The organism is Paenibacillus sp. FSL L8-0333, assembly GCF_037965665.1.
In the GTDB taxonomy this organism is placed as follows: domain Bacteria; phylum Bacillota; class Bacilli; order Paenibacillales; family Paenibacillaceae; genus Paenibacillus_AQ; species Paenibacillus_AQ odorifer.
Genome location: NZ_CP150186.1, coordinates 1,211,102 through 1,268,772 on the forward strand (window position 1 = coordinate 1,211,102; position 57,671 = coordinate 1,268,772).

Here is a 57,671-nt window from a genome sequence, read left to right on the forward strand (position 1 = left end):
TGCAGTTAACGGATGCGTGGAGCTCATATATCGCTTGAAAATGCTTGATCAGTGACTATTTCCTCCAGAAGAAGATCGCCCACTCAACAAACTTACTCTAATTGCACTTTGTACACTTATTTCTGCGTAGTTGGTCATTAGAAGCCATTTAATTGCACTTCGTGCAACTAAAAAGGGTGAATTCGGTGCAATTAAAGGAAAACCAGAAATTTAACTGCACGAAATACAACTAAACTAACTTTTGAATGAGCATTCTGAGGAATAGTTGCACTAAATGCAGTTAACGGATGCGTGGAGCTCATATATCGCTTGAAAATGCTTGATCAGTGACTATTTCCTCCGGAAGAAGATCGCCCACTCAACAAACTTACTCTAATTGCACTTTGTACACTTATTTCTGCGTAGTTGGTCAATAGAAGCCATTTAATTGCACTTCGTGCAACTAAAAAGGGTGAATTCGGTGCAATTAAAGGAAAACCGGAAATTTAACTGCACGAAATACAACTAAACTAACTTTTGAATGAGCATTCTGAGGAATAGTTGTACTAAATGCAGTTAACGGATGTGTGGAGCTCATAATTATCGCTTGAAAAAGCTTGATCAGTGACTATTTCCTCCGGAAGAAGATCGCGAACTCCAAAACTTTCTCTAATTGCACTTTGTACACTTATTTCTGCGTTGTTGGTCATTAGAAGCCGTTTAGTTGCACTTAGTGCAGCTAAAAAGGGTGAATACAGTGCAATTAAAGGAAAACCAGAAATTTAACTGCACGAAATACAACTAAACTAACTTTTGAAGGAGCATTCTGAGGAATAGTTGCACTAAATGCAGTTAACGGATGTGTGGAGCTCATAATTATCGCTTGAAAATACTTGATCAGTGACTATTTCCTCCGGAAGAAGATCGCCCACTCCAAAACTTACTCTAATTGCACTTTGTACATCCTCCGGAAGAAGATCGCCCACTCCAAAACTTACTCTAATTGCACTTTGTACATCCTCCGGAAGAAGACCGCCCACTCCAAAACTTTCTCTAATTGCACTTTATACACTTATTTCTGCGTAGATACTCATTAGAAGCCGTTTAATTGCACTTCGTGCAACTAAAAAGGGTGAATTCGGTGCAATTAAAGGAAAACCAGAAATTTAGCTGCACGAAATACAACTAACTATTTTTTTAAGGAACATTCTGAGGAAATAGTTGCACTAAATGCAGTTAACGGATGTGTGGAGCTCACAATTTCCACTCAAGAAATGTTTGTTTTGTGAACGTACGGATCATATTCGGTAGTATAAAATAATAATAACTAATTATGATATATGCTTCATTTTGCATCCCCCTTAATATGAAATTAAAGAGAGGGGCGCGGAAAATGAACATTAATTTTAGAAGCTACCGTTCAGAAGATCTGCTAAAGGTACGTCATTTTCTTATACAAAGTTATAGTAAGCTAAAGACTCCAAATACCTGGCTTATAGACCGCTGGGAATTCGTTGTTTTTTTTCAGGAGACGAGAAGTGGAACGCTGGAGCAGTGGGAACAAAAAGTAGGCTTATGGGAGTATGAGAATGGAGAGCTTGCAGCTGTAGTGTGCAGGGACGATGGGTTCTATTTTCAGTGTGCTGAGATGAATCCTCCGGAAAAATTACTTGAAGAAATGTTCGCTTTTGCTGAACAAAAAGCTGAGGAAGAGAACGGTGGTTACGTAGAGCTGTATGTGCCAATACCGGAGAATATGACTTCTGCGGCGGAGGTTGCTCGTAAGAGGGGGTATCATCAAACGGGTGGTAAGGAAAGCGTAAACTCCTTGCGATTGAATAAGGAATTTCCTGTGGAGCTCCCCTCTGGATTCAGAATTTGCAGCGGAGATGAGATCGAGGTTACTGCAAAAGCGCTCGGACATATTATGGCCTTCGACTATGCAGAAACGGTGGAGGCAGAGCTCACGCTGCTGCATTATGGGAATATGAGTAACGCTCCAAGCTATAATCCGCAGCTCGATCTTAGCGTTGTGAATGACGCGGGCGAAGTGGTTTCCTTTTGTAATATTTTTTGGGACAGCAGCAATAGAATTGGCGTTCTGGAGCCTGTAGGCACATCCATTAATTATCGAAAGCTGGGACTGGGACGGGCGGTCCTACACGAAGGATTTAACCGTTTAAAACAACTCGGAGCTAGTAAAGTTTACGTAGGTTCGATGCAGCCTTTCTACGAGAAATTGGGCTTTACTACTGAAGTTTGGTTGCAGGTGTGGGAATATTCAGGTCACACAGATTAAGTTGCACCGGCTGCCCCCAACACTGGATCTGTCAGCAGTACCTAAACTGGCAACGTACTATGAAAAATCCCCTTGATGGGTAAGTCGTCAAGGGGATTTTTGGGTTTGAGCTCGGCAATCATATGCTGCACAGTAGTTTCATACGTCGTACAGCAATCATACCGCTATAGCAATTATGCGCTGCAAACTGCCTCTGATTACACTTTGTACAATAGAATCATATATTCTTAGTAGCCGTCTGGCCAAGAGATTTTATTGATATTTGGCTACAATTGCATTGCTGATCTGACGCCCAGGGGACGTGAGATATTTGCCGTTGTAGTAGAGCCCGCTGGATGCACCACCATCCAGATTCATGGCTTGATACGCTCCAGCTTGCTTCATCATTTCTGCCAGCTGTGGGATGGTGGCTCCACCAGTGGTCAGCAGAATGAGCTTATGGTCGCGTGTTAATCCGAGCGCGCTGCGGGCTCCGCCGCCGGTCAAGATTTTCGGATCCTTGAAGCCTTCTGCCGCAACATTAAGGGATACCTTGCCGTTCACAAGAAGACGCGGGCCGGCTTGAAGAGCTCCTTCCATGGAGCCGGAAGCGAAGCGGCTTGTGAAATCCAACCCAGGAATCAGTGACGCTAGATGGTTGCTGTCATAGGTAAAAATCGTCCGGCGATCCCCGGAGCTATTTTTAAGCATTTTTCCACCGCTGACAATGTAACCGTATGGAGCTTTGTATGCCCCTTTTGTATAGGCATCAAAAAACGTTCCGTTAATCGCAACTACGGCATTATTACGTTTAGCCAGACTGCTTAGGTCCTCCACTTTTCCGACCGTATTTCCAGCCAGTACGACATCAAGTTTCACCTTAGGATGCAGCAGGGACACTGTAACCGTCTGGGCTTTGAAGGATCTGCCGCCAACCTTGAAGGTTTTACTAGCGCTGACAACTGGTGAAGAATCCGCTTTGATTAGTGCGCCGGACTGTACAGGAACAGTGGTTGCAATATCATTACTCTTAAGGGTTAATGAAGAGGCTTCCTTATCCCAAGTTAATTGAATGCCAAGTGTTGTGCTGATAAAAGACAACGGAATATATACCGTGCCGTTATCACTGAAAGCAAGATCAGTTAGTGTAACCGACTTTTCATTGACGAGCGCAGCGGTTTGACCTAATGTAAGCGTTATGGTTGTGTCTGCATTCGTAATGCTTATACGTTTTTCGTTAGGATTCCATACAGATTGTATACCAGTGAAGCTATTTAATAGACGCAGTGGTATGTATGAATGGTTATTCTTGTCCACATAGACGGTGTTTTTAGGAAGCGGTGTTGCACCAACAGTGGAAGGGCAAGTGGCGACAAGTGGAATGAGCAGTAAGAAGGTAAGAAACAAAGTGGACCCTAGCTTTTTCATCATAAACAATTACTCCTTATCTTGTAGCTGTTGTAAAAAACGACAAGGTTTATTATACCTCATGTTCAAAAACTTGGATAACCTTTATTTTTAAATGTTCATAGGGTGAATCTGATAGAATATAGATTATATTATTTATATTAGCACTGAAGTAGCACTGAAATTAGCACTATAACTAGCACTATAACTAGCACTACAACCAGTATCACAACTGCCACTAGACTCATTAGCTAAAAGGAGATTTTTATGACTACAATAGGTTTAATTCGCCATGGAAGTACCGCGTGGAATAAAGAAGGCAGAGTGCAAGGGCATACGGATAATTCATTGGATGCTGAAGGCCTGCAACAGGCACAACTACTGGCTGAACGACTTAGCACAGAACAATGGGATTACATATATTCAAGTGATTTACTCAGAGCGCGGCAAACGGCAGAGGTTATTGCAGAAAGATTAGGCCTTGAGATCACGGGTTTAGCGCCGGGCATTCGAGAGATGTATGCGGGACTTATTGAAGGAACTACGCAGCAAGAGCGGATTGAACGATGGGGAACCGATTGGAAGACGTTAGATTTGGGTTTGGAAACTCCAGAAGCCAGCGAGCTCAGAGGCAGCGAAGTGATTGAAGAAATTGCGGCGAGACATCCAGGCAGCCATATTCTGATCGTTAGCCATGGTGCAATTTTACGCAGTAGCCTTAGAAGACTACTTCCAGAACTGGACGGCACAGTATTATTGAACAATACGTCAATTACGCGAATAACAAAATCCGAATCGGATGGCTCCTGGAACTGCGAGTTATATAATTGTGCGCGGCATTTGGAGAAAGAGTAAGTGTTCAGATAATGTTCAGAGCTTTTTTATATATTGGTATCGCAGTACAGTAAGCTAATTATTTGTAGTTCAGAAGGATGTGCGAATTAAAGGTGGTAGAGGTTCAGATTTATTTACAAACGTTAATGTCCATTATCATCGCAGGGGTTGTAGGTTATTTAGTATTGAGATTTTACCGGGATGTTGCTAGTAAGGAACCAAAACAAAGAGCGGTTTATACGGGCCTTTCCATTATAACTATCGTCGTTGGATTGTGGGCAATGCATCAGTTAGGCAAAAAATCCTTAGAAGAAACTATAGAGGTCAATGGGGGGATTTTCACTCCGTTATTGATATACGCGCTTACGATAGCTGTTTTAATGTTTTTGCTTACACGGCTGAACCTTGTTTTGGCGGAAAGAGAGCAGCTTAAGGAACTTGCCTATAAGGATGGCTTAACGGGGCTGTTAAACAAGAATGGAATGGATCACTTTTGGGATCGCTGCAAAGTAAATGAGCAACTAGCCGTATTGTTTATGGATTTGAACCGTTTCAAATCAATTAATGACAGCTTAGGACATCATGTGGGCGATTTACTGCTGCAAGAGGTGGGAGGAAGGTTAAGTCAATTCTCCAGCAAAAGAAAACGCCATATTTTCCGCATAGGCGGTGATGAATTTGTGATCGTAGCTAAAGGCTGCAATCAGAAGGAAGCGGAGCAGTTAGCGGTGCAGATTCTGGAGAAGACGACCAGACATTATCAGCTGGGAGAGCACAACCTCTTTGTATCTGCGAGCATAGGCATCAGCATTAGTCATGGCAAGGTGGATCATTTCAGGCTGCTGCATGAAGCAGATACAGCGATGTACACCGCCAAACAGCTCGGGACAGGTCGTTATTCAGTTTTTAAAAATTAGTTTGTTAAATGTAAAATATAAGCGTCAGCCTTGGACATAAATAGATGTCTAAGGCTGACGCTTTTTTAGGCTCCCGGTGTGTGAAACTTGTGGGGTACTTGCTTGCGTCCCTTCATCAAGAAAAGGCAGAGCAGGGCAACCGCCATACTAATCGCTGCTACATAGAACAGGATGGAGTAATCAAAAATATCAATCATTAGCCCCAGCAAAGGAGGCGAGCTGATCGCTGCCAGTGAAGAGACCAAATAATACATCCCTGTTCGAGTACCAATACTTTCCTCAGTCCCCGTAGCAACAACATAAGGATAAGAGTTGATGTTGATACAAGCCCAGAAGATTCCTCCTGTCAGGAGCAACGCTCGAAGCACCAGCAGGTCCTGTGCAAACCCAACAAGCGCAAAGACCGTCATCAGGCCACATACGCCGACGATAATGATCTTCTTTTTCCCGAATCGCCCACCCAGCCAACCGCTCGGAATAGCGAACAGCACAAAGGCAAGGGAGAAAAAGGTAAGGGAGAAGGAGGCTGCTTGTTCACTGAGGCCCAGATGGTTTTTACCATACAACGTGAATAAGGTTTCGACCCCTTGATAAGCTACAAACCAGAAGAAAATCGCTGCCAGTAGAAATACTGTAGTACGATCCAGCTGGCCGCGAAAGGAGACTCTGGAAGGCTTAACTATCGTCGCAGAAGGGCTCCCCGCTGTATCGGATAGAAGCGTAGGGCTTATATTCACACCATCCCGTTTTTCTTTGATGAAGCGCGATACGATAAACAGACATAACAGGGTAATCAGTCCAGCAACGAGAAACGGCAGCGCAGGATTTGATTTATAGAGGATCGAACCCACGCCGAAAGCCAGAATTGATCCGAATCCACCCATGAAATTAATTAGTCCGTTAGCCTTTGTACGCTGCTCTTCAGGTGTTATGTCGGGCATGAGAGCGACGGTAGGGGAACGGTATAAACTCATGGCTAAATTCATCAGCATCATAAATAAAAGCAGTGTAAATAGTCCGGTATGAAACGGAATCAGCATAGTCAGCACGGCAGCGAAGGGCATACCGATCATAAGATAAGGCATTCTGCGTCCAAAACGCGAGGTCGTGCGGTCACTCCGATTGCCGATCCAAGGCTGCAAGAATAAGGCGAAGTAATTATCAATCGTCATCATGAAGCTGATTAGGGCTACACTATGTACATATTTTTCGAGGAAAAAAGGTACAAATGCGTTATACAGACTCCATGTAATGCTGATGCTGAAAAAGCCGAATCCGAGCAGCCAGACTTTTTTCACACCATCACACTCCCTTGTCAGCCAGAAGTCCAGCCAACAGGTCTGGATGATCGGTAATAATGCCTGATACACCAGCTTCAATTAAATATTTCATCCGCTCGGGATCGTTAACGGTCCAAGGATGGTAGGCGACGCCATGCTTTGCAGCTTCTTCGACGAATTCAGGCAGTACCGCAAAATGATACGCATGCAACGCGGTCGCTCCAAGCGTAGCTGCATAATCCCAAGGACGATACAGACCTTCCCCGTAGAGAATTCCTGTTCTGATCTCCGGTGCCAGCGACTGACAGTAAGCTAGTGAATAATGGTTGAAGCTCGAAAAAATGACGCGATCGCTCATCTTGAAATCCCGTACGGCCGCGATCACTTTTTCCTCCATGCCCGGATATAAAAAAGTGCCATTTTTAAGCTCGATATTTAGTATGGTATCTCTACCTTGCAGCAGATCTAATAAATCCTCCAGCAATGGAAGGCGCTCATCTTTGAATTCAGGTCCGAACCATGAGCCTGCGTCCACTTCCAGCAATTCTGCGAGTGAATGATCCTTCACATAGCCGGTTCCGCTTGTCGTGCGGTTTAGAGTTTCATCATGAATGAGGACTAGGCCGCCATCCTTGGTCATTTGTACATCAGTTTCTATTCCGGTTGCACCCAGCTCGAGACCTTTGCGGAATGCTGCCATAGTATTTTCTGGACACACTGCCGACGCTCCACGATGCGCAAAATTAATGATGTTGTTCATAAGTTATTGTCCCTCCAACTTTAGTGTTTGCTATGCCCCTATAGATGGGGGCTACTTGTCATATTCCACAGAGAGTAAAGAAACCCTGTCTGGAATTTTAATTCAGTTGTTCATAGCGCCATAAGGGATTCGTTCCAAAAGTCCATCCTCATAGATGCTCCGCAGCTTCAGCTCGGGCATATGAATATAACCGATATAACAATCGCATACCTTCATTCGGCAGCTTCTAACAGCAGAGAGACCCTCTAGCCCATCACGGTAAAGATTTCCAATGACACCTCTGTCCTTATAGCAGCGTTTCACAAGTCCAGCACCCTGTACATAAAAAACATCTTTTCCTGCATTGCAGGCTTGGCCAAGGCTTTCATAATCCATAGCATTTACAGAAAAATGTGGGTCAATCTCGCTAAGGAAGGCAAAATCCTCAGCTGTATAATAATCCGGTTTATCTTTGTAAGCATTGACCCATAGGTACACGTTTTCCGGTAATGCAGAGCGAAGTGAAGCTATAGCTGAAAAAGCGCTGCGTATTCCAACGCTTCCCACACTAAACGGAACGTCGTTCTCGTATAAAGTCATACATTGCGCCAGAAATTTATCCTCCCGCACTTGTCCGGGGTGGTAGGTGGCCCAAAAGGCCACTTTTTTACGATTCAGCTGGGAGATGAAATCCAGGTTGGCAGAAAGGTTGGTCTGAATCGCTACCTTCTCTACATGGTCCATATTGGAGAGCGCAATCATTGCTTCTTTGTACCAGCGATGAATCAGCCCTTCGCCATAGGGATTAAAAAATATAGAAAGCCGATGACCTGCCGCACCTTGCTCAGACGCCCATGCTACAAAGGCCTCCAACCCCTGGCGGTCCTTGGCGAGCGTAGCTGCGCTGTCTCTTGTTTTGCCAAAAGGACAATAGGGGCAATCATAGTTGCAGGACGTGAGGGAGCCGCGGTAGTAGAGGACCGCATTCATGGCAATACGAACCTTTCCATCTGCTCTCGGATCTCCCCAGAAATAAACCAATCCCCAATCGAATCAGAGTAACCCATCCCTTCGGTGGTAAGACGCAGGATGCCATCTCCCTCCTGCCCAAGACCGGAATGAAGCAGGTTGGACAGCTCAGGATAATCACTCCAGAGTGATTGATCGAAACGCTGGCTGTAATCTTCAAGCTTCAGCCCTTCGCTATGTAGAATCGCCTTCAGAATAAAGCGGCGTTTCTGTTCTTCAAGACTCAGCACAATTCCGTAATCCGCAGTATCGTAACGATCCGTCGCAATGTAATCAGCAATAATGCTCTCGGTTGCTTTACGGCTTACCCCATAACGGGAAGCGTAATGCACATGGCGGGTGTAGGATCTGGCTCCGCAGCCCAAGCCGACCATTCCTTCTTCTTGGCAGCTATAATCGAGAATGGGTTTAGCTGTTCCTGCGTCTTCCTTGGCGAAACGACGCATGGAGTATTGGCGATATCCTCTCGCTCTAAGCAGCTGCCCAGCGGCTTTGTAGCAATCTAGGCGAATATCGTCCTGACGCTGGATATCACCAGGCTTCACAATCGTATGCTCTCGGGTGTAGAGCGGATAGATGAAAATTTCCTCTGGCTCAAAGCTGATCGCTTGATTGAGCGAATATAGCCAAGAGTCGACCGTCTGCCCCGGAAGCCCGTAGATCAGATCTAAATTTAATATGGGAAAATCATATTTCCCCAGCAGCTCTAGTGCCCGATACACCTCATCCGGATTTTGTGGGCGATAGATGGCCGCCGATTCAGCAGCGACAAAACTTTGGATGCCCATGCTGACCCGATCCACCGTATATTCTTTTAGAATATTCAACTTCTCTTCGGTAATCGTCTCCGGTGAAGTTTCCACTGAGATGGAGGCTGTATTTGTATCCAGTCCCATCGTATCAACGGCAATGTGGAACAAGCGGCGGAGCTGATCTGCTGCCAGCAGGGTGGGAGTTCCGCCGCCGATCGCAAAGCGCGCATAAGGTTTATGTCTGGTGAATTCCGCCCATTGCTTTGCTTGGCGTTCCAGTGCATCCACGTATGTGGCATGAACATTTGCGCGTTTATCAGGCAGGGTAAATAGGTTGCAGAATCCGCAGCGTGCGCCACAAAACGGAATATGCATATATAGAAAGAAAGATTCCGCAGGCTCATCACGCCAGAGTGTTTCTAGCGGCATCGGAGGCTGCAAATCCCTGTAAGCCGTTTTGTGTGGATAGGAATACAGATAAGAACGGTAAGGGTGGGCAGTAATGCTGTTTTTCCACTTATGAAGCTCTTCTAAAGAGAAGGACGATAACGTCATATCAGTTCTCCATCCTTTCCTTGGTATAAATATTATAAAATAAACTCCCGATAAGGGACGTTCCATACCGTCTCGTGGGCTAGGCGATGCCCCTGATAGCCATCTTCCCCATAAGCGGTTCCATGATCTGAAAAAGCCAGGCAGAAGACCGGATTGCCGCGTTCCCGGAACGCATCGAACAACCGGCCCAGTTCACCGTCCACATAACGAAGAGCGGCGCGCTGGCTGTCTACGGAGTCTTTTTTAGCACCAGGTACAAAATAATGATTTGGTCCGTGAATGGCAGAGACGTTGAGGAACATAAACAATCTTTGCTCGCTAGGAGTATCCTTTAGCAGCTTCAAGGCATGGTTCACCTGATGCTCTGTGGAACGCGGATTGGTCACACCGAAGGTCATCCGCCAGTAGCTTTGCTGGAAATAGCTTGGCAACACACGAGCGAGTGGATTTTTTTTGGTGAAAAAAATAACACCTCCAATACAAACCGTACGATAGCCCTCAGCAGCAAGTCCTGACACGATATCCGGCGTATCGAACAGCCATGTATGGGGATGCGTCTTCATTCCGGTGTTTCGGGAATGGAACATGCGGATATGCTCGGTTTTATCCGTTGTGGCTGGAGTTGGCAAGAAGCCGCCGAAAAAAGCGTGATGGGCCGCATAAGTAAAGCTGCCGGGAGTATGTCTTTTCTCCCAGGGTCCCGTTCCGCACAGGTTCGGGCAGTTCGCTTCCTCCATAGTAGCTGCATCGTATCGAAGGGTATCGAGTGTGATCATTAGAATGTCATGGGTGCCAACGATAGTGTTCATATCCATTAAGAGGATCCTTCCTTTATAAGCGGTGTTGAGGGATGAGTAATATAGTCTCTGGCGGTCAATACCTTCATTTCCCATTCGTAGGTGCTGCAGCCACGGTATTTCACATCGTACAGCAAATCGCCAAAAGGATTAACATCGGCGACAAAACACTGCTGCGATCCTCCAGATATCAGCACGTCTATCCCGGCAACTCCAGAACGGGGAAATGCCGCCAGCGCTTGCAACGCGGTATTTCGTACCTGCTCCTGTATGAATTCTGATAGACCGGCTTCCGAAGGAGACATCCGCTGGCTGCGTAAATGCAGATTCGTAATTGGGGTGGAACTTACACGAGCAATTGCATGACAGGCTTCGCGGAGAACCACGAGCTGGCGGATATCGAAGGCTTTGCCGTTATGGCCGATCTTAGGAATCCATTGCTCGGCATAACCACCATGTCGATAAATCCAGTTAATAATGCCGGAGATCGTAGCGGTATCTGTGTACCGCCGCAGTTTACCGGAATTATAGTAAATGGGTGGTCGGGTGATATAATTCTCGACCCCCACTGTAGTTAAGGCAACTTCGGCACCTGTAACGGGATGGAGCTGATAGGCGATCACCCCGGAAGCGGCAGAGCCGAAGGCTAGCTTGATGAATACCCGGTGCATTCGCCGGGATATCATCATCTCACGGAGAGAGGCATAGTCCGTAGGCTGCTGTTCCACGCCTAATGGACGAGGAATAGTGATGCCTGCCTCACTTAGAATCTGTTGTGTCCGACGTTTATCGGTCATGGCCGCAATGTCTGCGGGGTCATTTAACCATAGCGAACCTGAACAAACCTCTTTGGCTTCGCGCTGTAGTCTAGCCAGCATGCGGCAATAACCGCGGAACCATTGCGAAGGATGATGCAGGACACCCTGCATCTCCTTCAATTGATGAGCTACCTTCACACGGAGTGGGCGCGGATCAGGTCTTTCAGCGTAGGGATGCAGCGAATCGTCAACATCAACGGCATCAGGTGCGCCAAGAGCGATTAAGGCACGTTCTACTTCAAAGCTGCTTCCAGGCGATTCCAATCTCAGCAGCGGGGGAGCCGCACTGAGATCTATTCCGTTATAAACAGCCGGCTGGCTGGATAACTGCTGCTTCTGCACTTCCAGCAGATCACCTAACGATTGACCTTGCAGGAACTCAGCATACGATAAAATGATGGCGGGTGGCATTCCGAGATCGGAACGCGCTTGCTGAATGCCGCTAGTTCGTTTATCTCCGGGAATACCAATAACGATCATTGGCCGCATGAGGGGCTCATTCTGTGATGGAAGGATAACGCCAGTCTTCCTCATCATCGCTTTCCTGCTTGTCGCTGACATCGACAGGCAATCCACTCTTTTGCCAGCGGCTGATCATCTCGTCAGACATATAATGATGGCTTAGGTTCAATGCCTTTAGTCCCTTGATTCTCTCGCTGGCTAGAAGCAACTCAGCCCCCTCGTCGCTGAGGGTACCTAGAGACAGATCTAGCGTATCCAACTGATCCAGAATTGGAGCATTTGCTACTGCACCGGCGATTTCATCTTGTATTTCGCTATTTTTTAATCCCAGATAGGTAAGTTTAGGGAACTTTCCTACTTCTAAAAGAGGTAGAATATCTGCGAGGCTTCCGTCAAAGCCGTAGTTATCTACGCCAAGATATAGTTCCAGCTTACGCAAATTCGGCAATTGGCTGGCTGCAATATTTTCAAGCACGGTTTTACTCAAGCCACCAGTGATAATAATTAGCTTTTCTAACTTGTCATGTTTTAGCTCTGAGAGGCTTAGCTCATTTCCACCTTGAATGGTGAGTGATTGTAATTCTGGAAAGGCAGGCAACAGCGGTGATAGATCGCTTTGGGTAATCCAAGAAATCTCGCACTCCTCATAACCCATCTCACCAATAAAAAGCTTGCGTAAAGCAGGGAAGCTTGCACTATGCGTAACCAGCGCATCCACAACCTCATCGGAGCTATTCTCGTAGGCTTGCCCCCAATCACCAATAATTAGGCTGGTTAGTGACGCACTTTCAGCGCTGCTGCTTAACTTCTCAATTGCTTTGCCAATTCTTTGACCTTCTTCGAATTCGTCGTATCCGATGCTAAGCTTTACTTCCGTCATGGGTGTTCCCTCCCGGAAAAATTTAACTTCGAAAATACCCTATCATCTGTAGCCGAGGGAGTCAAATAGCTGAATATAACTATAGTTAAACTCTCCATATTATTGAGGTGAAATTTTGTGGTAGGTTTATACTAGAGGCATTTTTATTTTTTTGGAAGGAGTTATTCGTATGAAGAATAAACTTCAGGAATGGATTATTGAGACGGATATAATTAAAATGCAAGAGGCTCTGGAAGCAGGTTTAATCAACTCAGAGGATATAGTTCAAGTGTATTTGGAGCGGATCCATAAATACGATATAGACATAAACTCTATTTTAGAAATAAATCCAGAGGTTATACAAATCGCGCGAGCACTCGATAAAGAACGAGCAGAAAAAGGGAGCCGGGGGAGCCTGCACGGTATTCCTATTGTATTGAAGGATAATATAGACACCGCGGATAAGATGCATACGAGTGCCGGTTCTGTAGCTTTAGCTGGATCAATTGCGGCAAAAGATTCATTTGTAGCGGCCAAGCTTCGATTGGCGGGGGCTATTTTACTTGGGAAGGCGAATATGTCGGAATGGTCTAATTTTATGTCTAGTACAATGCCTGCGGGATATAGCTCGCGGGGAGGGCTTGTACTGAATCCGTATGGACCTGGGACGGTATTTGTCAGTGGTTCCAGCTCTGGGCCTGCGGCAGCCGTAGCAGCGAATCTGGCAGCAGCAGCGATCGGAACGGAAACCGCAGGATCTATTATCGGTCCAGCCAGCCAACATGCTCTTGTCGGAATCAAACCTACGGTGGGATTAGTCAGCCGTACTGGAGTCATTCCCATTTCAGTAAGTCAGGATACCCCTGGGCCTATTGCTAGAACGGTTACAGATGCGGCAATTATTTTAGGGGCATTAACCGGAGTGGACGCCAACGATTCAGCAACATTTTCAAGCAAAAAATACGCTTATACAGACTATACTTCAAGTTTAGATAAAAGCTTTATACGACAAGCAAGAATAGGTATTCCACGGCATTATTATAAGCATTTAGACACTGAGAGGCTTGCAATTATGGAAGCAGCTATCTTGACCTTGAAGAACGAAGGGGCTACCATTATAGATCCTGTCACAGTACATGTTGAACAACAGAATTGGAATAATGATGTGATTTGTTATGAATTTAAAAAAGGGCTCAACCAGTATTTAGCACAAGTAGATGAATCCGTTCCGATTCACTCTTTGCAGGAATTGATAGCCTATAATGAAAGACATGCTGAGATTGCCTTGCAATATGGACAAGACACTCTGACAAGATCAGAAGAAATAACATTAACTGAAGAGGTCTATGAAGAGAAGAGACAAGAATACAAGGAATTAGCGCTTGAGCAAGGAATAGATTATGTGTTGGAACAATATAGTTTAGACGCGTTATTGCTGCCTGGTGATGTAGATGGCATGTATATTGCGGCACGCTTAGGTTATCCATTAGTTACCGTTCCGGCGGGATATGTATCTCAAGGCATTATTGATGCGGATGGGGATTCGACCAGGGGGCCTTTTGGTGTTGTTTTTTCCGGAAAAGCTTATAGCGAGCCTACGCTCATAGCCTTAGCATACGGGTTTGAACAAGCTACGTATCACCGGATTCCTCCTCAATTGGAGTAGAATTAGGCTAACTTAGAATAGAAGGAAGCGATCAGTTTGAAGTATTGCCTGGAATGTGGGACTGCGTTAGTAATGAAAGAAGCCGATGGGGAAGGGCAGGTACCTTATTGTAATGCATGTGAAATGTTCCGATTCCCTATTTTCAGCACGGCGATTAGTACAGCAGTATTAAACAGGGAGAAAAACAAGATTTTATTAATTCAGCAATATAATCGGCCAGACTACATATTACTCGCAGGATACGTGAACAAAGGTGAAGATGCGGAAACGACTCTCGTACGTGAGGTAAAAGAAGAGGTAGGACTTGATATTGTCGCTTATGAATATATGCGCAGCTTGTACTTCGCACCATCCAATACGCTAATGCTGAATTTTATAGGTGTTGCAGATTCGGAGGACTTGAGCCAGGTGAGTACTGAGGTTGATCATGCTGAATGGTTTACCTTGGAAGAAGCCGCCAGAGCGATTAAAAAGAACAGCCTAGCCGAAACCTTCTTACTGGCGATTATTGAGAAATTGAACGCGGGACAGGTACAGGTCAATCCGGTAGCTGTTGGAGGAAATTAAAAAGGAGCCATGAGGCTCCTTTTTGTTGTTTCCATGCAAGGGGGGAATTATTTAAGCTTATACACACGAGCTTCATAAGGGCGAAGCTGAATTGTGTTTAGTTCTTCTTCTGGATTTACTTCGTAGTTGGCAATAAGCAGTTCCTTCGTTTGGAATTTCACAGTAGAAGGAAGTTCGAAGGTCGCGGGCACTCCGAAGAAATTCAATACAACCAGTAGCTGTTCTTCTCCAAGAGTACGCAGATAAGCATAGATCTGCTCGTTCTCTTCAGCCAAGATCGTATAGCTACCATATACGATAATTTCATGCTGCTTGCGTAGCTCAATAAGTCTCTTATAATAGTAAAAAATAGAATCAGGATCAGCCAGCGCCTGCTCCACATTAATTTCCTTGTAATTAGGATTTACGGCTATCCAAGGAGAGCCCGTCGTGAAGCCTGCCTGCGGCTCGGCGTTCCATTGCATTGGCGTACGGCCATTGTCCCGGCCTTTAATGTAAATGGAGTTCATGATAGCTTCTTCCGAATGTCCGGCAGCCAAGTATTCTTTATACATATTCAGGATTTCAATATCTTTGTAATCGTTGATGGAATTAAACTGTACATTCGTCATGCCGATTTCTTCGCCTTGATAGATGTAAGGTGTGCCTTGGAGCGTGTGCAGCAGTGTTGCGAGCATCTTGGCAGACTCTTTCGGATATAGCTTATCATCTCCGAAGCGGGATAACATACGCGGCTGATCGTGGTTGTTCATATACAGACTGTTCCAACCTTTACCGTCCAGCGCGACTTGCCATTTGGAAATGATGGACTTGATGTCCGCCAGCTTCCAAGGCTGCACATTCCATTTGCCTCCAGGTCCGGAATCGACGTCCATGAGCTCGAAATGGAATACCATGTTAAGCTCGTTGCGATCCTCGGAAACATACAGTGAAGCTTCTTCTGGAGTGACATTAACGGCTTCGCCCACTGTCATGATATCGTACTTGGACAGGACCTCACGGTTCATTTCCTGCATATACTCATGTACGCGTGGTCCGTTAACGAAATAGTCTCCTCCGAAGTGGTACGTAGGCTGTTCTCCGTTATTTTCTGGGGCAACGCTAGGTAATTCCGGTACTTTGGAAATCAAGTTGATTACATCCATGCGGAATCCGTCAATACCCTTGTCCAGCCACCAGGTCATCATATCGTAGACTTCCTGGCGCAGCTTAGGATTATCCCAATTCAGGTCGGGTTGCTTTCTCGAGAAGAGATGGAGGTAATATTCCTCCGACTTCTCATCGAATTCCCAAGCCGAACCGCTGAAGAAGGAGCCCCAGTCGTTAGGCGTCTGTCCGTCCTGGCCCGGCCGCCAGATATAATAATCACGATAAGGATTATCCTGCGATTTGCGGGACTCCACGAACCAAGCGTGCTCATCAGAGGAGTGGTTGACCACGAGATCCATAATCAGCTTCATGCCGCGGCTGTGAAGCCCAGCTAGCAGTTCCTCCCAATCAGAGAGTGTTCCGAAATCATCCATAATACTTTGATAGTTACTGATATCATAGCCGTTATCGTCGTTTGGCGACTCATATACCGGGCATAACCAGACTACGTCGACGCCAAGCTGATTTAAATAATCGAGTTTCGAGATAATGCCCTGCAGATCACCGATGCCGTCCCCGTTACTGTCTTTGAAGCTGCGGGGGTAGATTTGATAAACTACGCTTTCTTTCCACCATTTCTTATCCATGTATAACTCTCCTATCTCTCTATATAAATCTTAGTTATTTAATGGACCCTGATGTTAGTCCACTTATAATCCATTTTTGCGCGAACAAATAGACCACGAGCATCGGGGATAAAGCGAGCAGATACGAAGCAAAGGCTAAGTTGAAATCTGTGCTGAATTGACCTTGGAAGACATACTGTACAAGCGGAAGTGTGTATGAATCCTGATCACCGAGCAGAATCAACGGCAGCATAAAGTCGTTCCAAGTCGACAGACAAGAGAGGATACCAATTGTTGCACTGACCGGAGCAAGAAGTGGGAAAATAATCTTCCAGAACGTTCCGAATGTCGTTGCACCATCTACTGTGGCAGCTTCCTCTAGCTCATAAGGAATAGAGCGGATATAGCCAGTGTATACAAACACGTTAAAAGCCAAGCCATAAACAATGTATAGAATAATAAGACCCAAAATGTTGTTCATATGCAGATCCGTTGTCACTTTGACCACAGGCAGCATAATAATCTGGAAAGGAATAAACATTGCGCTGATAAAGTAAAAGTAGAGCGCTTTGAAGAATTTTCGGTTCATATTGCGGGCAATCGCGTAGGCTACCATGGAGTTGGTAAGCAAGATGAACACTACTGATGTTATTGTGATCGTGGCGCTATTTCCCAAGGCGTTGAAGAAATTAGTTGCCTTAATGGCATTGGCGAAATTCTCAAAATGCAGGCCAGTCGGCAGTGAAAAGATGGATTGAGCCATTTCCTCGGGATTCTTTAACGCGATAGCAATAGTCATGTACAGCGGAAAAAGGATTAGTAGTGAGCCTAGCGCGATAAGAATCGTTGCAGGCCAGTTGCTTGATTTTTTGATCATAAGTCCATCTCCCGTTTCTGCAGAAATTTAAGCTGAAGGGCGGAGATCACAACGATCACGATAAAATAAATCACGGCGTTCGCCGATTGATAGGCAAATTCTCCGCCTTGGAAGCCGCCTGTATAGATTAAGTGGGCAATGGATTGTGTTGAACGTCCAGGTCCCCCACCTGTCAAGGCTACGATTTGGTCGAATACCATTAAGCCGCCCTTCATCGCCAGCACCATGTTGATCGTGAAGAAGGAAGCAAGCATTGGAAAAGTAATGCTCCAGAATTCTCTCCAGCGGCTAGCGCCGTCCAGATTGGAGGCTTCGTAAAGATCTTGCGGAATCGTCTGTAGACCTGCCAGATAGAGAATCGTGTTATAAGCAATTCCCTGCCAGACGGCTACAATGACGATACCGATCCAGGCCCAATCGGAGTTGCCGAGAATGTTCTGCGAAAGGAATTCGCTGCCAAGCTTCTCGCCCCAGATAGGGAATACATTTGCGAACAAATAGTTGAAAATAAAGCCGACAATCAGCACGCTGAGGATATTAGGCAGGAAATATACACCGCGGAAAAAGTTTTTGGCTTTAATCTTGGCGTTAAGCCCAAGCGCAATCAACAAACTGATGATGTTGATGAGAATAGTTGTTAAGATGGCATATTTAAAAGTGAACACATATGAATTCAGCACATTTTCGTCTTGAAAAATGTTAATGAAGTTCTTAAATCCTACGTAATCAAAGCTGTCACTGAAGCCGTCCCAGTTAGTGAACGAATAATAAATACCCTGCAGTGCAGGAAAGGTGTGAAAGGCAAAGAAAAGAAGCAATGCCGGTATAGTCATTAGATAAAAGGCGACTCGGCGTTTGGCCATCATGTAATCCTCCTTGGAAAAGAGAAAGAGAAGGGGGAGTCCCGTTCTCTTTCTCGGCTCTTATTTGTCAGGTCTTGTTATTTCCGGTCAGCTACCTTATCCCATTCTTTATCAAGCTGTTTCAGGTACGCATCAACATCTTTCTTTTGCAGGAAGGCTTGATTGATGGTATCCACTTTCATGGCACTTGGGATGTAGTGGTCCGCAAAGTCGGCCAAGTTACCTGAGGTAAATGCTGCTTTGAAGCCGTCCATTGTCGGATCATCTTGTGTTACACCTTGCACAGCTGGGAATGCTTTTTGCTCGTTAATGTAGAGGCTGACATTCTCAGGCTGGAGCAGGAATTCCACGAATTTTTTAGCTTCTTCTTTATGTTTAGTGCTCTTAGAGATAGTCAACAATGTGTCTACGCCAGAAATGACCTTATTGTTAGCAGCATCATTTGTCGCTGGGAAAGGGAATACACCAAGCTCAATGGATGGATTAGCCTTCACGATTTCTGGGATCGCCCATACCCCTTGCAGATACATTGCAGATTCACCTTTTGCGAAAGCTGTGTTGCCGTCATTGTAGCCTTTTCCAAAAATATCTTTCTGACCGAACTCCGTCAGCTTAAGCAGCTTTTCAGCAATTTCGTTGAAGCTGTCTGCGAAAGTCACAGTACCTTCAGTACGCTGCTTGAAGAAATCATTGCCTTTTATGATTGTAGAGAGGGAGTTGAACGGCGTAAGGGTTGTCCAGGAATCCTTAAGGGTCAGGTAAAAAGCATTTTTACCGCTGTCCTTGAACTTTTGAGCGACGGCAATGAACTCGTCCCAAGTGGTTGGCACAGTAACGCCGGCTTCAGTGAACATCGCTTTATTGTAAATGACACCACTTGCGTTCGAAGAGAATGGAAGACCATTCAGCTCGCTAGAACCCGTCAGGTCTTTCAGCATTTGAACATAAGCAGGCTGGATACTTTCAGCAAGTGGATCACTAGAGAAGTCTTCAAACAGACCACTTCCGGATAATGTTTTGTAGGTGTCAGTGGCACCGATACCGACCACGTCAGGAATGTCTTTTTTAGCTGCACGAGTCTTCAGTACTGTTTCGGCATCCGGTGGGTTCACTTGAGTGACTACGATGTTCGGATTGGCTTCATTAAATTTCGCAACCAGCTTGTCGAAGGTGGCTTTGGCTTCGGTCTTATTTTGGAAAAACTCAATTTTCACCTTGTCACCGGAGGAGTTCCCGCCGCTAGATGTGTTGTCAGCCGCATTGTTACCACTATTGCTACCGCAGGCGCTAAGCACGGACATAGCCAGTAGACTAACCATTACGGGTTTAATTGTTTTTTTCATGATAAATCCTCCTAATAATGTGTTGGTATTATGGTGAATTTGGTAAGAGTAAACGTTTACGTTGATTGCAAATTTAAATGATATTCATGTTCTTCTAAGCGACGGGTATGCCATAAAAGAAACAGTAAACGTTTACGTAATATTGATAAAAAGACTTAGGTAAGCGATCTTACCGTTTGTCTTTCCACAATTGTGTGATCGACAATCTGGCTGTTCACAGACTCGCCTGTTTCAATCATCTGAATGAGCTTCTCCACGGCGATCTTTCCAATATCGTACAGCGGTTGGCGTACTGTTGTTAAAGGCGGAATAACCATTTTGGCTAATCCAAGATCGTCATATCCCATAATGGAGATATCCTCGGGCACGCTTAGACCATTTTTGATAACGGTGGAGAGGGCACCAATCGCCATTTCATCACTAGCAGCAAAAACGGCAGTCACATCAGGCGCTTGCTCCAAAAGAGTCTCCATAGCTATACTTCCGCTCTCATACAAAAAATCTCCGTAAGCAAGATAGCGGCTGTCAAAAGGAATGCCATTTGCTTCAAGCGCATGCTTGTAACCTTCTGCTCTTGGCGCACCAGCGATAAGATCGCTAGGGTTCCCACTAATCATGGCTATTTTGCGGTGACCTTTTGAAATTAAGTAGAGGATAGCGTCAAAAGCTGCTCGATAATCATCTACTTTCACATAAGGGACCTTGGCGAATTCTGTTTGGGAAGAGACCAGTACAACGGGGATCCTCATGGTTTCTAGCACATCGTAATATTCTTTCTTAAGGACTTCACTAGAAAAAATAATGCCATCAACCTGTTTCTCTCTCAGGAGCTGCAAATACTTCAACGTTCTTTTACCGTCCTGATCGGTATTGCATACCATCACACTGTAGTTCCGGTCATTGGCCAATTCTTCAATACCTTTGAGCAGATCGGAAGAGAAGGCACCAGAAACACTAGGGAACATAACACCAATGGTCTGTGTACGCTTATTGATTAGACCCCGGGCAATCGCATTGGGTTGATAACCAATTTCTTTGATCGCCTCATTTACCTTTTGTTTCGTTTTGTCCGAATACCCACTTAAATTGTTTAGCACGCGAGAGACTGTGGCAATGGAAACGTTCGCTTTCTGTGCAACATCTTTAATCGTTGGGTTCATTCCTATGAGCTCCTTAAACTACGGTTATCCTTGAATTAAACGCTTACGCTGATGAGAGTAAGTTATGAAGGAAGAGAACGTAAACGCTTACCCCGAATATAAATGCTGGTAGGCGCTTTTGTCAACTGTACTTAAAAAATAAAAAAATGATCAAAACTACGCAAGAGCAGTAATCTTTTAATAGGAATGATACCGATGTATATACCAAAAATTTACTTAGAAATATCGGAATTGACAAAAGAATATTGGAGGTCTAACATTTAGAGAGTAAACGCTTACGTAAAATTTTAAAATATGGCATGCAAGCCCTGGTTTTAATGATTTACTCGGATAAGGAGTTGCATTTATGAATATTTATCTCGAGATTCCGGATGTAGATAAGCACTTTCCTTACCGCAGTTTACTCTGCAATGGTGATACGTTGTGTTATCCGCATTGGCATAAAGAAATTGAAATTATCTATGTTACTAAAGGAAGCCTGAATCTGGGAATTAACGATACCCCTATTCACATGGAGCAGGGCGAGGTTCAGTTTATCAATGGTGGGGATGTGCATTATTTTCTCTCTTCACCTGAGAGTGAACGGGTAGTGATTCAATTTGACCTGAATTTGTTCCAAGAAGTAGCCGCTTTGAACGGTAATGACTACTCACTTCGTGAGGTCTTTACGCTTATGGAGTATTCCAGTTCAAGATGGCCCGTGGCAACTGCCGCGAAGGTCAAAGGTCTGATTGAGAGTATTTACGAGGAAGATGTACAGCGAAGAGAAGGGTATGTTTTTCTAATCAAGGCTAGATTGTTTGAACTGCTGACCGTTATTTTACGGGAGGTGCCGAAGAGTCCGATCAAGAAACAGCCTAAGTTCTCGGAAGATACACTGAATCAATCCAGAGAAACACTGGAGAGACTAGAGCGGATTTTTATTTATGTGGAGCAGCATTATCAGGAGGCTATTTCGCTGAATGAGGTAGCTAATTATATGGGTTTTAGTCCTTATTATTTTACCAAATTGTTCAAGAAAAACACGGGCATGACCTTTATCGCGTTCTTAAATGAATACCGGCTTAACAAAGCCAAATGGATCTTGATCAATGAAGATCTGCCGATGTCTGCCGTGGCGGAAGCAGCCGGGTTTGGCAGCGTGAAGACCTTCCATCATTTTTTCAAGGAAGCAACGGGGATATCCCCGCTGAAATACCACAAGACAATATTCGGGAATAATACAGCAAGATTGCAGGAAGAAAGCCCTTCCTCAGCTTTGTATGATAGAGATATCAAAACAGGAATAAGTGGAGGTTAGACCAGAATGACTTTAACAGTAGGAATTATCGGCTGCGGAGGTATTGCGAACGGCAAGCACATGCCCGCGTTAAAAAAAGTAGAAGGTGCGCGAATGGTTGCTTTTTGTGATATCGTCGCTGAACGTGCCGAGAAGGCAAAAGCGGAGTTTGGAGATGAGCAGTCCGTAGTTTACACAGATTATAAAGAGCTTCTTAACGATGCAAGTATAGATGTGATTCATGTATGTACGCCGAACATTTCCCATGCGGAGATTTCCATTGCGGCTATGGAAGCAGGCAAACACGTAATGTGTGAGAAGCCGATGGCTAAAACCACGGCAGAAGCACAAGCGATGATCGAGGCCTCAGAGCGAACTGGGAAAAAGCTGACCATCGGTTATCAGAACCGTTTCAGACCAGATTCAGCTTATCTGCATGCGGTATGTGAGAATAATGAGCTTGGTGAGATCTATTACGCCAGAGCTAAGGCTATCCGTCGTCGCGCTGTCCCAACTTGGGGTGTGTTTTTGGATGAAGAAGCGCAAGGCGGCGGTCCGTTGATTGATATCGGCACCCATGCGCTCGATTTGACCCTGTGGATGATGGATAATTACAAACCTAAATATGTCGTGGGCAACGCTTATCATAAGCTGTCCGGTCGTAAAAATGCTGCAAATGCTTGGGGCCCGTGGGATCCTGAGAAGTTTACAGTTGAGGATTCCGCCATTGGATTCATCACTATGGAGAATGGGGCTACCATCGTCTTAGAAGCAAGCTGGGCACTGAATACACTCGATGTCGGTGAGGCCAAAACGGTACTTTGTGGGACTGAAGGCGGAGCAGATATGGAGAACGGTCTGCGCATTAACGGAGAAGCCTACGGTAAAACATTTGAAAAGCATATCGGTCTGGATGCCGGTGGCGTCGACTTTTATGATGGTGCGGGAGATGATCCTGCGATGATAGAGGCAGCTCAGTGGATTGACAGCATTGTAAATGACACCGAGCCTGTAGTGAAGCCGGAGCAGGCGTTGGTTGTGACTCGCATCTTGGAGGCTATTTATAAATCCTCTGAAACTGGAATGCCTGTGTTTTTTGAATAATTAAGCAAATTCGATGGTCATAGATAAATATGAACTAGGAGTGTGTCCCAAGTGACAAGAGTAACCGTATGGAATGAATTCCGTCATGAACGGCAGGAAGAAAGAATTCTTAAGGTCTATCCGCAAGGTATTCATGGACAACTGGCCAGCTTCCTTCAAGAAGCAGGACTGGACACTCAGACAGCTACGCTGGATGAACCAGAGCACGGGCTGACGCAAGAGGTATTGGATAACACGGATGTACTGATCTGGTGGGGACATATCGCCCATCATGAAGTAAGTGATGAGATTGTAAACCGTGTACATGCGCGAGTGCTGCAAGGTATGGGACTTGTAGTGCTTCATTCGGGCCATATGTCCAAAATCTTTATGAAATTAATGGGCACCAGCTGCGATCTGAAATGGCGTGAAGCTGAGGAGAAGGAGCGCCTGTGGGTCATGGACCCAAGTCACCCGATTGCTGAGGGTATTGGTGAATACATCGACTTGGAGCAAGAGGAAATGTACGGTGCGCATTTTGATGTGCCAGCACCAGAGAGTCTTGTATTTGTCGGCTGGTTCGAAGGCGGCAACGTCTTCCCAAGCGGATCGACCTACCGTAGAGGCAGCGGGAAGATCTTTTATTTCCAGCCTGGTCATGAATCTTACCCAACCTATTACAACAAGGATATTCAAAAAGTTATCATCAATGGCGTGAACTGGTGTGCCCCAACGAAACGTGACTATCCGGTTTACGGACATTCTGAAGCCTTAGAGCCTATCAAAGAAAAGGTGGTCGTATAAATGAAATTAGGCGTATTTGATCCTGTATTTGGAAGCTTGAGTCTTGACGAGATGTTAGATAAAATCGCCGCCGCAGGTTTGAATGCGGTAGAAATCGGCTCGGGTGGTAATCCCGGTAATGCTCACTGTCCGACAGATGAGCTGCTTGCCAGCGAGTCAGCACGTCAAGAATATTTGGAAAAGTTCACGAAACGTGGCATTATGATCAGTGCCTTCAGTTGCCATAATAACCCGATTTCACCAGATAAAGAAGAAGCCCGCGCTGGGGATGAAATTCTCCGTAAATCGATCAAGCTGGCTTCACTCATGGGTGTTAAGGTCGTGAACACCTTTTCGGGAACGGCTGGGGACAGCGATGAGGCAAAAGCACCGAACTGGCCAGTCACGCCTTGGCCTACCGTGTACAGCGACATCAAAACCTGGCAGTGGGAACATAAGCTGATCCCTTACTGGAAGGAAATCAGCAAGCTGGCCGAGGAGCATGGCGTTAAGATCGGCATCGAGCTGCATGGCGGCTTCCTGTGCCACACCCCTTATACGATTTTGAAGCTTAGAGAAGCAACCTGCGATGCTATCGGAGCCAATCTGGATCCGAGCCATCTGTGGTGGCAAGGTATTGATCCTGTAGGTGCTATTAAGATTCTCGGTAAAGCTGGCGCGATTCACCATTTCCATGCCAAGGATACTTACTTGGATCAGGACAACATCAATATGTATGGTTTGACCGATATGCAACCTTATGGCGATGTGCAGACCCGCGCATGGACCTTCCGCTCCGTTGGTTGTGGGCACAGCATATCTGAGTGGTCAGATATCATGAGCGCGCTGCGCACTTACGGTTATGATTACGTGGTGAGCATCGAGCATGAAGACCCTCTTATGACGGTTGACGAAGGCTTCCAACGTGCAGTAACCAATTTGCAATCCATTCTTATTCATGACCAACCTCAGGGTATGTGGTGGGTGTAAGGTCAATTTAGAAAGCCTTGATTCTCTATTAAGAGAATCAAGGCTTTTTCTGTGTGTAGTGGGGGTGGAGGGGAAAACGGAAGAGCGGAAGGGAGTAGAAATGAGCTGGCAAAGAGATAGGGAGGAGGTAGAGACGAGTAGGAGCTAATAAGAAACGAACTAGAAACTAACCCAGAAATGTACTGGGAACGAACTAGTAACTAAACCAGAAATGAAACAAGAAACGAACGAAAAACCAACTAAAAACCAACTAAAAACCAACTAAAAACCAACTAAAAACCAACTAAAAACGAACTAAAAACGAACTAACTAACTAACTACCAATCAAAAATGAACTAGTTTGCTAACGGACTCAAATGCAGCTATTCGCGTGTTTTAGGTCTTTTTGAGCGAGTTTCGGACCCGAGAGACCTTATTGGTCGTGAAAAGCAAGGGATTCGAGGTGTTTAGAGCAAATAACTGCGCTGGAGTCCGATAGCATCTCAAAACAGCGGATTTGTTGCAAATAGGGTCTCTGGAGTCCGCAACTAATGTGCTTATGCGCTAGCTGATCTTCGATGGTAAAACCGTAGTTAGTTTGGGGGCTGGTGCGTTGAGCTTCGGTAGAATGGGATACGGGTAAATGTGCAGCGCAGTTAGTCTGGGACTGGAGCGGAGCGTGGTGGAGATGTGTTGGAGATGTGGTAGAGAAGTGGTGGAGATGTGGTGGAGAAGTGGTGGAGATGTGGTGGAGAAGTGGTGGAGATGTGGTGGAAAAATGGTGGAGTTTTGGTGCAGATGTGGTAGGTAACTGTGCTAACGGTAACGGGCAAATGAGCGGACGCAGTAATGAACGCAGTAATGTATGAGACGTAGGGCGGAAATGTATGAGACATAGGGCAGAAGTGTATGAGATGTAGGGCAGTAATGTATGAGACGTAGGGCAGTAATGTATGAGACATAGGGTAGAAATGATAGAGACATAGGAAAGAACAAGGTAGAACTGTGCTAAAGGACTCAGATGCAGCTATTCGCGTGTTTTAGGGTTTTTTGAGCGAGTTTCGGACCCGAGAGACACTATTGGTCGTGAAGAGCAAGGAATTCGAGGGTATTTGAGCAAATAACTGCGCTGGAGTCCGATAGCATCTCAAAACAGCGAAATAGATGCAAATAGGGTCTCTGGAGTCCGATAGCATCCCAAAACAGCGAAAAAGTTGCAAATAGGGTCTCTGGAGTCCGCAACTTATGTGTTTATGCGTTAGCTGATCTTTGCGTATCCAAAGGTCGGCTTTTTGTCGTGCATTCACTGGTTACAGTATTGCAATCTCTGCGTCAAGCGGGAGGGGACGAGTTGAAAAGAATAGGTACAGGCTGGTACGCAACATATTTGAAATGATTTCGTCTTTATATAACGGAGGTGGAGCAAGATGAATTTATGCTTTTCGGGAGGCCGGTTTCAAACTTTTTTACAGCGGAACATTAAACTGATGCTTGTATTTGGGCTTTTGTTCGCTGCTTGCTTTACAGGAGTTGGAAGGGTGGAAGCTGCTGGCTCAGATCTGATCATCGTGAACAAAAAAACAAACAAACTCGCGTATTTCAGTGACGGCAAGCTGGTGAAGACTTTTCCGGTTGCCACAGGGAAGTCGAAGGAACTGACGCCAGAAGGTAGCTTCAAAATGGTGGTTAAAGTAAAAAACAGACCCTACTACAAAGAGAAAATTCCCGGTGGGGATCCGGCCAATCCGCTTGGCGACCGCTGGCTGGGGCTGGAAGTGAACGGGACCTATGGCACGACGTATGCGATTCACGGCAATAATAATGAGTCATCGATAGGGAAGTATGTTAGCGCTGGTTGTATTCGAATGCATAATGATGATATTCATTGGCTGTATCCAAAAGTAGCCAAGAATACTCGAGTTATCATTACAACGAGCACACTGGCTATGGAGAATATTGCAACTAAAAACGGGTATTCTGTAGGAAGCAATAAGTTTGCGGGGACTTTTGAGATCAATGGGACGACAACAAAGCTGAAGGATCCTTTTATATTGGAAAATTCCCGTGTGTTTGTTCCGCTGAGAGAATCCGTGGCCTTACTGGGTGGAACTTTGCAGAGTGAAGCGGGGACAGGTGCACTGCTAATTACGATCGGCAATCGTACGGTGACACATAAGCCATTATCCAATAAGGCTATTGTGAATGGAAAATCCATTACGATTTTACCGTCACGCAATGAAAATAACCGATTACTAATTCCGCTGAGTATCTTGCCTGATTTATTTGCTGTTCAGGTGCAGTGGAATGCGCAGACTCAGGTGGTAAAGATTAAGTTATAATTGTTCTTGACCTTTTATTTCTGATTTAAATTGTTATATACTGTACTTATTCTAAAAATACGGACAATTACGGAGGGCCACCGACTGATGAATAACTAACACGTTTCCTGAAACAGACCATAAAGTTTGTGAAGTGCATATGCACAAGTCACGGAGCACCCGCGCAGGGTGATAACGGTCAGGGATACGTGTGTCGGTCGGGGGCCTTACGATGCTTTTATATGGATAGTTCTATCTATTGTGTTGGTTTACTCTGCATCCAGCAGGTGATCACGGCCGTAGTCTATCCATGTCTGGGCACATTCCCCCTTCATACGCTATTCGACCGCAGACCGCTGGCTGCGGTTTTTTATTTGCAATGAAATCGGAGGAATGAAAGATGACTGTAATTAAAGCGAAGAATTTACGTAAGGAATGGAACGGGATCCCTTTATTTAAGGAGGTATCCTTTGAGATAGCAGAAGGAGAGCGCGTGCTTTTATTTGGACGAAATGGGATTGGCAAAACCACACTGCTTAAGGGGCTGATCGGTCGGCTTACTTTTGAAGAGGGAAGTATCTATCATGGCCTGTCATCTGAAGAATGGGGTGTGCTCGATCAACAGCTTGAGGTACCAGGGGAAGTAACCGCATTGGACTACGTTCTTTCAGGGTCAGCGCAGCTGCCTGAATTAAAACGCCAGCTGGAAGCCCTCAGTCAGAGATTGCAGGAGCAGAAAGCTGATAACGAAGCTGAGTTGGCTGAATATGCAGAGGTGTACGATCGTTACTTGCAGCTTGATGGATATGGCTGGGAGGTCAAAGCGGAAAAAAGTCTAAAGCAGCTCAAGCTTGAACATGCAGTCTGGGAATTGCCATACGCCTCACTTAGTGGAGGGCAAAAGACACGGGTGCAATTAGCAGCATTATTAGCCCGGCAGCCCAAGCTATTGATTCTGGATGAACCGACCAATCACATAGATGGAGAAACGATGGAGTGGTTGGAGCATTGGGTGTGCAACTACCCTGGAACCGTGTTTTATGTATCACATGATCGAACATTTATTGATCGAACTGCGACGTCTGTGCTGGAGCTTAGTCCAGAGGGATGCCGGCGTTATTCGGGTGGATATACACAGTACCGGGAGCAGAAGACTATAGAGCTGAGGACATTGGAGGGACAATATAAAAAGCAGGAGCAGGAAAAGGAGAAGCTGCTGGAGAGCATTAGGCGGTATGCAGAATGGTTCCAGCAAGCGCATCGTGCTGCCGGACAAAACGATTTCCTGCGTTCGAAATCCAAGAAAAATGTGTCTCGTTTTCATGCCAAGGAAGCTGCGCTGGAACGGTTAAATAAGAACCGTGTAGAATTGCCCCGCGAGACTGGCAAGCTGAAGATGAAGCTGGAAAGCGAAGAGTTTCTGGCAGATTCTTTACTGACACTCCGTGAGATAGAGTTTGCCTATAAGGGGAGTGCGCCTTTTCTTAGGAATTTCAGCTTGTCGCTAAACCGGGGAGACCGATTGTCTATTCTGGGTCCTAATGGTGTTGGAAAGTCTACGCTGCTGAAATTAATTGCAGGGATCAATAAGCCTACACAAGGTGAAGTACGGCTGCATCCACGGACGACAATCGGTTATTTTGCACAAGAGCTAGATAACTTAGAGATGAACTCTACGATTCTGGATAGCTTGCTTGAACTGCCGGGAATGACCCAGACGGAGGCGCGGACAATTCTGGGTTGCTTTTTATTTACGCGGGACGATGTATTTAAACGGATTGGGGATTTGAGTCTGGGGGAGAAATGCCGTGTGGCTTTCCTCAAGTTGTATTTTGGAAAAGCGAATTTATTGGTCTTAGATGAACCCACTAATTATCTGGACATTGACACTAGGGAACGTGTAGAAGAGGCACTGATGGTGTATCCCGGTGGACTAGTGATGGTCTCTCATGACCGTTATCTTCACTCTAAAGTGGCTAATCGCTTGGTGATATTAGAGCCGTCTCAGGCACCAAAGTTTTTTCAAGGAACGTATGCTGAATACTTCGCAAAAGACAGAACCCGTCTGCTTACTGGTATAGAACAGGCTCGGGAGGATGACCTTGCCCTTCTGCAGCTGCGTCTGAATCAGTTGATTCAGAGTAGCAGTGTGGATTCTGAGGCGGAAAATGCAGCGCTAGTGGCAGAAATCGTTAATTTGCAGCGACAAATACAGGAACTAAGGGGCGAGGGGAAACCCGCATCCTCCTAAGCTGATAAAAAACACAACCTTGCTCAGGATGAATTTATCTTGAACAGGTTGTGTTTTTAGATAGGAGACGTAAGGTGTAAGGTGTATAATTTGGAGGAATGTGGATTTTTTGGCGATAAAGAAACCTTGAGAGGATGGTTGCAGAATTGCTGAAATTGGGCTCTTTTATATTGGAATTACTTCGATTATGTATATTGCTTGTGCTGACTTTATTAGTTTTGGGTTGGGCAGAAAGATTGATCTATCAATTGATATTTGGTCAGCCCGTGTATAACTGGAGTATGGGATTCGGGAATTTATTGTTATTTTTTATGCTGTACCGGAATCATTTTCAGTTTAAAGGCTGGTATAAATCAGAGAAGAACCAAAAGCTAACGCTCCTCACCACAAGAATAATCACCGTAATTTCCATAGGACTAATAATCCTGCCGCTAGGGCTGAGCTGAGCTTATGAAGATTAGGATCATAGGTGCTTGCGGCAGCGGCAAATCCTATATTGCCCGGGAGTTATCTAGAAAATATGGTGTAGAGTATTACGAGACAGACAACTTGGTATGGGACAGAAGTGCCGAGAATTTGCGTTTTTCAGTTGAAGCAAGGGATGCTCAGTTGGAAGAAATCCTTGATAAACCCTCATGGATTCTGGAAGGTGCACATTATAAATGGGGACAAGAGAGTTTTAAAGCTGCTGACTTAATCGTTATTTTGAACCCTAATAAAGTGATCAGGGATTTGAGAGTGTTTACAAGGTATATAAAAACAAGACTGGGTTTAGAGCAAGCGAATTACAAGCAGTCATTTAAGAATCTGTATGTGATGATTTTTGAATGGAACCGTGGATATGATCAGGAGGCCGCACATAGGATTATAGAGTTAACGGATACTCTGTCTGATAAACGGGTAATTGTTAAAAATAACAAAGAGCTGGAGCCCATTATCCAAGAGCATCTGAGGAAGGGATTGTTAAATAGGGATTGAGCGACAAAGTAAACGATAGAGAGAGGAGTGCTTGCATGGATAACATTCTACCCGAGCATTTGGATCAGGAGAATTTCATAGGGTTTTGGAAAAGAGTGCTGGCTTCCATTCTTGATTTCTTGGTCATTGGAATACCTGGGGTTATCGTATACTGGATACTCAATTCATTAGCTGTTTCATTACACTCGGAGATACCTATTATCCTGGAGTACATTTTGTTTATCGCATTTGATATCTTTATGATCGTTAGATTTGGCGGAACCCCTGGGAAGCTGATTTTAAAAATAAAAATTGTCAATGAACACGGGAATTACCCAACAGTGAAGGAAGCTCTGATTCGAAATGTTTTCCGAATGATTAGTATGATTCTTTCAATGGTAATTGCGGTCAGCAGCTATGACTTTACCGTTATTTCCGCCAAATTATCCTTATGGTCGGATTTGGCTTTTGACCTCACTCAAATCTTGGGTCCAATCATGCTGGTGGATTACCTGTTGGTTGGATTCCATCCCCGTAAACGTGCGATTCACGATTTGCTGGCTGGCACTTATGTTGTTGATAAATCCGCAATTTGAAGAATGCTTTTCACCAAGCATTCTTTTTTTAAATATTAGGTATTTTACTATTAAATATTTTAGTGTTAAAATACTTTTATAAGCAGCCGATCATCATGAATGTCAAAGGAGAACCTCTTGGAAAATCCAGATATTTTTAAGCTAATACATGCAGTTGAATTATTTACGAATGAAGTTATTGTTCGATGGATGAACGCATTTGATCACAATATTGGGATATCTCCAGTTCTAGTCTTGGGTGAATTGAATAAAAAAGGCCCCTTGAAGCAGACTATTTTGGCTAAGAGACTAGGATATACGCCGGGAGCAATGACAAACATTGCTAATCGACTAATTAAGCAGGGGATGGCCGAGCGAAAATATAACGAAGATGATCGACGGAATGTACTTCTATCTATCACGGACAAAGGAAAAGACGTTCTGAAGGAAGCACAGCTTAAGGGACAGGAGCTAAGAGCTGAAATGTTCCAAAAGCTCAATGAGGAGGAACTGCAGCAATTCTTGAAAATCTATGAGAAGTTGTTAATGAGCTTTGATAGCTCTGAAACATAAACCAAGTCATCTTAGAAGCACAATAACATTATAAAGGGGTATGAACATGGGAAGAGTTCAAGGTAAAGTTGCATTAGTAACTGGAGGCGCTTCAGGTATTGGCTTATCAGCTGCCACTCTATTAGCTAGAGAAGGAGCAAAGGTTGTCATTGCCGATTTTAATGTGGAAGCAGCCAAAGAAGCAGCATCTAAGATTAAATGTGAAGGCGGAGAAGCTGAAGGTCTTTTCTTAGATGCCTCCCAAGCGGATTCGATCAAGGAAGCTGTTGATTTCACAGTTGCTCAGTATGGCACCATCACAATATTGTTTAATAATGTAGGTCTAACTAATCTGCAAAAAGACCTTGATGTGGTCAATATAGATTTGGAAGAATGGGATCGCCTGATGAACGTGAATACTAAAAGTGTTCTGTTAGGCAGCCGTTTTGCTATTCCTCATATGATTAAAGCGGGCGGAGGGTCGATCATTAACACGGCTTCGATGTCAGCATTCGCTGGGGATTCATTGCGTACTGCTTATGGCTCCTCTAAGGCAGCGGTTGTGAACCTTACTCGATACATTGCTACACAATATGGTAAAGACAAAATCCGTTGTAACGGCGTGGCACCAGGGCTGATCCTGACACCTGCGGCAGCAAGAAATATGCCGCCAGCTGTATTGGATATTTTTCAAAAATTCAACGCCCTACCTTATCACGGTGAAGCCGATGATATCGGCAATACGGTTTTGTTCCTGGCATCGGATGAATCCAAATTCATCACAGGCCAAACGATTGAAGTAGAGGGTGGTCATTATATGTCTAACCCAAGTATCACGGATTTCCAGAATTACATGATGGAAGCTAAATCTAAATAAAAGATTATGTGTAATTAAAAATCCGGTCCATGCTCGAATTTATCGAGCGGGACCGGATTTTGGTATTTTAATGAATTAGCGTACCTCTAAAACCTCCTGCATAAAGGTCTTCAGAGCGGAGGGTTTGGCACTTGCGATCCATTGCTTTAACTCATCAGTTTGACCATTCATATACCATCCAAGCTTCTCTTTTAACTCTTGGTCAAAGACTTTAGGTTGATTTTTTCGTTCCGCTAACAGTTGTTTAATCATTTGTGGCCAGCGATACCCACTATGACCAAAGCTGAGTTCAGGATAACGCTCAGCAAGTGTCATTACCGAAGAGAGTGATTCACCAGCGTATAATTCTGCCGCCAAAAAGCTGCCAATAAAACGATGGCTATCATCATACTTTAGGGCGATCGCGAATTGTTTACGAGCTTCTTCAAGCTTCCCTTGTTGCATGAGGGCTGTGGCGTTAATAGAAAGTACATAACCGTTAGTATTGGGTCGGTTTAGTTCGTTGTAGTAGGAATAATATTTGTTATACGACTTCCAGTCGGCATGGTCAAAATAGTACTGCGATAATGTGAAGGCGTAATTAGTAGAAGGCTGTAGTTGTATTAGCTTTTCGAGTAAAGGAATCGCCTTATCTTCTAATGTTGTATCCTTTGTGAGGGACGATTTTGCCAGCATCATCTTTACTAGCATGTGCAGGGCATGAACATCCTGTGGGTCATCGGCAATATTTTGTTGGTACATTTCTAGTGCCTGATCCGTTTTCTTATCCAGTAGTAGTTGGTCAGCCGCAGTAAGCTCTCTTTCCTTGAGATAAAAGAACGGCAGATTGCCGACAGTGTCTTCGTTCAGCCTGTAGCCATTACTGCGGGTAATCAGGCGTCCATCTGCATCTAAGGCTTCAATATTCCAAGAAAAGCGCACTTCGGGATTCATAAATCCGAGAAGGGAGAGGGGGTCAATAGATTCCCAGCCATCTCCACTGCTGCCATAGGAAAAACCGCCGCCATCGTAAAGTTCTTCTACTGGAATGGAGATATGATTATCTACAATACGATCCCGAATTTGTACACCCAACACGGCCCCCTCCCCGCCACCGCTTAAACGATAGTAAGCTGCACCTTCAACAGCTTTCCAGCGGAAATCTATGGTCTTGCCCGTTAGGGTTTCCTGATTAATGGGAGACTGCAGCTCAAGCAGAGGTTGTAGAACTATGCTCTCATTCAACCTGCCATCCGGTTTAACTTCAATCCAATCGTCATATTGTACAGGCCAGGTCCAACCGTCGATCTGATCATAGCCAAGTCCAAGCTGTAACTGATAAAAGCCCGGAATCACACCGTGAAATTCGAAACGTCCTTCAGTATCTGTGACGATTCGGTAGGGTTCAGCAGAAGTGATGCTATGGTTAACTTCGCTTTCAGCACGGAGAAAAATACCTGCCCGCGGAACTGGGGTGCCATCGCTTCGTGTAAGGGTACCGGAGACGACAGCAGTTGAAGTATTTCCCATATCTATAGCAGACTGAATTGCGGTTCGAAGCGATTCCAGCTGTCTTTCAGTATCTGAAGTCCCAGCTTCTGGTGCTGCTGCTGATCCTGTATTGTCTGTGGAGCCTTCGTTCGAACTGCTGGTGGCAGCGTTCATTTGTTTATGAATATCCTGCCAGAATTTTTTGTACCTCTCCAAGCCATCTTTTACTACGGCAAGTGCTTCCTGCGCTTCGCCTTTTGTAAAGAGTAAACGCCCGGTAAGCCATGCTTTTTGTGCGTTTAGCTCTTCCTGATACTCGGATGGAAAGGGGGTTTGTTCAAGAATTGTTTCAGCGGTTGTTATATCGCCACTATTTAGGGCTCGCTCCGCTCGAAGGAGCTCCAGTTGTTTAGCTATATCGGAGTTGCTGTTTGACTGTTTCGTTGCGGTGATTAGCGCTTGATCTCCATCTTCCTTTCGGCCAAGAGCATCATATTCATAAGCTAACTGCTTAGCCGCAAATATACGTGTATTGTCCGAAGGCCCCTCAAGGATATATTCCTCAAGCAAAGGTACTATGTCCTCCGGTAACAGACCGGAACGCTGGGTTTCATCATTACTCCACTGGCTCATCGAAGGGCTGACATTAACGTCATATCTGTAGGGATCATAGCTGTGATCCTTATCAAGGATGTTTGTACGGATTAGCTCGATACGTTTACTCCCGGTTGTGGAAGCCAGCTTTTGCAGAAGATCAGTTCTAGCTATGTTAGATTGAATAGCTGTGCTCTGATCTATCTGCCTTTGTGAAGGTAAGAAGTTAAACAGAAGAATAAGCAGGGAGGCAGGGAGTAACACGAATAACACCAGATGTTTGATTTTTATCTTAATTCTCATGTTTTTTCACCGCCTGCTCGTAGATATCCTTCCAATACGTATTGCCTCCAGCTTCGATTAGTTCTCGGTTCGCACGCTGCGGGGTATTTTGTTGTGGCTGTTGTTTAACCTCTGGTTGATGTAGGGTAAGCGAAACTACTAAAATAATAGCACCGATCGCACCTATAGGTTTGACAGGGATCTCAATTTCTTTATTCCACAGCGCCAATAAACGGGCTCCAAAGGTTGGAGGATGAGTCTGCTTAATGACCCGGTCGTGTCCAGTGAACTGGAGGTTCTTTAATTCTTCATCCAGCTGCTTTTTGACCGCATCGCGTTCTGTATTCATAAGAAATGTCCCTCCTTCACCAAAATCTTTTTTAAGAGCGTCCGGCCTCTGGCGAGTCTGGATTTGATCGTATTTTCAGATGTATTTAATTGCTCGGAAATTTCCCGGATACTCATCTCATGAAAGTAATATAACGTCAGACATTCACGGTATAGATAGTCGAGATTTCTCATGGACTCGGCGAGCCTGACATTATGCCATTCCACCATAAAAAGCTCTTCCGCTCCGGCTGTGAAGTCAGCATCCTCGTTAGTTTGCAGCTCTGACCCTCCCGCCGGGAAAATATTACGCCAGCTCCACGTCCTTTGCCTCATGCGGCAGCGATTGACTACTATCCGTATCAGCCATGCCTTCAGCCGATCCGGCTCCTGTAACTGACTCATTTTGGCATAAGCTTGAATAAAAGTATCTTGTACCGCTTCTTCGGCACTTTGTCTATCTTTGAGCAGTAAAGAAGCGGTTCGCAGCAGCATATCTCCATATTCGTCCATTAACAGGCGGAGAGCTGACTCATCTTTTGCCACAATTCTCTCTATAATATTCAGATGTAGCTCCCCTCCCTTTACTAATAAGATGCGGATTGGAGGATTAAGGTTGCGTTTGGATGGAAAATTATTCAACAAATGTCGCGATTGCAGTTCGCCGGATAAGAGGTTACTGTTGGAATCTATTGTACAGATTGCAATGGGTCGCTTTTTCAAGCAGGATTAGCTCCTTTCTATTGTACGTTCTGCAATGAAACCCTTCGAGGCTGGGAATGACGGGTAAGGTCATATAGTTCATAGGTTTATGAGTTTACGAGTTTATAGTTAGATGGAGTTATGTGGAGATTTTAAAAGAGAAACTTACTTGAGTTAGGTGTCGGAAAAAAGGGTTTTATGTAGAAAAATAGAGTGTGTATGAATTTATATTTGTAGATATGGGTAAAAGAGGGTTATCCAGAAAAATTGCCGCTATCCTGCAACTATTTGATTTTCAGCTCGTCTGTATGTTCAGTTTCATTTTTTGTAAGACGACTTTAAGGTAATCTATTAAGGAGATGACATCATGCCAGTACAGATAAAATTAATAGCAGGCTCTATCCTACTCGCAGGAATGATTGGGCTTGCTGGATGCAGTTCGAACAATGAGGCGGGGAATTCAGAATCCCAGGCAACGGCGCCAACAGAAACGGCTGTAACAGCAACCTCTGAGCCGGAAGTTAGTCCATCAAGCACCCCAGCAGAAACTGCACCAGCAGCGACTTCCTCCCCTACGGAGACTGATAAAGATTCAACCGGCTCAAATTCACAAAATAGCGACAAACAGCTTAAAGAGTTGCTCGAGCTTGCCAAAAAGGGGAAGGTACCCGGTGTAAAATATGCCGCTCATACCGGACTCATTGATGAGGTCGAAGCGGATTGGGGCAAACCTGATCAACAAGAGTCAGCGGGAAAAGGTATTTATGCTACCTACACTGACAAACATGTCGTGTTTGGATTTAATAAAGGAAGTTTAATCTTCGATGTTCGTTCAAGTGATTCCACACTGCAAAAGCTGACGCTGAAGCAAATTGAGGCAACACTCGGCAAGCCTGACGATACCAAAGTGAACGGAGACGATAAGATTTACACCTATCAAGCCAATGACCAATACCAGCTGAAATTTATTATTCCAAGCTCGACCGGTACAGTAGATCATATTTCCGTGTTTAGTGAACAGGACTCTTTTAACAATATGGCTGGGTAAGTGGCATGGGTTAGAAGAGGAGAGAGCAATTTTGCAGAGGAATCTGTGGGTTGCTCTTTTTGTATGTTCTTTTTTGAGGTGGAGTAGGCCTTGGACGGACTGTTATAATGTAACCAATGAGCGGGTTCGGGGAAAGTGAGGTTCTATCATGCAGCTGGAATTAAACGAAAGTGAATATAAAGTGACCGCAGAAGGGATAACGATAGAATTATTCCCAAAAGAATTTACGCTTTTTCAGTTCTTGTATAAAAATAGAGGGCGTACATTCAGTCGAGAACAGCTGTTGGATAAAGTATGGCCGCTTGAATATCCGGTAGAGCGAACAGTAGATGATCATATTTATCGGCTTCGTAAAAAGCTAGGCAAGTTTCAAGACTTAGATATTAAGACTGTTCGGGGATTTGGTTATAGTCTGACTATGCAGGAGCCCTCAGCTGCTATGGCCAATCCGACTACATATGACTTAGAGATGCAAAAGACGATGCGGGAGGTATTCAAGAAATATCACCTATATGGCCAAGGTCGCTCGATGTTAATCCTCGCACGCCAACAGGATGTTTTGGGGTATGCGATGGATCCGTTTTATTCGATCTATATTCATTTTGTACAGGGAGATTTGGATTGGCTGCTGAACACAACCGAGGTGGGGATAGAGGAACGGTTTTATTCCTTATTAATCTGTTATGTTCTATTGGGTGATCCTAAGAAAAAATTAGAGTTCTGTGAGTTGGTCCTTGAGAAAAAAATTCTTTTGCCGCCTCAGCATCGCGAAGTGGAGATTCTAAATATTCTGGATTTGTACACGCTGGCAGGGCAACCGGAAAAAGCACTGGAACGACTAAAGCTAACATATGAAGTGATTAAAGAGCCGGGGTATGAGAGTTTCATTCCTATAACGGCGACCTCAGAAATGCTTACACACTTGTGGATGGGAACAGAAGATCACGTAATAGAACGGATGGCAACAGACATTGAAGCACTTTTGCTGGAGAAACCTTATTTGCGTGAGATTGGTAGTTATAAAGTTACAAGGGGCTTGTGGTTTCTACGGCGCAAGTCTTGGCGTGAAGCCGAGCAACTGTTGGATGAGGCACTTCAGGTGCTTGAGATGTCAGGGTTCGTGCCGATACGGATATATGCATTGTACCGAATAGTTCATTTTTGTAAACAGTTTCCACCTAAGCCAGCTTTGTATCGCAAATATGTGGATATATTTGAACAGGAGAAGGAAGAGCGGGGATTCCATCGGTTAGAACAATCCTTGGATACCGTGCTTACGAACCTTGTGACTGCCCCCTGATAATTCTCTGACAATTCTCCATTACATTAAGGTCATGCTAATAAGTTCTTAATTGTAATTTGGAGGAATGTTTAATGAATGCTTCAACACAAGCAGGCACGAGCCTGCTTAAGAACAAGGTGTATATGCGTGTGTACAGCGCATATGCGACGGCTACCTTTGGGGATTGGTTCGATGCCTTAGCAATTCAGGTACTCGTAGGGTACCGCTGGCAGGCCAGCCCGCTAATGCTGGCTTTGATTCCGGTCTCCATAGCTTTGCCGGGGATTTTGCTGGGCTCGTTCGCAGGGGTAGTGGCTGACCGACTGAACAAGCTGAAGCTAATGCGGATGTGTGATCTGCTTACGGCATTGTTAACCGTATTCGTATTATTTGCTCCCAGTATGGTGTGGTTGCTCCCGTTATTGATGTTGCGTGCTGCCATTTCTACGTTAAACGTGCCTGCTCAGCAGTCGATGACCCGTAGTATGGTTAGAGAAGACCAACTGCTTCAAGCTACCTCGCTTAATGGGCTTGTAAATCAAGGCTCGAAAATCGCGGGACCTTTACTGGGCGGCTTCGCGTTGTCTGTTCTTACGCCACAGTGGTGTATATTGATCAATGCTTGCCTTAGAGGCTGTTCCTATTTGCTCCTACTTACAGTTAAGAAAAGTGAAGTAGAACAAGTTGGCACAGAAGGCAAGGGCGATCAAGAGGAACGTGTTGCTCTCCGCACGATGTGGAAAGAAGGCTGGAATTTTATGCTGCATAGTAGGTTGCTGCTAAATACCATGCTGTTTGGCATAGTCTGTTCAATGGCTATTCAGATGATTGATTTTCAATTCACCAGTCTATTTAGGGTACTTGCACCCTCTAATGAATCTTTACTGGGCTGGCTCGTGGCGGCATCCGGAGGCGGTGCTGTATTCATCATTATGGTCATGAACAAAATGAATCGCGGAACAGGTTATGGCTGGAAGCTTGGAACGGGTTATGTGCTGATGGGTTTATCGGTTGGGGGACTTGGACTGCTTCAGCCAGGAGCTTCCAGTATTTCTGTATTGCTATTAGGGTTCTTACTAGGTATTGGGAATGGAATTTTTATTATCACGTTCAATTATTGTCTGCAAAAAGAAACACCCCCGCACATGACAGGGCGTGTGTTCGGTATTCAGAGTACCATTCTTAGCGGAGTTATGATTGGCGCACCACTTCTCGGCGGAATGATGGTTCAGATTGCTGGGCCTAGCCGTATCTTTTTGAATTTCGGCATCGTAATCGCTCTGATTGGTGTGCTGGGCATCGCATTTGGGCGTGTGCTGTGGCCTGCGCAGAAAGAGATGAACGATAGCTCTGCGGAGCAATCTAGGACAGTTGAGGTGATGGAGGGGAGCTAGCAGGTAGCACGCTAGTCTAGCTAGCGGGACTTCCTAACTGGACTAGATTAGCTAGACTGGGAAGGTTGAGTGGCAGAGAGAACCTAGCGTGACAACCTAGCAGATACTTAGCTAGACTAGACAGGTTGAGTGGCAGAGACAATCTAGCGTGACTCCCTAGCCGATACTTAGCTAGACTAGACAGGTTGAGTGGCAAAGATAATCTAGCGTGACTCCCTAGCAGATACTTAGCTAGACTAGACAGGTTGAGTGGCAAAGATAATCTAGCGTGACAACCTAGCCGATACTTAGCTAGACTAGACAGGTTGAGTAGCAAAGATAATCTAGCGTGACAAACTAGCAGATACTTAGCTAGACTGGAAAGGTTGAGTGGCAAAGATAATCTAGCGTGACTTCCTAGCATTTAGTTGCAGAATGTGCAGTTAAATTCCCCTCCATCGATCAAACTGGGATTTAGTTGTATTTTGTGCAGTTATTATTTGATATTCTCCCTTTTAGTCTAGGAATGATGATTTTTAGTTGCACAAAGTGCACTTATTTGCTCAGGATGTCTCTTTTTACGCTTAATAGCTGTATATAGTGCAATTAAGAGTCTCCTTAGTCATAGTCGCCTTAATATGTGACTTCTCAGTAAGTGACTTCTCAATAAGTATCTCCTTAATAAGTGACCTCTCAATAAGTTATTACTTTGTGATCTAAAGCAACTGCTGCACGAAACGTTATAAGTTACAATATTACCTAGCCCGATAGGACAGTTTCTCGTCCGTAAGGGCTTTTTTAGTGTGTAGAGGAGATTGGCTAGAACATTAGAATTTGTAGAGGTAAAGGAGGGAAAGGATGGCTACTTTTATTTATATGGTGAGGCACGGTGAGTCGCCCAAACTGCCCGGAGAAACTGAAAGGACTCGCGGACTAACCGCGAAGGGGGAGGAGGATGCCCGCAAGATAACGGAAAAACTACGTCTGGAAGGAATTCAAGTCTTCTATTCAAGTCCATACCTTCGGGCTATACATACGATTTCTGGATTGGCGCAGGAGTTAGGAGCAGAGATTCAGAGTGTTGAAGACCTCCGGGAAATCCATTTCTCGGACGGAAATAAGATTACGACTGATCAGGAGCTGTATCCATTACTGACAAAAATGTTTGAAGATCCGGATTTTGTCCCAGTTGGTGGGGAATCCATTCATGCGTGTCAGAAGCGTTCAGTTAGTGTGCTGGCAGAAATACTGAGCAATCACAGCGGTCAAAAGGTTGCTATTGGAACTCACGGGGCAGTCATGACGCTTATGATGAACTATTTTGATGCCAAATATGATCTGAGCTTTCTTCTTCAAACCACAAAGCCGGATATTTATAAAATGAAGTTCGCAGGCGGAACGTTAGTGGATGTGGAGAGGTTATGATTATTGGGGACTGCTTACAAGCGTCCCGAGTCATCATCAACCTGAGGCTTACGGACCCAGATGACATTATTCGCAGATTATTAGCCTTTGGAGCATGGTTTCGGACTCCAGCGTCGTTATTCCTTAAAAAGAGCACCTTATTGGGTGTTTTTTATGCCAATAGCGACTCTGGGGTCCTTTCTCATCCCAAAAGTGGGGAATTGCTGCATATAAGGTCAGCTGTGTCCGATAGCGGCTTCACACACGTAAATACGTACGAGTAAATACGCACGAGTAAATACGTACGCGTAATTAGATACACGTAAATGGGTACGCGTAAAATACATACGCATAAATAAGTACACATAAACACGTACGCATAAATGCGTACAGGTATAAGTACGCGTAAACTACGTCCACGTAAATACATACGCGTAAATTACGTACGCATAAATACGTACGAGTAAATACGTACGCAAAAATATTACCGAAACGAAAATGGGTAAGGGGATCTGGATTAAGTAAGGTTGGCTTGTGAACAGTACTTCCACTATGAAAAATACGGATTCTCAAGCCAAGCTGTGTTTAATCATAACGTTAGTCTAGCGTTAGACTAGGCTAGCTAAGGTTCACCCTTTCATCTACTCTAAGAATAGAGCTATCTACAAGCTATAAAACTATCTACAAGCTATAAAATCGCTTAGTATTCGCAGTCACTAACTTTTCCGCTTCGCCGGGGGTGTAACCATGGAGCGCTCCCCAAGCAGCGGCGACTTCCCGAATCATAGACGGATGGGTGATTTTCCCCGCAAAAGGTCCTTCGAACGGCCAAGGCCCATCGGTTTCAGCCATGACTAGCTCTGGGGGATAACGGCGGGCAAGCGCCTGTATCTCCGGCTCATACAGGATATCCGGGGTGAAGGAGATATAGTAGCCGTTCTTAATCATACGGGCAATGGCTTCTTCTGGACCTTTGAACCAGTGAAAGTGGGCATGCTGTATGTTATGTTTTTCCAGGAGATCACAAGCAATAAGCGCATCTTCATAGACAGCATGCAGCACCACAGGTTTATCGAGACGGGCAGCTAACCCAAGCAACTGATCCAGCAGCTCAATATAGGGCTCCATATCAAAGGTTTCGCCACGTTCTAAAGCTTCAGCACGCGTATAGTAAGGCAGCCCGATTTCCCCCACAGCAATATAATCCTCACTAGATTGACTCTCGATCCATTTCAGCAGAGCAGCCAGCTCAGCATCCTGCGGCAGGGGTTGCTCTGGATGAAAGCCATAAGCTGGACGGACCACGCCGGGATTTATGGCTGCAAGTCTTTGGGTGCGTATACAAGAGTCCAAATTCATAGAGACAGCGATAAGGGCTTTAATTCCCATGTCAGGTAGTTCACTCAGTATCTGTTCGGCAACTTCAGGTTCATATTGCTCTAAATGTATATGGGCATCAATCATAACTGTTTACCCTCCACGTAAGAAGCTAATTCCTCATGAACCTCAAAGCGAATAGAGTCGGGTTCCATTCCATCTTTTCCCGGTTTGTAGGCAAAGGTTAGTGTGCCAATACTCTCCAGAAATCCAATATAAACATTTGTTTCCGCCTTTAGCTTGCCCTCTTCCACTATGTAGTGAGTAACAGCACCAATGCCGGCTTGTTCGCCTAGATTGCCATCCTCAGCACGATCTGGATATCGCAAAGTCACCATGGATGGAGTTGAGCCTTTAACTTGAATTTGAATCAGGGCGTCCCCTTTTTCATTAGAAATTTTTGACGTAACCAATGCGGAGGCGGCTTTATCTGCAGAAGGGACAGTGACTTCTTCCCACGGGTTAGGCTTAATCACGTGAAGTTCCTGCATGGACATGCCCGTACCTGTTCCGAGCCACAGAATGACAACGACTTCTTCCTGTCCATCCTGATCGATGTCGGCATAATGAATCTCAGGAGGGTAACTTAGGAGTCTGGGTGTTTCCCAATCAAATGTATGCTTGTTACCGTTCACCTCTACAACAAATCCTTCGTAGGTACCGCCATCTTTAAGGGCAGTATACAGCTTCACTTGGTTATTTTCTGTAGCAATAGCGAGAGGTTCGCTGGGTGTTCTGACGGTAGTACTAACATCCCCTGATGTTATTAATACTTCAGTTCCAGCTGCATTCAGCTGCGCAGTGGCACCAGACAGAGAGTTTAAGGAATCGGCAGGAATATATAAAATACCATTTCGTAGAATAGCTGGTCCTTCAAGCGAGGTTTGATATCCATCAGCTTGCATATACTCATTGTCCGGCGTCAGAACATAACTACTGCTTCCATCAGAGATGGTCAAGGTCTTTAAGTTATTATCCCATTTTTGTTCTGAGGTGTAGTATTCCATTAGTACTTTTGCAGGTACATAGACCTTATCATCTAGGAAAAAAGGGGAGAGAGTAGGAAGAACGGCTTCGCCGTCCACGATTAGTTTCAGTGGTGCTGAAGTAGCTTGTGTTTGATTAATAGCCATTGTTGTATCCATATCTATGGTTGCCGATGCTCCGCATCCGGCCAAAAAGAGCGTGATAGCTCCTATAGCGATGATTTTATTCATAATTACCTCCAGGATAAAGTCCAGTCCCCTTAAGTATAGAATAAAACAGCGCGTTGTAGGTCACTTTCTATTAACAAAGAGAATACAAGCTTGTTACAGTTCGCTAGTTTTTTATAAAATGCAGGCATCCACGCAATAAACGACGAGTGTAATAGAAAGAAATGAACAAAAGTAAGGAGAGGCACAGACCAATTGGAAGGCTGAGAATGTTCGGGAAATCATAATCTGGGAAGGCATTTAGTCCTATCCCTTTGATGCCAACAATACCTAGCACACCACCGATAGGTGCAATGATTGCACAGACAACACTCCCCACGGCCCAGACACTAAGGATCGGTACACAGAACAAGATGGTGGCACCTTTGGCGATATTTTTGAGTATAGTGGCTCCTGACAAATGAGTGATTTTTTCCATGTAGACTCTCCTTTATTGGTTTAAAAATACAGTTCGGTCAACTTGCGACTTAAGATCCACCGTTAGACTTTTGCTATAGCGGATTTCCCCAATGGTACAACCCGGTCCGACGATGATTTCTTCACCGCACACAAGGTCAGCTGTCGTCCGGTATAACGTTATGCTAGTTCCTTCAATCGTTGTGCAGGTGAGTTTTCGAAAAGGGTGCATCAGCGCATTAATCAACTTGGAAGAGGGTTTAACGATAATGTCACCGCCAGCTCTCATAACCTCGACTGTGCTTCTATTGCCTAAACGGATCTCAATCGATGAATCTGCATTTAGTCTCTTTATGTTCACAGCACCTTCAGCATAAAAAGTCCCGGCTGCAGCATTTTCTGCTACGGACATGTATCCAGAAGATCGGAGATTATCTGCTTGGATATTTTGAACGCGCAGACTCCCTAGATTGTTTACCTGATTGGCCTTACAATTCCCCCCAATTGTACAGTCGCCAGATACTTTGAGTTTTGATGTCGAGACACTACTTTTAGTACTTAAGTGGCCAAACACATCAACAGTAACCGCACGAATATTCTCTCGGACAAACAGCGAACCTCTTACCTTCAACGGTGGATCGATCATGTCAGTACGTTCATAAGTATTGTTATTATTGGACATTTACAGTACCGTCCTTCAAAATATATTTTAATAATTAAAATATATATTCATTATAATATATAGTCAATATAATAAATTGGGAGTTTAACATAAAAAACACTGCCGTCAGTTTCCTGACAGACAGTGTTTATAGAAAAGAGTATAGCTGATAAGGAGCAAAATGAAGGCTGTTAGTGCATCATTTGTTCCATCAATTTATTTATTTGTTCTAAAGTTCCGGAGATTTTATTCAGATCTGAGGTAGGAAATGCTTCAAATATTGTATGGATACGCTGATCGCCTTGTTCTGTAAGGACAATATTGACAACTCTGCGGTCTTCTTTAGTCCGCACCCGTTCAATAAGTCCGGCTTCCTCAAGTTTATCGCACATGGAGGAAGCGGCTCCGGGTGTGACCACGAAGCGTTCAGAGATGTCAGTAATGTTCAAGCTTCCGGTAAGCCGGAGTTGAAACAGCAGCATGATCTGATTGTGAGTCAGGGTTTCCTTTTTAGTGATCATATCAATGAAAAACTGGGATTTCTGCTGCACATTTGCCATAGATTCCATGACCTTATGGATAGCATTTTGTTTCTCTTCCTTTGTGCTCATAACATTGCCTCGCTCCAATTTACTTTAGTTACTAAAATATATAGAAGCTATATTAAGCTTGTCAAGTTGACGGGTTACTGTAGCTTGGTTAGAAAGACTGAATTTAGCGCTGGAACCCTTCTTTTTTTTATATCTTGTAATGAAATTGGAAATATATCGTATTAACTGATGAATTTACTTAGCTAAGTGAAAATTTGGTGGGAAAGGAGAGTTAGATTGATGCATGAGCGCGCATTGCTTCATCCTTTTGTTAAAGAGAATATACAGGAAAATACTGACATAGATGTTTTGTTCACAACGATTTTTGAAACCTACTATAAAAGAATATTCAACTACATCGCTTACCGGGTTAGTTCTCTCCATACGGCTGAGGATCTGACAAGCCTTGTTTTTGAGAAAATGTTGGCGAAACTATCGACCTATTCTCAGGAAAAAGCTCCTTTAGAGGTATGGTTATTCGCCATTGCCAGAAATGTGGTCAATGATCATTACCGGAGTTTTAAAAGGAAAAGTTTCTTTTCGCTGGATGCCGTCAAGGAACTGGTTTCTAGCAGAAAAGATCCGGAAAGCTTGATCCTCCAGGGAGAACGTAGTGGAAGGCTTAACGAAGCCTTGAATACATTGAGCTCAAAGGAGCGGAATATTGTGGCTCTTAAATTTGGTGCTAATCTGAGAAATAGAGAGATTGCCCAGGTTACGGGAATTTCGGAGAGCAATATCGGTGTGATACTCTACCGGACTATGAAAAAGCTGAAGACTGAAATAGGGAGCGTGGAGCAGCTATGAACAGTAAAGACATACAGCAGAAGTTCTCAGCAGATTTAGATGAAAGTATATATGGAGCGGCAAATGATTTAAAGGGTGCTGGGGAGTACAAGGAGCTGCTGGAGCTAGGCAGGGTTCTGGCCCATAAAGATTTCAGCGAGGGCTCTGACAAAACAGCCATTCTGAATAAGGCTCGGAGAAAGTATGCCGGCCAAAAGGAGGAGAAAGGATTGCGTACAAAACATAGATTAAGACGTCCTGCTGTTATGCTGGCAACTTTGCTAGTGGTTAGCGTATTAAGTGTAACTTTTGTGCAGCCGTCATTTGCACAGGAGCTGTTAATGAAAGTATTGCAAACGATAAACTTAGGCCATATTGTAGCCCATGAAGTAGAATTTTCTGCGGATTCCAACGTGATTCCGGATGACTTTAAGGGGAAGATTTTTGATAGCAAAGGAAATGCGCTTGTGACCCTCGACGCTGCTCAAAAGGCAGGTGATATCTACAATGCTGATGGGGAAAAAATCGTCGGAGTTGAAGACGGCAGACTGGTTACGCAATCTGAGAGGGATCAAGAGAAAGCGGAATTGCTGATCGAGAGGGATTCTAGCAAGCTAAATGAATATACGATTTTTAATGTGGGATTGCCGGAGTATTTGCCAGACGGTTATACCTTTGATCGTGCAGAGTTTTATAAGGATAGCAATGGTGAAGTAATCAACAGCAAATATATTAATTTATATTTTGTTAATGAAGCTACCGATGAGATCATCTCGATGCAGCAGCGGCACGCTGATTCCGAAACGGCTTATGAGATGTCGACGGATGGCACAATCGAAAAAGTGAAGATTAACGGAGCTGATGCTGTATTGGTTAATGGAAAAGGGTTGGACTGGGAAGCCAATGGAGTCTTATACGGTGTAACATCAGCTAGCTTGGACAAGAATGATTTGATCAAAGTTGCTGAGTCTATCCGCTGACTGATTTTTTAGAGAGATAGGCGGTTACTGTTCGAGTATATATAGGCAAGGGGATGATCCATATGGATCTCCCCTTTTTCGCTTTATTGAGGGCACATGCAAACAACGTTTGGGAGAATATAGCTGTACTTCGTACAACTATATTTCTGCGAAATAACGCTTGGATGGATATAATTGTATTTCGTACACTTATTTTCACGATTTATCCCACTATAGGAAGTTTCTCCGCTTTTTAATTGTATAGAATACACTTAAAATCAGAGTAAACCTTTTTGCATATGGAATAAGTGTACAGAATGCAGTTATCTCATAGATTTCTGCGGGATCCGGCCAAAGCTGGCGTGTAAAGCCGAACATCAGCTTCCACCTGTCCATAATCTGTTCAAGCAAAGCTGAACATCAGCTTCCACCTGCCCATAATCTGTTCAAGCAAAGCTGAAGACTAGCTTCCACCGCCCATAATCTGCTCAAGCAAAGCTGAAGATCAGCTTCCACCGTCCGTAATCTGCTCAGGCAAAGCTGAAGACTAGCTTCCACCGCCCATAATTTGCTCAAGCCGAACATCAGCTTCCACCTGTCCATAATCTGTTCAGCTGGCGGTCAGCCTCGGCTTACTTCATCTACTCCATTAAGCCGCTGCAGAGTAAAAAATAAATCGAACGATTTATTCTCTATGTACCAATACATAGTGTAAGACCGAAGGAGGGATTGAGAGGGATGAAACATCCAAATGAATATTCTCAGCTCATTGCGCTTACGCTAGACGGCAGCCGTGAAGCGTACAGTGAACTATATGAAGCAACGATTCGGGATGTGTATCAGACCGTTCATTTTCTCGTTCGCGAAACCTCCGATGTGGATGATGTTGTTCAGGAGATTTATATTCAGGTGCACCGGTCGCTTGAGCAATTTGACGTCAATCGTCCTTTTAGGCCTTGGCTTATGGGGCTGGTTATGCGGCAAATTCATGCCTATCGAAGAAAGAGATGGACGCATCTCCGAATGGTTAAAAAAGTAGAGCAGACTGATTTAAGGATGGAACCTGATTTCACTAGTGATGTTGTGGACAGGTTAGCTAACCGCCGTCTACTAGCAAGTGTAGATCGTCTTCCATTTAAGCTGAAGCAGGTGATTATTCTGCACTATTTAAATGAATATTCACAGGAAGAAAGTGCCGCGATACTGGGTATCCCTCTGGGTACGGTGAAATCCCGTATTCATGCTGCACTGCACAAGCTTCGTCAGAAGCCGGAGAATCATACTCTTTTTAAGGGAAAGGTGGAGGACCTGCATGAATTTCAATGAAGAGTTACGGACAGTTCTGCAGGAAGAGGCGAGAAATCTAAGTGCCCCACCGGAACTGAAGAAGCAAATACTAAATCAGACCGAGACGAGATCAGGGGGAAGACGAATGAAAAAATGGCTTGTAGCAAGCATTTTGGCGGCTGCATTATTAATTCCTACTGGAGCATATGCCGGATATAATTATTTGGCGGATACCCTGTATGGCTCACAAGCAACTGCTGCTACGATTGGAGTAACCCAGCAACAATATGACAGGCTTGAAGCCAAGCTGCAGAACGCGAAACAAAGCTTTAACGAAGAGGAATTTACAAGATTGATGTCTTTACTAGAGGAATTGGGAGCTTACAATCTGCAAATGGCCGATGCTGACGGAGTCTTTCACCTAGAACAGTTAAGTGCGAAAGATCAAAAGGCATATAATGATTTACAGGTTGAGCTTAAACCTTATTTCGAGAAAATGAATGAAAATGAAATCCCTCAGGCAAAGGCGGCTGTCGTTGATCGTGATACTTTCTGGAATGGCGTGCTGGAAAAAGCTGAACAGAGGTTTACTAAAGAAGAGTTTGAGGAGATCGAACAATTAATAAATGAGTTGCAACGCTATGATGCCAAGGTATTTGATGCAGATGGAAGTGTTCATATGGATCGGCTTTCGAAAGAGGAGATACAAAACCAAGAGAAGTTAATTGAAGCGCTCGGTCCTTATATAAATAAGCTGGACATGATGATTAAACCTAGTTCTTAGTTGAATTTAAATGCATGTATTGAATAACTATGGATAGAAGTAGCATTAGAAAAGCCACCAGAAAAGGTCTAATACACCTTGTGTTCTGGTGGTTTTTTACATTCGGCTAATTTGTATTTTATACATCACTAATTGAATAAATGTATAATCAATTAAGCCAAAAAAAAGTATTTGACCACTGGAATAATTAGACATATTATTATTTAAATACTATTGATCTATATATGAATCATGATGGCGAAAGGTGGCTTTGATCATGAAGCAGATGACCATTCGTGCAGAACTGGCGGACTACCTCAAGAAGAATGGAATAACAATTAATCAATTCGCAGAGGTATCTAAAGTGAATTCGGGCACAATTAGCAACATTATCAATGGGAATCGGCCTATAGCCATGCAGCAATTAGACCGTATTACAAAAGGAATGGGATTAGAAGAAGGCGGCTTTTATGATATGTATGTGGAGGAGTGTTTCATACATTCCAATCCCAATTGGAGACGACTTCGACCTTTTCTATATCGCTGTGCTGAACTAGATAAGCTGGAATGTATAAGTCGGGTGATTGGAATCATGATGGACAGCCTATCTTATACACCCTCGTTGTTTGATACAGCAGAAGATTTTTTTGTACAAGGAAAATATGATGCTGCAGCGTTGTTATACCGGAGTGTCGCGGAGAGTGAGAAGTATCAGCATTCAGAGCGGCTGGCTTTTTGCCAATACAGACTGTTCACGATTGCTCTAGGGGGTGATCAGGATCTGAATTTGCGAGCAGCTGTGCAGTTTGAGGGTTTTGTAAATCGGCTTGATGAAGTCGATCAACTTGACGCGCTGAAGGCTCTGGCGAATACATATAGCGCATTGAGGTATTGGGATAAGGTAATGCTCATAGCTATTGAAATTGAAAAAAAAGCATCCATTCAATATAAGTATAATAATGAGCGAGCCAGAAAAAACGGGTTACAGAAGGAACCTGCAATGCCCTTATTTTCATATATTCTATTTTCTTATGTGTTACGTTCAGTAGTTTACAGAGAGCTGGGAGATTATGATAGAGCATTGCAGTATGTTAACCTTTACATGAATATGAGCTGGATCCGTGAGGATACGGAGGAAGCTTTGCAACTTATGAATCGATGTATGGGTTGGGCACAGGGCAATATATATTTACTGAGAATTTTAAAAGGTGATGTGACAGCGCTTCCGGAATATGTGACCTATATTGAAAAAAGAGAGGAAGACATTCTTCCAGGTCTGTTCAAAATCCTTCAGGCAGCCAATCACTATGATTTTAATGTGGATGATATTCTTCAGCGGTTTGAGCAAGAAATATCAGATTATAGAGATCAGCAGAGAAATCTTAAATGTTATAATCGACAAATTATCGAAGACAGATACACTTTTTTTATGGCTGAAATAGCATTGTATTATATAAGAAGAGGAAAATATGAGCTTAGTATAAAGTATATAATGGATAGTTTGGAGACTTCTGTAAGGATTAATAACGAATCCTGTATAATAAAGTGTGTCAGAATGTTTGAGCAGCTTCGGCATACTGCATCTTTAGAAACGCAGAAGCAATACCAAAATCTGATTAGAATCAATGAAAAGAAAAATGGTTTTGTTATTGGAAGTGCCTAGTATTGATAGTTTTATAGAAGAAACAAAAAAGAGTTTTCAGATTAAATCTGAGATCGCTATCTATTGAATTGTAGTAATGCACTTTAATGTAAAATATAGAATTTGACATATACCTCTAATATATTAAATTAGGGAGGTAGTGTTAATGAATGATCAGGAAATTATCCAAAAGAGAATAGAGGGTGCTAGAAAAAAACTTTATTTAATGGAGAGGCAACACGGAGGGCTTTTGCATCCGAATGTGATCAGACAGTCCATGAGATTAGATGAATTAATTAATCAGTACAATAAAGCAGTACATAGCGATAATGAGGATTGAAGAGAATGGTTAAACACCCTACATAATGATATTGCAACTTCTGATGAAGTATAGAGCCAGCGCTGTGCGCGGGCTTTTTGGCTTGTTGGATCTCATAAAATAAATCAATGCTGCACGCTTGTCATGCCCGTCTGCATATTGCGGCCAAGTCCCTCATAGACATGTACTAATCAATGCATTCAAAACAGGTTAAGGGGATGATGTCATGCGCCGGATAACATGGGTACTCGCGATCATTATGAGCGTGGCCCTGGTGATGACGGGGTGCGGGAAGAAGGATGCCGCTTCCGTAGTCAAGGATTTGAACAATGTGGCTGACAAGTTGGAAAGTAAGCAGGGAACGTACCAAGGTTCTGGCACAATGACCCTGTATACCGGGGAACAGCCGCAGGAGTATAAGGTAGAAGTATGGTACAAGAATCCTTCCTACTACCGGATCAGCTTGGCAAATGTTCAGAAGGATATTACGCAGATCGTACTTCGTAATGATGAGGGAGTGTTCGTACTCACACCAAGTATGAATAAGAGCTTCCGTTTCCAAAGCGATTGGCCGGATGATCAAGGTCAGGTCTATCTGTATCAGACGTTGGTTCGTGGCATAGTTTCGGATAATAACCGCCAATTTGTGGAAGATGGAGATAACTATGTGTTCGAGGTAGCCGCGAATTATCAAAGCAATGCCCTTGTGCGGCAAAAGATTTGGCTTGATAAAAAGACTTATGAGCCTAAACAGGTTCAAGTCTCTGATTCTGAGGCGAAGGTAGTTGTAAACGTGAAGTTTGACACCTTCAAATTCGATACGGATTTCACCAAGGATTCCTTTGATATGGAAAAGAACATGGCCTCGGGCAAGTCCGCAGAGAGCACAGTAGCTGAGGTTGATGAGAATGGTAATCCGGTTACAGCTCCTGAGGGCCAGGAACAGGCTGAACAACCAGTGGCTGCAGAGCTTGGAGACTTTGGGATCATTGAACCTGATTATATTCCAGCTGGTGTAGAGTTCAAGGACTCGCATAAATTGGAGGGCAACAAAGACCATGCTGTTCTCATCCGATATGATGGGATTTATCAGTACACTATTATGGAATCCCGTCCACTGGACCGTGCGGTAGCACTGGCGCCTGGAACCCTGAAAGACCTTGGTTTTACGTGGGGAGTTCTGAGTGGGGATGAGCAGCAGACATTGACTTGGATGTCTGAGGGTGTAGAGTACCGAATTACAAGTGCCAATCTTCCTGCTAATGAAATGATGCAAATTGCCGCTTCTATGGAGGCACAATCGGGTAAATAATAAAAAGTAGGCGGATACTGCGTTTTGTGGGATTCTTTCCTCTACAACGTAGTATCCGCTTTTCTTTATTTGCCGGGGCTCCAGCACACATTGACAGCCACCTTCTGTAGCATTACCATTGGTACTAAGACAATGATTAATGCAATGCAGCAATGACGTTTTACTACAACGTAAGAAGGTGACTTGAAGTGCAAGCAAGCTATCGACCGACAGTAGCCGAAATTAATCTGGATGATTTGCGTGCCAATTACGAAGCCTTTCGCCGCTACTTGCCGGCAGAGACAAAGTTTATGGGATGCGTCAAAGGAAATGCGTACGGCCATGGAGCAGTGGAAGTGACACGGGAGCTGGAAAGACTCGGAGCAGATTATGTTAGTGTGGCTTTTTTGGATGAAGCATTGGAGCTGCGTCAGGCGGGAATACTGATTCCTATACTGGTGCTTGGCTACACTTCCCCAGAAGGAATAGCCGTTGCCTGGGAGAACCATGTAACTGTAACACTGTTCACACCGGAGGTACTGGAGGCTATAAGACAGCTTCCTATAGATCCGGAACATCGGCTAAAGGTGCATATCAAGATTGATAGCGGGATGGGACGACTGGGTCTTTTACCAGCTGACGCACCTGCATTTATCTCTGAAGTGCAGTCTGTTGCGCAGGCGGAGCTGGAGGGTATGTTTACCCATTTTGCCAAGGCAGACGAACAAGACAAAAGCTATACACTGGAACAGCATCGACGGTTCATGAGCGTGGCGGAAACGCTGCGGGAGCAGAACATTCAGATCCCGATCATACATACGGGCAATAGCGCTACGGCCATTGATTCACCTTATTTATCCAGCAACATGGTGCGTGTAGGCATCAGCTTGTACGGATTTTATCCCTCCACAGAGGTGAACCGTCAACTGGTAGAACTACGTCCGGTATTGACGCTGAAGACGCAGGTTGTATATGTCAAAAGCCTGCCTGCCGATTGGGGCGTCAGTTACGGCACTAGGTACATCACAGAGAGCGAGGAGATTATTGCAACGCTACCTGTGGGGTACGCAGATGGATATTCCCGCATGCTAACTGGCAAAGCGGAGGTGCTAATACGTGGACGCCGCGTTCCTGTCGTCGGAACAATCTGCATGGATCAGTGTATGGTATCACTCAAATCTTTCGCTGCAGAAGCGGAACAAATTAAAGCAGGCGAAGAAGTTGTTCTCATCGGCCGTCAAGCTGACGTGATGATCACGGCAGACGAGTTGGCTCTCCAGCTTGGAACAATTCACTACGAGGTTATCTGCATGTTGGCTCATCGGGTGCCACGCGTTTATATAAGTGAAGGCACACTTCCTAAATTAGTAAATGCTCTACTCACAAACTGAAAGTTCTTGACAGTGATGTTATACAAGGGAGAAAATAGAAGGAATTGTATCGTATTAGGAGATGTGACTAAAAGCCTATACGAACCACCATTTCTAGTTTATAATGGGATGCAGCATACTTGATATACTGGCGGCATATATTCCTTGTATAAAATTCCTTGTATATTGTAACACTGGAACACAAGGGCAGAAGGTTTGTGGGGGTGGAAGAGAAGGTGGCTAATTTGCAGAACACCAAAAGAATCATGATCAGCTTGCCCGATCATCTCTTGCAGGAAGTGGACGGAATTGTTCAATTGGAGAATTCCAACCGGAGTGAATTGATTAGGCAGGCCATGAAGCTGTACTTGAGCGAACGGAGGAAACGTTCCATCCGGGAGTCCATGCAGCGCGGCTACATGGAAATGGCTAAGATCAACTTGACCATGGCATGCGAGGCTTTCCTCGCGGAGGAAGATGCAGACAGCACTCTTGGCCGCTTAGTAAGCGGGGTGTAGACATTGATCGTTAAACGTGGCGATGTTTTTTTTGCTGATCTTTCGCCGGTTGTAGGTTCTGAACAAGGCGGAGTAAGGCCAGTTCTGGTCATCCAGAACGATATTGGCAATCGCTTTAGCCCGACGGTAATTGTGGCTGCAATCACAGCCCAAATCCAGAAGGCTAAGTTACCTACACATGTGGAAATTGACGCAGCTGCTCATGGCTTTGACAGAGATTCTGTTATTTTGCTGGAACAGGTTAGGACGATTGACAAACAACGCTTAACTGACAAGATCACCCACCTTGATGATGAAACGATGAAAAAGGTGGATGAATCGCTGCAAATCAGCCTTGGTCTGATTGATTTTTAATCACCCTAGGTTATAGATAACTCATGAGATTGGCGCTCGGGTACGAATCCGGGCGTCTTTTAATGTGCGTTTTTGCGTATAGTAAATAAAGAATCGTTAGGTCTTCACTTTTTGAAAATGATCTGATATTATTAGACCGTACGGTCGGTTTAGGAGGTGCTTAGAATCAAAGGACGCTCAGACGGAGAAGAAACTAAAAAAAGAATTGTGCGCAAGGCCACGCAGCTGTTTGTACAGAAGGGTTATGCTGCCGTAACTATGAATGAAGTTTGTGTAGCCTCGAATGTCAGTAAGGGCAGTCTGTATCACCATTTTCCGAGCAAGGATGAGCTTTTTCTATTTGTAGTGGAAGTGGATACGTTAGAGTGGCTGCAAGCGTGGAATGATAAGAAACAGGAAATTGCAGGGATCGAAGAACGATTTTATGCGTTAGCCGAGCATTACGCAAATGATTTTCAGAATCCACTGATTCATGCGCTCGAGGAATTCTCCAGAAGCAGATGCCACCCGGAAGAGATTAGCAAGCGGCTTTCACTTCTTTATGAAGCAGCCTCACATGCTTGTCGTGATCTTTTGAAGGAAGGGATTGAAACAGGATATTTGGTAAAAGGCGACTTGGAGAACTATGTAATTATCGTGAGTGGCATGCTTGAAGGGATTGGAAGAGTTTCTGAATTCTCGATTCATGAGAAGACCCGGGAGGATATAAAAAAATATTACCGGGAAGCAGTAAATTTATTATTACAAGGGATTCGTACGGGGTAAGATAACGAGGGGCATGAAAAGAAGCTTTACATTCAGGATCATGAAGGCTGAAGCTTCTCAAAGGCACCGGGATAGGAAGGGTTATTTTTTTACTATTATTTAGACCGGATGGTCGGTCTTAACATGCATAATATTCGAAGATTTGGCTTTAAACACACGGAGGGTTAATACAATGTCATTGTTACTTAGAAACAGAGGCGCTATGCTGCTTGTTATGCTTAATATTTTTCTAGCTTTCACTGGAATTGGGCTAGTAGTCCCAATAATGCCAACCTACATGAATGAGCTTGGGATCAGCGGAAGTACTGTCGGGCTCTTGGTCGCCTCCTTCTCGCTTGCCCAATTATTAATATCGCCATTTGCCGGCAGATTATCCGACAGAATCGGTAGAAAAAAGGTGATTGTAGCAGGTTTGATCGTGTTTGCGATATCTGAGCTGATTTTTGGTCTGGCCAATGTACCTTGGCTCTTGTTCGTTTCGAGATTGCTTGGTGGTGCAGGAGCTGCTCTAATTATGCCGGCAGTTATGGCTTATGTAGCGGACACGACTTCTTTTGAAGAGAGAGCTAAAGGAATGGGACTAATTAATGCAGCCATTACCACCGGCTTTATTATTGGTCCTGGGATTGGCGGTTATCTTGCTGAGCTTGGAATGCGGGTACCCTTTTTCTGTGCGGCTGGTGCAGCTGGAGTTGCAGCTCTAATTACAGTTTTAATCTTGCCTGAGTCTCTGTCTGAAGAGAAACGTAAGGAAGCGACGTTATCAAAAAATAATCAGGAAAGCTTCTTGACACAGCTGATGCGTTCTTATCGCGAGCCGTACTTTTTCGGCTTAATTATTGTATTTGTCATGGCTTTTGGACTGGCTAATTATGAAACGGTGTTCGGATTGTTCGTGGATCATAAATTTGGCTTTACGCCTAAGGATATCGCTTTTGTAATTACCTTTGGTTCTATTGCAGGTGCGGTGGTGCAGGTGTCCGCATTTGGCTGGATCTTGAATAAATTCGGGGAGAACAAGGTGATCTCCACTTGTCTTATAGTCTCATCATTGTTTATTCTGCTGACCTTGTTTGTAAGCGGCTTTTGGGCGATTATTACGGTTACCTTTATTGTGTTCTTTGCAATGGATATTCTGCGTCCAGCAGTAGGTACACAGCTTTCCAAAATGGCCGGAGAATCACAGCAAGGTTTCGTAGCGGGAATGAACTCAGCTTATACAAGTCTCGGAAATATTGCTGGGCCTATCGTCGCAGGGTATTTGTTTGATCTTAGTATTAACTTCCCATATGGGGCAGCCGCGCTCGTTCTGGCTTTGTGTTTTGTATTGTCACTGAGTTCCGGCAAACGGGGAATGGGGCAGCGGGCGTAATCGCTAAATCCGGGCTCTGACCCGTCCACGATGCCTCGCTATATGCGCACAGCGGTTCAGTACAACGCGCGCTATTCGGGCTGGTCTTTGGTGCAGAGCCGAATCTGTGATACTATTTTAATTATGAGATCAAGATATGTATAAGCAGATTGTGTACGGGAAGAGGGATACTAATGGCGGTAGATAACAGCAATACGGAAGTCATTACGGATGAGGCAAACGCACAGCGGGAGCAGGAATTGATAACCGTAGCGATTGCCAAGGAATTGAACATTAGTCTGAAACAGGTACGCACTACGGTAGGATTGCTGGATGAGGGAAATACCATTCCGTTCATCGCCAGATATCGGAAGGAAATGACAGGTGAGCTGGACGAGAATGCGCTTCGTGATATTGAAGAACGGCTGGGTTATCTTCGCAATCTAGGCGAACGTAAAAAAGACGTTATACGCAATATTGAAGAGCAGGGCAAGCTGACCAAGGAGCTTCATGAGCAAATTATCAATGCGGTCAAGCTTCAGGAAGTAGAGGACTTGTATCGTCCCTTCAAGCAAAAGCGTAAGACGCGGGCTAGTGTTGCGAAGGAAAAAGGACTTGAGCCGCTGGCTAACTGGATCTTGGAGCAGCAAAGACAAGGGGACCCGCAGACTGAAGCATCGAAATATATTGATGTGGAAAAGGGAGTAGAGAGCGCAGACCAAGCGCTGCAAGGCGCACTGGACATCATTGCCGAGAACATAGCAGATGATCCTGCGATCCGCTCTTGGGTTCGCCAGTATACAGCAAGTCAAGGTATTCTTGTGTCTGAAGCAAAGGATGCAGAACAAGAATCCGTATACGAAAATTATTATAGTTACCGTGAACCTGTACACAAAATGCCACCTCACCGCATCCTAGCAATTAACCGTGGTGAGCGTGAAAATATATTAAAGGTAGGCATTGAGGTCGTCACTGATAAAATTCATGCCTATATTGCACGGAAAA

Annotated in this window: 56 protein-coding genes (1 of these 56 cut by a window edge); 34 read left to right on the forward strand and 22 right to left on the reverse strand. The window is 44.5% G+C overall.

All coding sequences use genetic code 11. The annotated features are described in order from the left end of the window. Positions 1 to 1,372: 1,372 nt before the first annotated feature. Entirely contained in the window at positions 1,373 to 2,278 is a 906-nt protein-coding gene (locus NYE72_RS05195; protein WP_076100443.1) for a GNAT family N-acetyltransferase, read from the forward strand. A gap of 252 nt (positions 2,279 to 2,530) precedes the next feature. Here NYE72_RS05195 and NYE72_RS05200 read toward each other — a convergent pair whose 3' ends face one another. Then, positions 2,531 to 3,685 carry a phosphodiester glycosidase family protein gene (locus NYE72_RS05200; protein WP_076100456.1) on the reverse strand — a complete coding sequence of 385 codons (1,155 nt, stop codon included), beginning with the start codon at positions 3,683 to 3,685 and terminating at the stop codon, positions 2,531 to 2,533. Between the two features lie 246 nt (positions 3,686 to 3,931). Between NYE72_RS05200 and NYE72_RS05205 the strand changes: the two genes are divergently transcribed. Both NYE72_RS05205 and NYE72_RS05210 read left to right on the forward strand, forming a co-directional pair. Beyond that, positions 3,932 to 4,519, forward strand: coding sequence for a histidine phosphatase family protein (locus NYE72_RS05205; protein ID WP_038568983.1), 588 nt, complete (start codon positions 3,932 to 3,934; stop codon positions 4,517 to 4,519). 77 nt (positions 4,520 to 4,596) lie between these two features. Beyond that, positions 4,597 to 5,415 carry a GGDEF domain-containing protein gene (locus NYE72_RS05210; RefSeq protein ID WP_081382558.1) on the forward strand — a complete coding sequence of 273 codons (819 nt, stop codon included), beginning with the start codon at positions 4,597 to 4,599 and terminating at the stop codon, positions 5,413 to 5,415. A 65-nt stretch (positions 5,416 to 5,480) separates the two neighbouring features. Here NYE72_RS05210 and NYE72_RS05215 read toward each other — a convergent pair whose 3' ends face one another. From NYE72_RS05215 to NYE72_RS05245, 7 genes are all read right to left on the reverse strand, one after another. Beyond that, positions 5,481 to 6,713: an SLC45 family MFS transporter gene (locus NYE72_RS05215; protein WP_036680370.1), complete on the reverse strand. Its 1,233-nt coding sequence runs from the start codon at positions 6,711 to 6,713 to the stop codon at positions 5,481 to 5,483. A 4-nt stretch (positions 6,714 to 6,717) separates the two neighbouring features. Beyond that, positions 6,718 to 7,455: a glycerophosphodiester phosphodiesterase gene (locus NYE72_RS05220; protein WP_036680373.1), complete on the reverse strand. Its 738-nt coding sequence runs from the start codon at positions 7,453 to 7,455 to the stop codon at positions 6,718 to 6,720. 102 nt (positions 7,456 to 7,557) lie between these two features. Continuing rightward, a complete protein-coding gene (locus NYE72_RS05225) occupies positions 7,558 to 8,424 on the reverse strand; it encodes an STM4011 family radical SAM protein (RefSeq protein ID WP_076100449.1) in 867 nt (288 codons plus the stop codon). After that, a complete protein-coding gene (locus NYE72_RS05230; RefSeq protein WP_038568985.1) occupies positions 8,421 to 9,770 on the reverse strand; it encodes an STM4012 family radical SAM protein in 1,350 nt (449 codons plus the stop codon). Before NYE72_RS05230 ends, NYE72_RS05225 begins: the two co-directional genes overlap by 4 nt. Before the next feature lie 32 nt (positions 9,771 to 9,802). Next, a complete protein-coding gene (locus NYE72_RS05235; protein WP_038568987.1) occupies positions 9,803 to 10,585 on the reverse strand; it encodes an STM4013/SEN3800 family hydrolase in 783 nt (260 codons plus the stop codon). Next, the gene (locus tag NYE72_RS05240) at positions 10,585 to 11,922 is read right to left on the reverse strand and encodes an STM4014 family protein (protein WP_244886425.1); all 1,338 of its coding nucleotides are present in this window, start codon (positions 11,920 to 11,922) and stop codon (positions 10,585 to 10,587) included. The genes NYE72_RS05235 and NYE72_RS05240 overlap by 1 nt, the downstream gene beginning before the upstream one ends. After that, on the reverse strand, positions 11,882 to 12,727 hold the full coding sequence (locus NYE72_RS05245) for an STM4015 family protein (RefSeq protein ID WP_038568990.1): 846 nt from the start codon (positions 12,725 to 12,727) through the stop codon (positions 11,882 to 11,884). The genes NYE72_RS05240 and NYE72_RS05245 overlap by 41 nt, the downstream gene beginning before the upstream one ends. 169 nt (positions 12,728 to 12,896) lie before the next feature. Between NYE72_RS05245 and NYE72_RS05250 the strand changes: the two genes are divergently transcribed. Both NYE72_RS05250 and NYE72_RS05255 read left to right on the forward strand, forming a co-directional pair. Then, positions 12,897 to 14,372, forward strand: coding sequence for an amidase family protein (locus NYE72_RS05250; RefSeq protein ID WP_038568992.1), 1,476 nt, complete (start codon positions 12,897 to 12,899; stop codon positions 14,370 to 14,372). Positions 14,373 to 14,408: 36 nt separating this feature from the next. Beyond that, positions 14,409 to 14,939, forward strand: coding sequence for an NUDIX domain-containing protein (locus tag NYE72_RS05255; protein ID WP_038568994.1), 531 nt, complete (start codon positions 14,409 to 14,411; stop codon positions 14,937 to 14,939). A gap of 47 nt (positions 14,940 to 14,986) precedes the next feature. Here NYE72_RS05255 and NYE72_RS05260 read toward each other — a convergent pair whose 3' ends face one another. The 5 genes from NYE72_RS05260 to NYE72_RS05280 form a co-directional block, all read right to left on the reverse strand. After that, positions 14,987 to 16,675 (reverse strand): alpha-glucosidase, encoded by a 1,689-nt coding sequence (locus NYE72_RS05260; RefSeq protein WP_038568996.1) that lies wholly within the window; start codon positions 16,673 to 16,675, stop codon positions 14,987 to 14,989. A 34-nt stretch (positions 16,676 to 16,709) separates the two neighbouring features. Beyond that, positions 16,710 to 17,528, reverse strand: a complete 819-nt coding sequence (locus tag NYE72_RS05265) for a carbohydrate ABC transporter permease (RefSeq protein WP_038574152.1) — start codon at positions 17,526 to 17,528, stop codon at positions 16,710 to 16,712. Continuing rightward, positions 17,528 to 18,394 (reverse strand): sugar ABC transporter permease, encoded by an 867-nt coding sequence (locus NYE72_RS05270; RefSeq protein WP_038568998.1) that lies wholly within the window; start codon positions 18,392 to 18,394, stop codon positions 17,528 to 17,530. Before NYE72_RS05270 ends, NYE72_RS05265 begins: the two co-directional genes overlap by 1 nt. A gap of 77 nt (positions 18,395 to 18,471) precedes the next feature. Then, positions 18,472 to 19,737, reverse strand: coding sequence for an extracellular solute-binding protein (locus NYE72_RS05275; RefSeq protein ID WP_038569000.1), 1,266 nt, complete (start codon positions 19,735 to 19,737; stop codon positions 18,472 to 18,474). A 155-nt stretch (positions 19,738 to 19,892) separates the two neighbouring features. Then, positions 19,893 to 20,897, reverse strand: coding sequence for a substrate-binding domain-containing protein (locus NYE72_RS05280; protein ID WP_036680403.1), 1,005 nt, complete (start codon positions 20,895 to 20,897; stop codon positions 19,893 to 19,895). Positions 20,898 to 21,243: 346 nt separating this feature from the next. Between NYE72_RS05280 and NYE72_RS05285 the strand changes: the two genes are divergently transcribed. The 12 genes from NYE72_RS05285 (at position 21,244) to NYE72_RS05340 (ending at position 32,541) form a co-directional block, all read left to right on the forward strand. After that, on the forward strand, positions 21,244 to 22,197 hold the full coding sequence (locus tag NYE72_RS05285) for an AraC family transcriptional regulator (protein WP_052096809.1): 954 nt from the start codon (positions 21,244 to 21,246) through the stop codon (positions 22,195 to 22,197). A 6-nt stretch (positions 22,198 to 22,203) separates the two neighbouring features. Next, entirely contained in the window at positions 22,204 to 23,280 is a 1,077-nt protein-coding gene (locus tag NYE72_RS05290) for a Gfo/Idh/MocA family oxidoreductase (RefSeq protein WP_038569004.1), read from the forward strand. A gap of 51 nt (positions 23,281 to 23,331) precedes the next feature. Further along, the gene (locus tag NYE72_RS05295; RefSeq protein ID WP_038569006.1) at positions 23,332 to 24,063 is read left to right on the forward strand and encodes a ThuA domain-containing protein; all 732 of its coding nucleotides are present in this window, start codon (positions 23,332 to 23,334) and stop codon (positions 24,061 to 24,063) included. After that, positions 24,064 to 25,032, forward strand: a complete 969-nt coding sequence (locus tag NYE72_RS05300) for a sugar phosphate isomerase/epimerase (protein ID WP_339211439.1) — start codon at positions 24,064 to 24,066, stop codon at positions 25,030 to 25,032. 680 nt (positions 25,033 to 25,712) lie between these two features. Beyond that, a complete protein-coding gene (locus NYE72_RS05305) occupies positions 25,713 to 25,880 on the forward strand; it encodes a hypothetical protein (protein WP_155288089.1) in 168 nt (55 codons plus the stop codon). 558 nt (positions 25,881 to 26,438) lie between these two features. After that, entirely contained in the window at positions 26,439 to 27,350 is a 912-nt protein-coding gene (locus NYE72_RS05310) for a L,D-transpeptidase family protein (protein ID WP_052096810.1), read from the forward strand. A gap of 379 nt (positions 27,351 to 27,729) precedes the next feature. Beyond that, positions 27,730 to 29,580, forward strand: a complete 1,851-nt coding sequence (locus NYE72_RS05315; RefSeq protein WP_038569008.1) for an ABC-F family ATP-binding cassette domain-containing protein — start codon at positions 27,730 to 27,732, stop codon at positions 29,578 to 29,580. Positions 29,581 to 29,726: 146 nt separating this feature from the next. Continuing rightward, on the forward strand, positions 29,727 to 30,026 hold the full coding sequence (locus tag NYE72_RS05320; protein ID WP_155288090.1) for a hypothetical protein: 300 nt from the start codon (positions 29,727 to 29,729) through the stop codon (positions 30,024 to 30,026). A 4-nt stretch (positions 30,027 to 30,030) separates the two neighbouring features. Beyond that, on the forward strand, positions 30,031 to 30,558 hold the full coding sequence (locus NYE72_RS05325; protein WP_038569012.1) for a hypothetical protein: 528 nt from the start codon (positions 30,031 to 30,033) through the stop codon (positions 30,556 to 30,558). A gap of 35 nt (positions 30,559 to 30,593) precedes the next feature. After that, a complete protein-coding gene (locus NYE72_RS05330; protein ID WP_038569014.1) occupies positions 30,594 to 31,133 on the forward strand; it encodes an RDD family protein in 540 nt (179 codons plus the stop codon). A 117-nt stretch (positions 31,134 to 31,250) separates the two neighbouring features. Further along, positions 31,251 to 31,685 (forward strand): MarR family transcriptional regulator, encoded by a 435-nt coding sequence (locus tag NYE72_RS05335; RefSeq protein WP_038569016.1) that lies wholly within the window; start codon positions 31,251 to 31,253, stop codon positions 31,683 to 31,685. A 46-nt stretch (positions 31,686 to 31,731) separates the two neighbouring features. Beyond that, the gene (locus NYE72_RS05340; protein ID WP_038569017.1) at positions 31,732 to 32,541 is read left to right on the forward strand and encodes an SDR family oxidoreductase; all 810 of its coding nucleotides are present in this window, start codon (positions 31,732 to 31,734) and stop codon (positions 32,539 to 32,541) included. Between the two features lie 75 nt (positions 32,542 to 32,616). On the opposite strand, the gene NYE72_RS05345 is transcribed toward NYE72_RS05340, so the two are convergent. The 3 genes from NYE72_RS05345 to NYE72_RS05355 are packed head-to-tail and all read right to left on the reverse strand — an operon-like array spanning position 32,617 to position 35,937. Beyond that, positions 32,617 to 34,908: a carboxypeptidase-like regulatory domain-containing protein gene (locus NYE72_RS05345; RefSeq protein ID WP_038569019.1), complete on the reverse strand. Its 2,292-nt coding sequence runs from the start codon at positions 34,906 to 34,908 to the stop codon at positions 32,617 to 32,619. After that, entirely contained in the window at positions 34,898 to 35,236 is a 339-nt protein-coding gene (locus NYE72_RS05350) for a hypothetical protein (RefSeq protein WP_038569021.1), read from the reverse strand. Before NYE72_RS05350 ends, NYE72_RS05345 begins: the two co-directional genes overlap by 11 nt. After that, positions 35,233 to 35,937, reverse strand: coding sequence for a sigma-70 family RNA polymerase sigma factor (locus tag NYE72_RS05355; RefSeq protein ID WP_305953530.1), 705 nt, complete (start codon positions 35,935 to 35,937; stop codon positions 35,233 to 35,235). Before NYE72_RS05355 ends, NYE72_RS05350 begins: the two co-directional genes overlap by 4 nt. Positions 35,938 to 36,283: 346 nt before the next feature. Between NYE72_RS05355 and NYE72_RS05360 the strand changes: the two genes are divergently transcribed. From NYE72_RS05360 to NYE72_RS05375, 4 genes are all read left to right on the forward strand, one after another. Further along, positions 36,284 to 36,964 (forward strand): YjgB family protein, encoded by a 681-nt coding sequence (locus NYE72_RS05360; RefSeq protein WP_038569023.1) that lies wholly within the window; start codon positions 36,284 to 36,286, stop codon positions 36,962 to 36,964. A gap of 148 nt (positions 36,965 to 37,112) precedes the next feature. Beyond that, complete coding sequence (locus tag NYE72_RS05365; RefSeq protein WP_052096812.1) at positions 37,113 to 38,264, forward strand: winged helix-turn-helix domain-containing protein; 1,152 nt, start codon at positions 37,113 to 37,115, stop codon at positions 38,262 to 38,264. A gap of 74 nt (positions 38,265 to 38,338) precedes the next feature. Continuing rightward, complete coding sequence (locus NYE72_RS05370) at positions 38,339 to 39,640, forward strand: MFS transporter (protein WP_036680431.1); 1,302 nt, start codon at positions 38,339 to 38,341, stop codon at positions 39,638 to 39,640. A gap of 837 nt (positions 39,641 to 40,477) precedes the next feature. Then, the gene (locus tag NYE72_RS05375) at positions 40,478 to 41,044 is read left to right on the forward strand and encodes a histidine phosphatase family protein (protein WP_038569027.1); all 567 of its coding nucleotides are present in this window, start codon (positions 40,478 to 40,480) and stop codon (positions 41,042 to 41,044) included. Between the two features lie 660 nt (positions 41,045 to 41,704). On the opposite strand, the gene NYE72_RS05380 is transcribed toward NYE72_RS05375, so the two are convergent. The 5 genes from NYE72_RS05380 to NYE72_RS05400 form a co-directional block, all read right to left on the reverse strand. Continuing rightward, on the reverse strand, positions 41,705 to 42,487 hold the full coding sequence (locus NYE72_RS05380; protein ID WP_076316921.1) for a TatD family hydrolase: 783 nt from the start codon (positions 42,485 to 42,487) through the stop codon (positions 41,705 to 41,707). Continuing rightward, positions 42,484 to 43,617 (reverse strand): copper amine oxidase N-terminal domain-containing protein, encoded by a 1,134-nt coding sequence (locus NYE72_RS05385; RefSeq protein WP_052096814.1) that lies wholly within the window; start codon positions 43,615 to 43,617, stop codon positions 42,484 to 42,486. The genes NYE72_RS05380 and NYE72_RS05385 overlap by 4 nt, the downstream gene beginning before the upstream one ends. 103 nt (positions 43,618 to 43,720) lie before the next feature. After that, entirely contained in the window at positions 43,721 to 44,032 is a 312-nt protein-coding gene (locus NYE72_RS05390) for a hypothetical protein (RefSeq protein ID WP_038569032.1), read from the reverse strand. Between the two features lie 12 nt (positions 44,033 to 44,044). Next, positions 44,045 to 44,692: a hypothetical protein gene (locus NYE72_RS05395; RefSeq protein WP_036686760.1), complete on the reverse strand. Its 648-nt coding sequence runs from the start codon at positions 44,690 to 44,692 to the stop codon at positions 44,045 to 44,047. A 170-nt stretch (positions 44,693 to 44,862) separates the two neighbouring features. Next, complete coding sequence (locus NYE72_RS05400) at positions 44,863 to 45,282, reverse strand: MarR family transcriptional regulator (protein ID WP_051491478.1); 420 nt, start codon at positions 45,280 to 45,282, stop codon at positions 44,863 to 44,865. Positions 45,283 to 45,501: 219 nt separating this feature from the next. Between NYE72_RS05400 and NYE72_RS05405 the strand changes: the two genes are divergently transcribed. Both NYE72_RS05405 and NYE72_RS05410 read left to right on the forward strand, forming a co-directional pair. Continuing rightward, positions 45,502 to 46,068, forward strand: a complete 567-nt coding sequence (locus NYE72_RS05405; RefSeq protein WP_038569035.1) for a sigma-70 family RNA polymerase sigma factor — start codon at positions 45,502 to 45,504, stop codon at positions 46,066 to 46,068. Next, the gene (locus tag NYE72_RS05410) at positions 46,065 to 47,027 is read left to right on the forward strand and encodes a DUF4367 domain-containing protein (RefSeq protein ID WP_038569037.1); all 963 of its coding nucleotides are present in this window, start codon (positions 46,065 to 46,067) and stop codon (positions 47,025 to 47,027) included. Before NYE72_RS05405 ends, NYE72_RS05410 begins: the two co-directional genes overlap by 4 nt. Before the next feature lie 399 nt (positions 47,028 to 47,426). Here the strand turns inward: NYE72_RS05410 and NYE72_RS05415 are convergent, their stop codons facing one another. After that, positions 47,427 to 47,609 (reverse strand): hypothetical protein, encoded by a 183-nt coding sequence (locus NYE72_RS05415; protein ID WP_143758648.1) that lies wholly within the window; start codon positions 47,607 to 47,609, stop codon positions 47,427 to 47,429. 135 nt (positions 47,610 to 47,744) lie between these two features. On the opposite strand from NYE72_RS05415, the gene NYE72_RS05420 reads away from it, so the two are divergent. The 11 genes from NYE72_RS05420 to NYE72_RS05470 form a co-directional block, all read left to right on the forward strand. Then, complete coding sequence (locus NYE72_RS05420) at positions 47,745 to 48,332, forward strand: sigma-70 family RNA polymerase sigma factor (protein ID WP_038569039.1); 588 nt, start codon at positions 47,745 to 47,747, stop codon at positions 48,330 to 48,332. Further along, complete coding sequence (locus NYE72_RS05425; RefSeq protein ID WP_038569041.1) at positions 48,319 to 49,077, forward strand: DUF3600 domain-containing protein; 759 nt, start codon at positions 48,319 to 48,321, stop codon at positions 49,075 to 49,077. The genes NYE72_RS05420 and NYE72_RS05425 overlap by 14 nt, the downstream gene beginning before the upstream one ends. A 256-nt stretch (positions 49,078 to 49,333) precedes the next feature. Then, the gene (locus tag NYE72_RS05430; RefSeq protein WP_076100053.1) at positions 49,334 to 50,719 is read left to right on the forward strand and encodes a helix-turn-helix transcriptional regulator; all 1,386 of its coding nucleotides are present in this window, start codon (positions 49,334 to 49,336) and stop codon (positions 50,717 to 50,719) included. A gap of 145 nt (positions 50,720 to 50,864) precedes the next feature. Further along, positions 50,865 to 51,038, forward strand: a complete 174-nt coding sequence (locus NYE72_RS05435) for an aspartyl-phosphate phosphatase Spo0E family protein (RefSeq protein WP_094903681.1) — start codon at positions 50,865 to 50,867, stop codon at positions 51,036 to 51,038. 205 nt (positions 51,039 to 51,243) lie between these two features. After that, entirely contained in the window at positions 51,244 to 52,329 is a 1,086-nt protein-coding gene (locus NYE72_RS05440) for an outer membrane lipoprotein carrier protein LolA (protein ID WP_036686774.1), read from the forward strand. A 188-nt stretch (positions 52,330 to 52,517) separates the two neighbouring features. Then, the gene (gene alr / locus NYE72_RS05445) at positions 52,518 to 53,699 is read left to right on the forward strand and encodes an alanine racemase (RefSeq protein ID WP_036686775.1); all 1,182 of its coding nucleotides are present in this window, start codon (positions 52,518 to 52,520) and stop codon (positions 53,697 to 53,699) included. A gap of 215 nt (positions 53,700 to 53,914) precedes the next feature. Then, positions 53,915 to 54,196: a CopG family ribbon-helix-helix protein gene (locus tag NYE72_RS05450; protein WP_025698676.1), complete on the forward strand. Its 282-nt coding sequence runs from the start codon at positions 53,915 to 53,917 to the stop codon at positions 54,194 to 54,196. Between the two features lie 3 nt (positions 54,197 to 54,199). Beyond that, entirely contained in the window at positions 54,200 to 54,550 is a 351-nt protein-coding gene (locus NYE72_RS05455; protein WP_036686777.1) for a type II toxin-antitoxin system PemK/MazF family toxin, read from the forward strand. Positions 54,551 to 54,706: 156 nt separating this feature from the next. Beyond that, on the forward strand, positions 54,707 to 55,315 hold the full coding sequence (locus tag NYE72_RS05460) for a TetR/AcrR family transcriptional regulator (RefSeq protein WP_052096817.1): 609 nt from the start codon (positions 54,707 to 54,709) through the stop codon (positions 55,313 to 55,315). A 172-nt stretch (positions 55,316 to 55,487) separates the two neighbouring features. Beyond that, on the forward strand, positions 55,488 to 56,687 hold the full coding sequence (locus NYE72_RS05465) for an MFS transporter (protein WP_076100052.1): 1,200 nt from the start codon (positions 55,488 to 55,490) through the stop codon (positions 56,685 to 56,687). Between the two features lie 173 nt (positions 56,688 to 56,860). Then, positions 56,861 to 57,671, forward strand: partial view of a Tex family protein gene (locus tag NYE72_RS05470; RefSeq protein WP_076100050.1) — the start only. 1,418 nt of this gene lie beyond the right edge of the window; 811 of the gene's 2,229 nt are visible here — the first part of the coding sequence; the start codon lies at positions 56,861 to 56,863; its stop codon lies beyond the right edge, outside the window.

Coding starts and splice junctions, on each gene's coding strand:
- NYE72_RS05195 (WP_076100443.1), top strand. CDS start 1,373: ATGAACATTAATTTTAGAAGCTACCGTTCAGAAGATCTGCTAAAGGTA.
- NYE72_RS05200 (WP_076100456.1), bottom strand. CDS start 3,685: ATGAAAAAGCTAGGGTCCACTTTGTTTCTTACCTTCTTACTGCTCATT.
- NYE72_RS05205 (WP_038568983.1), top strand. CDS start 3,932: ATGACTACAATAGGTTTAATTCGCCATGGAAGTACCGCGTGGAATAAA.
- NYE72_RS05210 (WP_081382558.1), top strand. CDS start 4,597: ATGTGCGAATTAAAGGTGGTAGAGGTTCAGATTTATTTACAAACGTTA.
- NYE72_RS05220 (WP_036680373.1), bottom strand. CDS start 7,455: ATGAACAACATCATTAATTTTGCGCATCGTGGAGCGTCGGCAGTGTGT.
- NYE72_RS05225 (WP_076100449.1), bottom strand. CDS start 8,424: ATGAATGCGGTCCTCTACTACCGCGGCTCCCTCACGTCCTGCAACTAT.
- NYE72_RS05230 (WP_038568985.1), bottom strand. CDS start 9,770: ATGACGTTATCGTCCTTCTCTTTAGAAGAGCTTCATAAGTGGAAAAAC.
- NYE72_RS05235 (WP_038568987.1), bottom strand. CDS start 10,585: ATGGATATGAACACTATCGTTGGCACCCATGACATTCTAATGATCACA.
- NYE72_RS05240 (WP_244886425.1), bottom strand. CDS start 11,922: ATGATGAGGAAGACTGGCGTTATCCTTCCATCACAGAATGAGCCCCTC.
- NYE72_RS05245 (WP_038568990.1), bottom strand. CDS start 12,727: ATGACGGAAGTAAAGCTTAGCATCGGATACGACGAATTCGAAGAAGGT.
- NYE72_RS05250 (WP_038568992.1), top strand. CDS start 12,897: ATGAAGAATAAACTTCAGGAATGGATTATTGAGACGGATATAATTAAA.
- NYE72_RS05260 (WP_038568996.1), bottom strand. CDS start 16,675: ATGGATAAGAAATGGTGGAAAGAAAGCGTAGTTTATCAAATCTACCCC.
- NYE72_RS05270 (WP_038568998.1), bottom strand. CDS start 18,394: ATGGCCAAACGCCGAGTCGCCTTTTATCTAATGACTATACCGGCATTG.
- NYE72_RS05275 (WP_038569000.1), bottom strand. CDS start 19,737: ATGAAAAAAACAATTAAACCCGTAATGGTTAGTCTACTGGCTATGTCC.
- NYE72_RS05280 (WP_036680403.1), bottom strand. CDS start 20,897: ATGAACCCAACGATTAAAGATGTTGCACAGAAAGCGAACGTTTCCATT.
- NYE72_RS05285 (WP_052096809.1), top strand. CDS start 21,244: ATGAATATTTATCTCGAGATTCCGGATGTAGATAAGCACTTTCCTTAC.
- NYE72_RS05290 (WP_038569004.1), top strand. CDS start 22,204: ATGACTTTAACAGTAGGAATTATCGGCTGCGGAGGTATTGCGAACGGC.
- NYE72_RS05300 (WP_339211439.1), top strand. CDS start 24,064: ATGAAATTAGGCGTATTTGATCCTGTATTTGGAAGCTTGAGTCTTGAC.
- NYE72_RS05310 (WP_052096810.1), top strand. CDS start 26,439: ATGAATTTATGCTTTTCGGGAGGCCGGTTTCAAACTTTTTTACAGCGG.
- NYE72_RS05315 (WP_038569008.1), top strand. CDS start 27,730: ATGACTGTAATTAAAGCGAAGAATTTACGTAAGGAATGGAACGGGATC.
- NYE72_RS05325 (WP_038569012.1), top strand. CDS start 30,031: ATGAAGATTAGGATCATAGGTGCTTGCGGCAGCGGCAAATCCTATATT.
- NYE72_RS05330 (WP_038569014.1), top strand. CDS start 30,594: ATGGATAACATTCTACCCGAGCATTTGGATCAGGAGAATTTCATAGGG.
- NYE72_RS05340 (WP_038569017.1), top strand. CDS start 31,732: ATGGGAAGAGTTCAAGGTAAAGTTGCATTAGTAACTGGAGGCGCTTCA.
- NYE72_RS05345 (WP_038569019.1), bottom strand. CDS start 34,908: ATGAGAATTAAGATAAAAATCAAACATCTGGTGTTATTCGTGTTACTC.
- NYE72_RS05350 (WP_038569021.1), bottom strand. CDS start 35,236: ATGAATACAGAACGCGATGCGGTCAAAAAGCAGCTGGATGAAGAATTA.
- NYE72_RS05360 (WP_038569023.1), top strand. CDS start 36,284: ATGCCAGTACAGATAAAATTAATAGCAGGCTCTATCCTACTCGCAGGA.
- NYE72_RS05365 (WP_052096812.1), top strand. CDS start 37,113: ATGCAGCTGGAATTAAACGAAAGTGAATATAAAGTGACCGCAGAAGGG.
- NYE72_RS05370 (WP_036680431.1), top strand. CDS start 38,339: ATGAATGCTTCAACACAAGCAGGCACGAGCCTGCTTAAGAACAAGGTG.
- NYE72_RS05375 (WP_038569027.1), top strand. CDS start 40,478: ATGGCTACTTTTATTTATATGGTGAGGCACGGTGAGTCGCCCAAACTG.
- NYE72_RS05380 (WP_076316921.1), bottom strand. CDS start 42,487: ATGATTGATGCCCATATACATTTAGAGCAATATGAACCTGAAGTTGCC.
- NYE72_RS05385 (WP_052096814.1), bottom strand. CDS start 43,617: ATGAATAAAATCATCGCTATAGGAGCTATCACGCTCTTTTTGGCCGGA.
- NYE72_RS05390 (WP_038569032.1), bottom strand. CDS start 44,032: ATGGAAAAAATCACTCATTTGTCAGGAGCCACTATACTCAAAAATATC.
- NYE72_RS05395 (WP_036686760.1), bottom strand. CDS start 44,692: ATGTCCAATAATAACAATACTTATGAACGTACTGACATGATCGATCCA.
- NYE72_RS05400 (WP_051491478.1), bottom strand. CDS start 45,282: ATGAGCACAAAGGAAGAGAAACAAAATGCTATCCATAAGGTCATGGAA.
- NYE72_RS05405 (WP_038569035.1), top strand. CDS start 45,502: ATGCATGAGCGCGCATTGCTTCATCCTTTTGTTAAAGAGAATATACAG.
- NYE72_RS05410 (WP_038569037.1), top strand. CDS start 46,065: ATGAACAGTAAAGACATACAGCAGAAGTTCTCAGCAGATTTAGATGAA.
- NYE72_RS05415 (WP_143758648.1), bottom strand. CDS start 47,609: ATGGACAGGTGGAAGCTGATGTTCGGCTTGAGCAAATTATGGGCGGTG.
- NYE72_RS05420 (WP_038569039.1), top strand. CDS start 47,745: ATGAAACATCCAAATGAATATTCTCAGCTCATTGCGCTTACGCTAGAC.
- NYE72_RS05425 (WP_038569041.1), top strand. CDS start 48,319: ATGAATTTCAATGAAGAGTTACGGACAGTTCTGCAGGAAGAGGCGAGA.
- NYE72_RS05430 (WP_076100053.1), top strand. CDS start 49,334: ATGAAGCAGATGACCATTCGTGCAGAACTGGCGGACTACCTCAAGAAG.
- NYE72_RS05435 (WP_094903681.1), top strand. CDS start 50,865: ATGAATGATCAGGAAATTATCCAAAAGAGAATAGAGGGTGCTAGAAAA.
- NYE72_RS05440 (WP_036686774.1), top strand. CDS start 51,244: ATGCGCCGGATAACATGGGTACTCGCGATCATTATGAGCGTGGCCCTG.
- NYE72_RS05465 (WP_076100052.1), top strand. CDS start 55,488: ATGTCATTGTTACTTAGAAACAGAGGCGCTATGCTGCTTGTTATGCTT.